The following is a 57,671-nucleotide window of genomic DNA, read 5'->3' on the forward strand; positions in this document are numbered from 1 at the left end:
GCATGGTAGGAGAGCGTTCCGTAAGCCTGCGAAGGTGCGTTGAAAAGCGTGCTGGAGGTATCGGAAGTGCGAATGCTGACATGAGTAGCGATAAAGGGGGTGAAAGGCCCCCTCGCCGTAAGCCCAAGGTTTCCTACGCAACGTTCATCGGCGTAGGGTGAGTCGGCCCCTAAGGCGAGGCAGAAATGCGTAGCTGATGGGAAGCAGGTCAATATTCCTGCACCGACGTGAAATGCGATGGGGGGACGGATCGCGGAAGGTTGTCCGGGTGTTGGAAGTCCCGGTCCTTGCATTGGAGAAGGCGCCTTGGCAAATCCGGGCGCGGAATTCAAGGGTGCGAGGCCATGCTCTTCGGAGCAGAAGCAACTGGAAGGGGTTCCAGGAAAAGCCTCTAAGCTTCAGTTTCACGTTGACCGTACCGCAAACCGACACAGGTGGGCGAGATGAGTATTCTAAGGCGCTTGAGAGAACTCGGGAGAAGGAACTCGGCAAATTGGTACCGTAACTTCGGGATAAGGTACGCCCTGGTAGCTTGATGCGCCTGCGCGCAGAGGGTGAAGGGGTTGCAATAAACTGGTGGCTGCGACTGTTTAATAAAAACACAGCACTCTGCAAACACGAAAGTGGACGTATAGGGTGTGACGCCTGCCCGGTGCCGGAAGATTAAATGATGGGGTGCAAGCTCTTGATTGAAGTCCCGGTAAACGGCGGCCGTAACTATAACGGTCCTAAGGTAGCGAAATTCCTTGTCGGGTAAGTTCCGACCTGCACGAATGGCGTAACGATGGCCACACTGTCTCCTCCCGAGACTCAGCGAAGTTGAAGTGTTTGTGATGATGCAATCTCCCCGCGGCTAGACGGAAAGACCCCATGAACCTTTACTGTAGCTTTGCATTGGACTTTGAACCGGTTTGTGTAGGATAGGTGGGAGGCTGTGAAGTGTGGACGCTAGTCTGCATGGAGCCGTCCTTGAAATACCACCCTGATCTGTTTGAGGTTCTAACCTTGGTCCGTGATCCGGATCGGGGACAGTGCATGGTAGGCAGTTTGACTGGGGCGGTCTCCTCCCAAAGGGTAACGGAGGAGTACGAAGGTACGCTAGGTACGGTCGGAAATCGTGCTGATAGTGCAATGGCATAAGCGTGCTTGACTGTGAGACCCACAAGTCGAACAGGTGCGAAAGCAGGTCATAGTGATCCGGTGGTTCTGTATGGAAGGGCCATCGCTCAACGGATAAAAGGTACTCTGGGGATAACAGGCTGATACCGCCCAAGAGTTCATATCGACGGCGGTGTTTGGCACCTCGATGTCGGCTCATCTCATCCTGGGGCTGTAGCCGGTCCCAAGGGTATGGCTGTTCGCCATTTAAAGAGGTACGTGAGCTGGGTTTAAAACGTCGTGAGACAGTTTGGTCCCTATCTGCCGTGGGCGCTGGAAGTTTGAGGGGGCCTGCTCCTAGTACGAGAGGACCGGAGTGGACGAACCTCTGGTGTACCGGTTGTGACGCCAGTCGCATCGCCGGGTAGCTATGTTCGGAAGAGATAACCGCTGAAAGCATCTAAGCGGGAAACTCGCCTCAAGATGAGACTTCCCCGGGGACTTGATCCCCTTGAAGGGTCGTTCGAGACCAGGACGTTGATAGGTCAGGTGTGGAAGCGCAGTAATGCGTTAAGCTAACTGATACTAATTGCCCGTAAGGCTTGATCCTATAACAGGTGTGCCTCCCTCCCGCTGGGGAGAGAAGGGCGCACAGGTTGAGATCACGTGTCGGTCTACGTTAATGCTTCAGCATTTACGTAAAACCCACACTATGTGTGTTGTGCCTGAAACAACGCAACCCCAATTCAGCAGCACCCTCTTTACGCTTCTTCCCGATTGGCTGTGGCGCAGAACCCTGCGACGCAGCAACCCGTCATGCCTGATGACCATAGCGAGCTGGTCCCACCCCTTCCCATCCCGAACAGGACCGTGAAACAGCTCCACGCCGATGATAGTGCGGATTGCCCGTGTGAAAGTAGGTAATCGTCAGGCTCCTTATGCTGTAACGTCCAGAACCCCGGTGTCTCCGAAAGAGCACCGGGGTTCTGGCGTTTGGGCGTCGCAAATCCTGGTTTTACGCGCGACCGAAGATGGCCGAAATCCTGTTTGACCTGAAGAAAATCGGAGGCCATGGATCGTTCCTTCAGTGGCAGGATGTATTGATATGGAATACTGAATGACTGAATTTCGAGGAAGCGCGACACGCTGGCCGCCATGGCGCACCGTGAGGCCGGCGGCGTCCTTGAACTCGCAGTGATTCCGACATTCGCCACGCGCTGGCTGATTCCGCGTCTCCCGCTCTTCGCGCTGCGCCGCACGGGTCAATCCTGCTCGACCGGCAGGATCAGACGTTCCGGAATGACCGGCGGCGTGAGACGCATGGCGGCGTAGTAGAGCACGCCCGGCACGATCAGGCCGAGAATCCACGAGATGTCCGTGCCGCCGAGTGCGTCGACGAAGGGGCCCGTATAGAAGCTCGTCGAGATGAACGGCATCTGCACCAGCACGCCGAGCACGTAGATGCCGATCGCCTTGGCGTTCCAGCGGCCGTAGCGGCCATCGGGGTTCGAGAGCGCCGGCACGTCGTAGCGGGAGCGCGTGAAGCAGTAGAAGTCCACCAGGTTGATCGCGCTCCACGGCGTGAAGAACGCGAGCAGAAACAGGATGAACGCCGTGAATTCCTTGAGAAACGAGTGGCGGCCCGCGAGCGCGACGAGCGTCGAGACGCCCACCATGCCGATGATGTAGACGAAACGGTGGCGCGTGGAGATCGCGCGCTTCGCGCGAAACGCGCTCACGATCGTCGCCATCGACATGAAGCTGCCGTAGGCGTTGAGCGTGGTGACGGTGAGCTTGCCGAAGGCGATGCTGAAGTAGAGCATGGCGGCGACCGCGCCGCTCGCGCCGAGGCTCACGATATACGCCACCTCATGGTGCGCGAACGCATGGCCCGCTAGCGCGGCCGCAAACACGCCGAACACCATCGCCGCCTGCGCGCCGATCACCGAGCCGAGGCCGACGGCGAGGAACGTGCGCACGGGCGAAGTCGAGTGCGGCAGATAGCGCGAATAGTCGGCGACGTAGGGGCCGAATGCGATCTGCCACGAAGCCGAAAGCGACATGGAAAGCAGGAAGCTCGCGATCGAAAAATGGCGATTGGCCAGCAGCGCGCCGATATCGTGGTGCGCAAAGAGCTGCGCGAACATGAACACGAACGCGAGCACGCCGATCACGCTGGCGATGCGCCCGACGAAGTGAATCGAGCGATAGCCGAGCAGCGTCAGCACGACGATCAGCACGGCGAAAAGGCAGATGCCCGTCGTATCGGAAACGTCGAGCAGTTGCGCCGTGGCCTGGCCGGCAAGCACCGTGCCGCTCGCGGAAAAGCCGACGTACATGATGCAGACGAGCACGATCGGAATGGCCGCGCCGTAGACGCCGAATTGCACGCGGCTGGAGATCATCTGGGGCAGGCCGAGCTGCGGGCCTTGCGCGCCGTGCAGCGCCATGACCGTGCCGCCTATGAGTTGCCCCGTCAACAGCGCGACGAGCGACCAGAAGACGTCGCCGCCAAGCACGACGGCGAGCGCGCCGGTAATGATCGCGGTGACCTGCAGATTCGCGGAAAGCCAGAGCGTGAACTGGCTTAACAGGCTGCCGTGGCGCTCCGCCTCGGGGATGTAATCGATCGAGCGCGTTTCCAGGATCTTGCGGCCATCGGTTTCGAGGTTGGCGACGGATTCAGGCATGGCCACGGACGGCTCCGAACATCGGGGGGAAATACAGGGCGCCCGCGAGCCGCGGACGATGGGAATGTCCGCATGATCTTGTATAGACAACTTAGAAGAAATTGGGGATAACCCTGTCGATGCGTGGCTTACAAAAGCCACTCGACAGGCAGGATGGAGAAGAACCAGACGCTCAGGCGCTGGTTCCATGTGGTGTTGGGCTCGGTGTCGTAGCGGATGACCGTGTCGTCGGAAAGGCGCGTCCAGTAGAGCTTGCCGTTCTCATCGAGGTGCGCCTGCCAGGCGAGCTGCGGCACGCGCGTCCAGAACGCTTTTTCGATCTGGGTGGCGAGCACGGGGCTGTCGATCACGAGCCCGAGTTCGGTGTTGAGGTTGGCCGAGCGCGGGTCGAAATTCACCGAGCCGACGAAGACGCGCTCCGCATCCACGGCGAAGGTCTTCGCGTGCAGGCTCGAGCCCGTGCTGCCGAACGGTCCACTGCCTGCGCCTTTGCCCGCGGCTTTGTCCGAGCCCTTGCTCGCGCCCGCCGCGCGCCGCAGTTCGAACAGCTCCACGCCGCCTTCGAGCAGCGCCACGCGGCGCCGCGCGTAGCCGGAATGGACGGCGGACACATCGGTGGCTTCGAGCGAGTTCGTCAGCACGCGCACGGTCACGCCTTTGGCGGCGAGCTGGGTGAAGTATTGCGTGCCCACCTCGCCCGGCACGAAGTACGGCGAGACCAGATCGAGTTCGCGGTGCGGTTCGCCGACGATCTCGTGGAGCTGACTGAGGATGAGCGACTCCTTGGGCGCCGTGCCCAGCGCTTTCGCGGGGTCGTCGCTGACCAGTTGCGTCTTCGCCCATTCGAGCGGCAGCGTGCCGTCCAGCAGGCGGCGCACGTCGGTGGTCTTGCGCAGCGCTTCGATGTATTCCGCCGCGGACGGGTCGGTGCGCGCGGCAAGCGCCGCGCGATCGAGCGTGGCGAGTGCGTCGGGCGCCGTGTACGGCAGGATTTGCGACGCTGGGAATGACGACGCGCTGGCCCAGTAGCGGTCGAAGTCGTTTGCGACATCGGTGGCGGCGGGGCCGATCGCGAGCACGTCGAGGTCGGCGAACACGACGCCGTCGGTTGCGCCGAAATATTCGTCGCCGATATTGCGGCCGCCAAGAATGGTCGCCACGCCGTCAGCCGTGAGCGACTTGTTGTGCATGCGCCGGTTCAGCCGCGAGAAGTCGGTGAGAAAGCCGATGGCCTTGGGTTGGCGCGTGACGAACGGATTGAAGAGCCGAACCTCGATGTTGGGATGCCCGTTGAGCGCCGCGAGCGTGGGGTCGAGCGAGGACGGAATGCCGTTGTCGTCGAGCAGCAGGCGCACGCGCACGCCGCGGTCGGCGGCTTCGCGCAGTTCTTCGAGCAACAGCGTGCCGGTGAGATCGTTGCGCCAGATGTAGTACTGGACGTCCAGCGTACGCTGGGCGTTGCGCACGAGCGCCACGCGCGAGGCGAAGGCGTCGAGCGGGTTCGCGAGCGGGTCGATGCCGGTGAAGTCGGGATGGGTGGCGAGTTCGGCCGCTACGGCTTTGCCGAGTTGAGTCGATCGCGCTTCGGCTGACGTGAGCGCCGTGGTTTGCGTGCGCTCGCCGAGCGGGGGTAACTGCTGACACGCGGCAAGACCTGTGGCGAGCGCGATTGCGCATAGCGGCAACGCCTTGGCGCACAGTTTTTGCAACCCGTCTGCAGCAAGCGCGATGAGCGATCTTTGCATGGAGCGTTCGGTTTTCCGTGTCGATCCCGCTTCGAGGCGCGAAGCGCGGGGCTTCGCGAATGAGCGTGCAACGACGTCAGCTTACGCGATTGGCGTGGCGGGCACCACGCCAGGCGTACAAGCCCAGCGCCCTGGGCCCAGGAGCGAACGCGTGGGTGGCGCGAGCTTAGTGCGCGTCGAGCGCGGCTTGCGCGCGGGCGCGGGAGTCTTGCGCCGACTGGTTGCGCTCGGCCCTGGCGTCACGCGCTTCCTGGTTGAAGGTCTGGCGCGCCTCCGCTGTGCGGGCGCGCTGTTGCCGGTTGGCCTCGCGAACTTCCATGCGCTTCTGAACGATCGGGTCGTTATGCGTCACCGTGGTGGCGGGCTGACCTTCCTGGCTTGCCGGTGCGGGGGTCTGTGCAAACACCTGGCCCGCAAACAGGGCGCTGGCCACGATGGCGACGACGGCAACGGTGCGAGTTCTGACTTTCATGAGTTTCTCTCCGGCAAATAACTTTGGGTTGCTAATTAATTCTCGGGCTCGGGTAAGAGCGGGAGCGGGGCCTGTCGAGCGATCAGAGGCGGGTGGCCTCGTCTGCTCTTGTTTTCTGAGTTTTCATTTTACTTTCGAGTTGAGGCAGGTCAACCCGCGAGAGGTTCTAGCGACATGGCCGTGCGGCCGCGAAGCGCCTATTCATAGGCTATTGAGGAAATTGCATGACAGATGGTCGCAGTTGCGCGTTCTGTCACCGACGCAGCATGTCTGCAATCGTTTGTGTGAGCAACGTCTGCTTGTGCGCTTTCCGGTGAATCATCCCCACCGTGCGGATGAATGGCCGCCCGGGGAGCGGCACGAGCCGCAGATGCGGATCGCTCTGCCATTTGCCGCCTTGCAGAACGGGCAACACGCTCACGCCTACGTCATTGCGCACCAGCGAGACGATCGTTTCGATCGAGTTCAGCTCCAGGTATTCGAGCGGTTCGATGCCTAGCTCGCGCAACGCGTGGTCGATCACGACGCCCGTCGGCACGCGCCGGTCGAAGCGCAGAAAGCCCCGCTCGCGCAGGATGCGGCGCGCGTCGTCGCCGGGCGTCGCGCGGCTCGTCACGAGCATGAGCGGCTCTTCGTAGAGCGGCGACCACGCGAGCGACTCGTGAAGCGAACCGTCTGCACTGCCAACCACGACGGCGAGGTCCACTTCGCCGTCTTCCACCATGCGCGCCAGTTCGTTCGAGCGCGCCGAGGTGAGGCGTACTTCGAGTTCCGGATGGCCCGTTTTCAGATGCGCGACGGCCAGCGAAAGCGCGCCGATCACCGACACCACCGCGCCGATGATGATCGAGCCGCGCATCGTGTCGCCCGCGCTGGCGGGCAGCTCGTCGATCAGCGCAAGAATGTGCTCGACCTTCGCGCAGATCTCGCGGCCTTCGCGCGTGAGCGCGACCTGGCGCGCGCGGCGGTCGAAGATCTGCCGCCCGAGCGCTTCTTCGAGCCCGCGCATCTGCAGGCTCACGGCCGCCTGGGTGAGCGCCGTTTTTTCCGCCGCCGTGGCGAACGATCCACTGCGCGCGACGGCCTGCAAGGTGCGCAGCATGCGTAGGGTGAGCATGTAAATAAAAATTAAGTGTCGAGAATAAAATATTAATATTTTTTTGACTGATCCTTCAAGATAATCGATAGATCGACATGAGCCGTCCGCGCCGCAACTGAGTGCGGCCGTGCGCGTGCCGCTGCTTTCGTTCATTACCGGAATCCGGACTTCCATGACGCGCTTCAACTGGCAAAACCCCTATCCGACGCCGCGCCTGCCGGTGTTCGCCCGCAATATCGTTTCGACGTCGCATCCGCTTGCCGCGCAGGCCGGGCTGCGCATGCTCTGGAAAGGCGGCAATGCCGTCGACGCCGCCATCGCCGCCGCCGCTGCCATCACCGTGGTCGAGCCGGTGTCGAACGGCCTTGGCAGCGACTGCTTCGCGCTCGTGTGGGACGGCGCGAAGCTGCACGGCCTGAATGGGTCGGGCAATGCGCCGGCCGCATGGAGCGTCGATTATTTCCGCCGCAAATACGGCGAGGAAAACGGACTCGCGAAGCAGCCCAAACGCGGCTGGGACACGGTGACCGTGCCCGGCGTGATCGCGGGCTGGGAAGCGCTGCATGCGAAGTTCGGCAAGCTGCCGTTCGCGGACCTGATGGAGCCGGCCATCGAGATCGCGGAGCGCGGCCATGCGGTGGCGACCATCGTCACGCGCAAGTGGCAGGCGGCGATTCCCGAATTGCACAATCAGCCGGGCTTTGCCGACACCTTCATGCCGCGCGGCCGCGCGCCCGAAGTGAGCGAGCGCGTGTGCTTCCCCGGCCATGCCACCACGCTGCGGCGCCTGGCGGAACGCGGTCCGCGCGATTACTACGAAGGTGAACTCGCCGGGCGCATCGCCGCGTTTGCGCGCGAAGGCGGCGCGGCGCTCACGCTGGACGACCTGCGCAACTATCGCCCGGAATGGGTCGAGCCGATCGGCAAGAATTATCGCGGCTACACGGTGCACGAGATTCCGCCGAACGGGCAGGGCATCGCCGCGCTGATCGCGCTCGGCATTCTCGAGCAGTTCGACATGGGCGCGCTCGCGCTCGACAGCCTCGAATCGCAGCATCTGCAGATCGAGGCCATGAAGCTCGCGTTCGCCGACGTCTATCGCTACGTTGCCGATCCGCGTTCGATGGAAGTCACGCCCGAGCAGATGCTCGACGACGCCTACCTGAAAGAGCGCGCGAAGCTGATCGACCCGAAGCGCGCCACGCAGTTCGACTTCGGCATGCCGCGCTCGGGCGGCACGATCTATCTCTCCGCCGTGGACGAGCGCGGCATGATGGTGAGTTTCATCCAGTCCAACTACATGGGCTTCGGTTCGGGCGTGGTCGTGCCGGGCACGGGCATCGCGCTGCAGAACCGCGGCTGCGGCTTTTCGATGGACCCGGCATCGCCCAACGTCGTGGCAGGCGGCAAGCGCCCGTTCCACACCATCATTCCGGCGTTCCTCACTCAGCAGCTGGACGGCCGCCAGGAAGCGGTGATGAGCTTCGGCGTGATGGGCGGGGACATGCAGCCGCAAGGGCATCTGCAGTCGGTCGTGCGCATGCTCGACTACGGCCAGCAGCCGCAGGCCGCGTGCGATGCGCCGCGCTGGAAGGTCAATCGCGACTTCACGCTCGACATCGAATCGACCTTCAATCCGCAGACGGCGCGTGCGCTGCAAGGACTTGGCCACGAGATCAAGGGCATCGACGATCCGTACATGGACTTCGGCTCGGGCCAGTTCATCTGGAAGCTCGATCGCAACGATCCCGACCGCGGTTATGTGGCCGCGAGCGATACGCGCCGCGACGGGCTCGCCGCGGGTTTCTAGGCGGCGAGCAGCAATGGCCGCGAGCGGGAATGCCCCGCTCCCGGTTCACGACGAACAATGAGTAGACCAAACAATAATGGAGGAGACTGAGATGGAGACCGGTTCATCGGTAACGGGCGCGCCACTGAGCCGCGGCATGGTGCGCCGCATCGTGTTCTCCTCGTCGATCGGCAATGCGCTGGAGTGGTTCGACTTTCTCGTGTACGGCTACTTCGCGCCGATCATCGCGAAGCAGTTCTTTCCCGTGCACGACGAATGGCTCTCCACGCTGCTGGCGGTCGGCACCTTCGGCATTTCTTTTCTCATGCGTCCGCTCGGCGCGATCGTGCTGGGCGTCTACGGCGACCGCAAGGGGCGCAAGGCCGCGCTCACGCTGGCCATTGCGCTCATGATGGCGGGCACGCTCGCCATGGCGGTCATGCCGCCGTATGCGTCGATAGGCATCGCCGCGCCGCTCCTGATCCTGCTCGCGCGCCTCGTACAGGGCTTCGCGGTGGGCGGCGAGTTCGGCAGCGCGACGGCGTTCATGGTCGAGCACAGCCCCGCGAAACGCGGCTACTACGCGAGCTGGCAGTTCGCGAGCCAGGGCGCGGCGGCGATTCTCGCGGCGTCGTTCGGCGGCGTGCTCGCATGGTGGCTGCCGCCCGAGCAGCTGCAGACGTGGGGCTGGCGCGTGCCGTTCTTCTTCGGGCTCGTGCTCGGGCCCGTGGGCTGGTACATCCGCTCGCATCTGGACGAGACGCCTGAATTTGTCGCGAACCAGCAAGCGCGCAGCGAAGCGGATGCGCGCGCAACGAATGAGCCGGGGCTCGGGCGCCAATGGGTGAACCTGGTGCTCGCGGTGGGCATCGTTGCGCAGTCCACCGTCGGCGTGTACATCCTCCAGCTCTACATGCCGATGTACGCGGTGAAGCAACTCCACATGGCGGCGGCGACCTCGTTCGGCGTGGTCGTGCTCAACGGCGGCCTGCAGTTCGCGCTTTCGCCGGTGATGGGCGCGCTCTCGGACCGCATCGGGCGCATCCGCATCATGCTGACCACGTCGATCCTGCTCGCGGCGCTCACGTATCCCATGTTCGCGCTGCTGCAGCGGCACCCCACGCTCGGCTGGCTGCTCGTGCTCCAGGGCGCGGCGGGCATCTTCAAGGCCGCCTATTCGGGCCCGATGCCCGCGTTGATGTCGGAGATCTTTCCCGTGCGCGTGCGCTCGGCGGGGCTTTCGATCGCGTATAGCCTCGGCGTGACGCTGTTTGGCGGTTTCGCACCGACGATTGCCGAAGTGCTGATTCACGTGACCGGCGATACGCTCGCGCCCGCGTATTACGTCTCGCTTGCCGCCGTGATCTCGGGCGTTTCGCTTGCGATCGTCGGCTGGCGGACGATGCGGCAGGCTTCGATGCGCACCACGCTCGCGAGCTGACCATCCGAAGTCCGAACCGACCCGATTGTGATTGCGCCCGCAGAATCGCCCCGTAAAACAGGGTGTGAATGCGGGCGCGGTGTTTTTGTACGACGTCCTGGTGACTTCGCGTGGGCCTCGCTGAAGCGTCACGAAAGTGGTGATATAGTCGCCCCCTCACCGCCGTCCGGCGGGGCGAGCATTACGTTTTGTCAGGTTTCGGGAGAGTATATGGCAGTCGAATATCGTGGCTTTCGAGTCACTGTCGATGCGAAAGCAGACGCGACGGACACGCAATGGCTGTGCCGCGCGGTTATGGAAGGTGTCGACGCACAAGTGCAAACGGCCAGGCTGCCTTCCGTGGAGCTTGCGATTCCCAAGCTGAAGATCGATGTACTGATGGCGCTCAGCGTGGTCGAACAAACGGCGAAGCAGGCCGTCGACGAATGGTGGCACGCCAGGCAGCCGGAAATGGCCTGATGTTTCAGGCGCGGGCAACCCCGCTGCGGTTGCCGCGCCTCGCGCTCAACGCGCACTGACCCGGTTGCGCGGCTTGCCTTCGCAAAACGCCGCGATGTTTTCCACGAGTTGATCCGCAAGCGCCTGCATGGCTTCATCGCTCGCCCACGCAACGTGGGGTGTGAGAATGAACGCCGGATGCGAGACGATGGCCTGAAACGGATGATCGGCAGGCAACGGTTCCTGCGTCACGACATCGAAGCCCGCGCCTGAAATCGCGCCGCTTCGCAGGGCGTCCACCAGCGCCGCTTCGTTCACGAGTCCCCCACGCGCCGTATTGATCAGCAAGGGCCGCCGTTTCATGCGCGCGAATGCCTTGGCGTCGATCAGATCGCGTGTTTCCGTGGTGAGCGGACAGTGCAGCGTGATGATGTCGCCGGCTTCGAGCAGCGTGTCGAGCGGCACGTAGCCAGCTTGCGCGTCGTTGCGCGTTTTGCGCGCGGCGAACAGCACGCGCAGGCCCAGCGCGCGCCCCATTTGCGCAACGGCCTGTCCCAGCGCGCCGTCCCCGATGACGCCGAGCGTCGAACCCGCGAGATTGCGGATCGGAAAATCAAAGAAGCAGAACTGCCCCGCTTCGAGCCAGCGGCCCGCGCGCACGGCGTCGCGATAGGCAGCCAAGCTGCGGCGCAGCGCGAATATCAACGCGAACGTATGTTCCGGCACGCTGTTGCCGGCGTAGTCGCGCACGTTGCTCACGACGATGCCGCGCGCCGCGCAGGCGTGCAGATCCACGTTGTCCGTGCCCGTGGCGGCGACGGCGACCATGCGCAGGCGGGGCGCGCCAGCCAGCGCTTCGGCGCCGATGCGCGCCTTGTTCGTGATGACGATGTCGGCGTTGCGAATGCGCGCGGCGACCTCTTCGGGCGCGGTGTGCTCGAAGGTTTCCAGGGTGTGGTCGAACGGCAGCGGACGAAGCCGCGTCTGGGGCGCGAGCGTCGCGCGATCGAGAAAAACGACGTGCATGATGTCTGGCCTGAGCGAAAGAGGGGCAGTACGTCCATTGTCGCGCACTGGGTGCCGGGCTGGCTTGCTCGATCCGCCAACCAGGTTTCCGGTGAGGAAATTCGCAGCGACGCCGCGCCATAGGGGCTCGCGCAGCCTTTCCATTTGCTCAAGCCAGATTGAGCAAGCATCGATTATCAAAGGGTGCGGTCCGGTTCATCATGTCTCCCATAGTCAGTCGCAGACAGTCCGAAATAACCCCTTTCATGGGACCAGAGTAAGAAGCTTTGCATGGGATCAGAGTAAGCGCTAAAGCGCTAACTCTGATCGACAGCTTTGCCCCAACTCTGGTCGACAGGAGACACAGCCATGCCACGACCACTCGAAGGAATCCGCGTTCTGGAGCTCGGACAGCTCATCGCGGGTCCGTTTGCTGGGCGCATGCTCGCCGAATTCGGCGCGAGCGTCATCAAGGTGGAGCCGCCCGGCGTGGGCGATCCGTTGCGCAAGTGGCGCCTGCTGCACGACGGCACGTCGGTCTGGTGGGCCGCCCAGTCGCGCAACAAGGACTCCATCACGCTCGATCTGCGCACGCCCGAAGGGCAGGACGTGATTCGCCGTCTCGTGTCGGAAACCGACGTGCTGATCGAAAATTTCCGCCCTGGCACGCTCGAAGGCTGGGGCCTCGGCTGGGACGAACTCAGCGCGATCAATCCCGGGCTCATCATGCTGCGCGTCTCGGGCTACGGGCAGACGGGCCCGTATCGCGACCGGCCCGGTTTCGGCGTGGTCGCCGAAGCGATGGGCGGCCTGCGCCACCTGAGCGGGGAGCCCGAGCGCACGCCGGTGCGCGTGGGCATCTCGATCGGCGATTCGCTCTCCGCGCTGCATGGCGTGATCGGCATCCTGCTGGCGCTGCGCCACCGCGAGCAGCAGGGCGGACGGGGCCAGGTCGTGGACGTCGCGCTCTACGAGTCGGTTTTCAACATGATGGAAAGCCTGTTGCCCGAGTATTCGGTGTTCGGCGCCGTGCGCCAGCCGGCGGGCAGCAGCCTGCCCGGCATCGCGCCGAGCAACGCCTACCGCTGCAGCGACGGCAAGTACGCGCTGATCGCAGGCAATGGTGACAGCATCTATCGCCGCCTGATGGAGCTGATCGGCCGCGCTGACCTGGGCAACGATCCGGCGCTCGCGCAGAACGACGGACGCGTCGCGCAGGTCGAGCGCATCGACGCCGCCATCGGCGAATGGACCGCGCGACACACGCTCGACCAGGTGCTCGCGGCGCTCAACGAAGCGCGCATTCCGGCGGGCCGCATCTACGACGTCGCGGACATCGCGGCCGATCCGCATTACCACGCCCGCGGGATGATCGTGGACGACACCTTGCCCGACGGCACGGCGGTGCAGGTGCCGGGCGTGGTGCCCAAACTGTGCGGCACGCCCGGCACGATCGAGCGCAGCGCGCCGACGCTCGGCGAGCATACCGACACGGTGCTGGAATCGATAGGCGTGGACGCCGCAACCCGCGAAGCATGGCGCGCGCGCGGCGTGATCTGAACGGAGAACGGCAAGATGACGACTGGAAATAAGGACAACTTCAAGGGCAAGGTGCTGTATCTGAACGAAGTCGCGACGCGCGACGGCTTCCAGAACGAAGCCGCCTTCATCGACACTGACGACAAGATCGCGCTGATCGACCGCCTGAGCGCCTGCGGCTACGCGAAGATCGAAGTGACCTCGTTCACCTCGCCCAAAGCGATTCCCGCGCTGCGCGACGCCGAGGCGGTGATGCATGGCATCAAGCGTGTGCCGGGCGTCGTCTATACGGTGCTCGTGCCGAACGTGCGCGGCGCCGAACGCGCGCTGTCGTGCAACGTCAATGAAGTGAACCTCGTGATGTCGGTGAGCGAGACCCACAATCGCACCAACCTGCGCATGACGCGCGAGCAGTCGTTCGCACAGTTGCGCGACGTGATCGACGCGGTGCGCGGCACGGGCGTGGCGATCAATGTTTCGCTCTCCACAGCAATGGGCTGCCCGATGGAAGGCGACGTGCCCGTGGAGGACGTGCTCGGCTGGATGCAGCGTTTCGCCGAACTGGGCGTGCGGGGCGTCACGCTTTGCGATACCACCGGCATGGCGCATCCCGCGCAGGTGCGCGCGTTGTGCGAAAGCGCCGCGCAGGCGTTGGGCGCGCTCGAACTGACGCTGCACTTCCACAATACGCGCGGCATGGCGCTCGCCAACACGCTTGCGGCGCTCGATGCGGGCATCGTGCGCTTCGACGCCTCGCTCGGCGGTCTGGGCGGCTGTCCGTACGCGCCGGGCGCGAGCGGCAACGTGTGCACCGAAGAACTCGTGCACATGCTCGAACTCGACGGCTACGACACCGGCGTCAATCTCGCCGCCGTGCTCGATGCCGCCGCGCTGTTGCCCGGCCTGATCGGCCATGACGTGCCCAGCCAGATTCTCAAGGCCGGCCGCCGCCTCGACCTGCACCCGGTGCCGGAACAGGCGCAAGGCATGCCCGTACAACGGGCGCTCGCATGACAAGGAGCGAAGCATGGCGTTGATCGACCACCTCGACCACCTGGTGCTGACCTGCGTGGACCCCGAGGCCACGAAGCACTTCTATACAGAAGTGTTGCAGATGCAACTGGAAACCTTCGGCGCGGGGCGGCTCGCGTTTCGCTTCTGCAACCAGAAGATCAATCTGCACGTGCGTGGCGCGGAATTCGAGCCCAAGGCGCATGTGCCGGTGCCGGGCGCGCTCGATCTGTGCTTCATCGCCGCGGTACCGCTCGATGCGGTGATCGCGCATCTCGCAGAGAAGAACTGGCCGATCGTCGAGGGTCCGGTCGAGCGCACGGGCGCGACGCAGAAGATTCGTTCCGTCTATGTGCGCGACCCGGATCTGAATCTCATCGAAATTTCCGAGCTGATCCAGGCCGGTTGATCTCTCTCGCCAGTTTTCGCCGCTGAGCCGGGGGGCGCCGGTTCGGCGGCGAGCACGCCGGCCCGCGTGGCCGGCACGCGGGCGTGCATCGCAGCACGTCCGCCTCTCCATTCTCCGATCCGCACTTCCTCTCAGGCCCGCGATGCAGGACAATCGTCTCTCGCGCCGGCTTTGCCCCATTCATCATGGTCAATCCACTTCACTTCGATCTGCAGTCGCTGCGGGTCTTTCTGCTCGTCGCGGAACATGGCAGCCTCACCAAGGCCGCCGAGCACGGGCAGCTCACGCTTTCGGCCGTCAGCAAGCGCATTGCCGAACTCGAAAGCGTGACCGACTGCGCCTTGTTTCTCCGTCGCGCGCGCGGCGTGGATCTCACGCCCGCGGGGCATGCGCTGCTGGAGCACGCCACGCGCGTGGTCGATCAGGTGAATCGCATGGCCACGGAAATGAGCGATTACGCCGCCGGCGTGCGCGGGCACGTGCGCATGTGGGCGAATACGTCGGCGATCGTGCAGTTTCTGCCCGTCGACCTCGCCTGCTTCCTCAATGAGCATCCGGGCATCAAGGTCAGTCTCGAAGAGCGGCTTAGCCACGAAATCGTCGAGGCGCTCGGCGCAGGCAAGGCCGACCTCGGCGTGTTCGCCGACAACGTGCCCGCGCCTGGCATCGAGCGGCGGCTCTATCGCCGTGACGAACTCGTGCTGCTCGTGCCGCGCAGTCATCACTTTGCGCAACTCGAGGTGATCCGCTTCGCCGATACGCTCGATGAAGACTACGTGGGCCTGAGCGATGGCAGCTCGCTGCTCGCGCGCATGACGGACGCGGCATTTGCCATCGAGCGATCGCTGAAGCTGCGTATCCAGGCCTCGAACTTCGACGGCGTGTTTCGCATGATCGAAGCGGGGCTGGGTATCGGCGTGCTGCCGCGCGACGCGGTGAGCGACGAGCGCGGCAAGGCCGGCGTCGTCAAGGTGAAGCTGGCGGACACGTGGGCGACGCGCACGCTCTGGATCGGCATGAAGGCGGATAGCGCGCCCAGCTCGGACATCGTGAGCCTGTTCGACTACATGTCGGCGCGCGCTGAGCAATGAAAAACGGGGCGGCCCCGCAAGACGCGGCAACCGCCCCGATGATGCCGGGACGCTCGAGGGATCGGGCGGTCAGACGGGATTGATCTCGTCCTGGCTGCGCCGCGTGGTGAGGGGCCCGAGCGCACGCAGGGTCACGGCGACGATGGCCAGCGCGGCGGAGATCACGCCGAACATCGCGATCGGGCCGTGCTGCGTGAGCACCGGCAACAGGATGAAGGGCAGGGCGCTGCTCATGATGCGCGAGAGCGAATAGGTGCTGCCGATCGCCGTCGAGCGCACGCTGGCGGGGAAAATTTCGGCCTGGTACACGTGGTAAGCGTTGCTGAACACATTCGACGCACAGGTCGTCAGCACGCCGAAGCAAACGATCAGCGCGGCCTGTCCCGAGTACGCGAAGCCAAGACCAAAAATGCCGATGGAGATCAGCGAGGCGATCACGAGCGTGCGCCGCTCGATCCAGTTGAGCAGCGGCACGGAGAGCAGCGAGCCGATCGGGTAGCCGAGGAACGAGAGGGCCACGAACAGCGTGCTGCCCGTCACGTCGATGCCACGGCTCTTCACGACGACGCCCGCGAGCGTGCCGAAGCCGTAGTAGCCGAAGGCCTGGAACAGGTGAAACACGACGAGCATGACATAGCGCTTGTCGTAGGGCGCGCGCCGCAGCACGGCAATGCGTTCCGAGAGGCGCAGTGGATGCTGGCGCGTTTGCGGCTCGGCGAAGCGTTTCGGCATCGGCGCGCCGGCACTCTGCGCGAAGCGGCCCAGGGTGGCATAGGCCTCGTCGGTGCGGCCTTGCGCTAGCAGCCAGCGCGGGCTTTCCGGCAGGCGATGCTGCACGGCCAGCACGAACAGGGCGCCGAGGCTGCCGATGGCGAGAATGATGCGCCATCCCGCAATGCCGGCAGGATGGATCGGATTGAGCCACACGGCGAGGAAGCCGACCAGCGGCACCGCGACGTACGAGGTGGTATAGGCCCACGCGGCCATCCGGCCGCGTTTCTCCTTCGGCAGGATCTCCGAAAGGAAACTATCGGCCACGGGATAGATCGCACCGACGCCCACGCCGGTCAGAAAGCGGCATACCACGAGCATGGTGGCGTTCACGGAAAACGCGGCGAGCAGCGAGAACGCGCTGTACCACACGAGCGTGAACAGGAAGGCGCGCCGCCGGCCGATGCGGTCGGCGAGACTGCCGAGGAACAGCGAGCCGAAAAACATGCCGACAAAGGCCGAGGCCAGCAAGAGCTTGAACGCGAGGCTGTGCGCATCGAGTCCGTATTCGTTCTGCAGCGCGGAGCCGATCGAGCTGACGAGAAAGATCTCGTACATGTCGAAGAAGAGGCCGATACCGATCACCCACACCACGAAGCGGTGCAGCGCGCCCACGGGCATGTCGTCCATGAAGCTGCTGAGCGTGACGTCCTGAGGGCTTTGCAACGGGGCTTCCGCGGTGAGCGGGCGGCGTGGTGCTTCGCCCGGCGCGCTGCCGCCCAGGTCGAGGGGATGGCTGTGCATGCTGTCTCCAGTATTGTCGATGCCGCGTCACGAGCCGCGGTCGGGGCGCAACTCCGTACGAACGGTACGGAACCGGCGTGATGGCAAGTGTGGGAGATTTTCGCGAGCGCGAAAATTGAGGAAGGGTGAAGCGTGCTTTCCCGTGGGGAAAGGCTAAGGTGGGGCGGCGCGTTCGAGCCGCGCCTTAGCGGCCGAAATGCATGTAGCTTTGCGTTTGCGAGCCCGAGGCAGGCGCCGGGTCAGATCTGCAGCCGCTCGAGCACTTCGAGGAAGAGCAGCACGGCAATGAGGATGCCGATCCACCTTACCGTCAGTCTGAGGTTGAGGAGCGTCGGTCCCAGCGAGCTCACGGCTTCCGCGACGACCTTCGCCGCTCCCTCCGGGTCGCCGCTCGCCGCCGAGCCACGCAATGACGCCGTTGCAAAGTCGATCCGTAGGTGGGTGACATAGCCGGTCGCTATGTTCGGCCATTCGATCGTGTCGTCGCTTTCACTGGGACGGAGAAAGAGCCGGGGCCGGCGTGCCGGCTCGGCCGCGGGATCTTCGGACGTATAGAGATGCCGCATTGCCAGACCCAGCTCTACCGCGCCAAGCTGGCCGTCCGAGATCGCCTTCGCGAGCACCTGCAGGCAGGCGGGAGGAATGTGGCACGCGAGCCACCATTGATCGGGCTCTCCGGTCTCGTCATCGGCGGGATTGAAGCCCACCCGGGCGGTGCCGAGCGCCACATCGGACATCGAGTTGCCCAGTTCGTCTTCCAGTGCGCGCAGGCCAAGCCGGTCGGCCGTGCTGACGTCGCGGGCTTCGAAGCTCACCTGAAGCATGCGCGTCGCCAGCTGGGGAAAGCCAATGATCGCAAGCTCCTGGCCGTCGAGATGCGCCACGCCGTGGAGCGACGTGGACAGGACTGGCTGCCGGTCCTGATCCAGCGGCTCGACGAGCTGCTGCGCCACCTGAAGCTGTTCCAGCTTCAACCACATCGACATGGTGGGGTAGTAGGTCCGCTTGGCGCTTTCCAGTTCGACGACTTCAAGAGCGTGATCTTTGCGTTCGACGAGATTCACCACCGCTCTCTTTTCCAGAAAATCCATGTCTCACCCCGCCGCCAAGTTCGCCAAGTCCCTCGCCGGCATGAAACCAGGAGGTGAGTGCCGTCCGTCTGACCGCGTGATCGAGAAGCGTCCGCGGTATTCGCGTTTGCGCGTGACGTGAATAGGGGGGGATTGTACCCATCGGAAAGTTCGCCGTTATATGCCACAGGGCACATAAGAACGACATTTCAATCCTCAGATGGATTCGAAGAATCACGTCGAATTGAAATGCTAATGAAAGCAATGGCGCGGCGCGACCGGTCCGCTTCCATGGCGGAATCTCGGCATGACGCGTCGCTTGTGTGGGCCAGGACACACTCCTTGGCCCGTCAGCAACGCGACCGCGCAACGCGATGGGTTTGCCCTACTGCAAGTGTAGGGAGGTGACCCATCGCAGGCTCCGCTGCCCATATCCAGAATCCACATACGGGTCAGTGTGACGATCGCATCAGCCCGCAACTGCAGTTGAGCGTGACGTTCAGCGCCTGACGCGCTGCTTGACCCCAAGGACGGAGGTCATATGTTCAGCATCCGCATGTGTCGCAATAGCGTGGCAGCCCTGCTGTGCATGATGTTTGCGATCCCCTCATTTTCCCAGTCGTTCATGGTTCAATGCCCGCCGACCACGCCTTCCCATCCGACGGCGCTGCCGGCGGGCGCCGGCGAACCGCCGTACACGGGACCGTCCTTCACGGGCCAGACCTCGACATCGACGGGGGTCGTCAACGGCGCCATCAAGTGCCAGCAGATCTCGGGTGGCGACGGTTACGCGACGATGGCCAATGGTGTGCAGACCTATCTGTTCGCGTTCGGGCCGCTGTCCGGTCTCGCCGACATCAAGGCGGGCCTGCCCGGCACGCAGTTCGCCTCGGTGTTCAACACCGTCGGCGATCCGAGAACCGACCCGACCTACAACGGCGCGGTCGGTCTCACGCCCGATCCGGAATCGACGCCGCCCGGCCAGCTCACGGGCCATGTCGACCCGCGGCCGATCATGGACATCGGCGTGATGAACGGCAACGAGCCCGCGCCGATGATGGCGATCGACGAGGACGACGAGTTCTTCCTCACGCTCACGAACGTCGGCATGATCATGCGCCCCGACCTGTTCGAGAAGCACACGGTGCACTTCCACGGCTATCCAAACGCCTCGTCGTTCTATGACGGCGTGCCGGACGCGTCGGTCGCGATCAACATCGGCGCGAGCTTCACGTACTACTACCTCGCGCCGGATGCGGGCACCTACTTCTGGCACTGCCACATCACGCCGCCGGAGCACCTGCAGATGGGCATGGTCGGGCAAATCTTCGTGCGTCCGCGTCAGAACCGGGTCCCCGCGGGACAGTCGCTCTACCAGTCGCTGGTGCTGCAGCAGCAGGATCTGCGCACGCGGTGCGGCACCGACATTCTGTGCACGACGCCGCTGCCGCCGCAGAACGGCGTGCTGCACGTGAACAACTTGAGCGGGACGCCCACGCTCTACGCGTACAACGACGGCGACGGCTCGACCGCCTACGACGTCGAGTACCCGGTGCAGATCCACGGCTTCGATCCGAACTTCCACTTTGTCGGCATGACGTTCAATCCGGAGCCCTTCACCGACATGAAAGACAAGTTCTTCATGCTGAATGGCCGCAGCTATCCGGACACCGTCAATCCGAATCCGCTTTCGACGCCCGCGTCGGACGGCGTGCCGCGCTTCTCGCAACCGCTGCCGTCGCTGATCAATATCCCCGTCGGCGGCAAGGTGCTGCTGCGCATCTCCGATCTCGACGTCACCGAATATCAGACGCTCGCCTCGCTCGGCATTCCGATGCACGTGGTCGCGGTCAATGCGCGGCTGCTGCGCGACATGGCCGGCAACGACATGACCTACTACACGAACTCGATCACGCTCGGCGGCGGGGAGTCGCTCGACCTGATCCTCGACGCCAGCGACACGACGAAGTATCAGTCAGGGCAGGTCTTCTACCTGTACACGCCGAATCTGGATCACCTGGCGAACGATCAGGAAAACTTCGGAGGTCTGATGACCGAGGTGCACATCTGCAGGTCGGTGGATCCGAAGACGAAGGTCTGCACGCTATGAGACGCATCATGCACGCGATAAAGACGGTTCATGGCTCGCCTGCCATGGACCCGGCCAGGAAGTCCTGCACTTAGGAGAAGAGCCGTGGGACACATCACTTACCGCATAGGGATCGCGACCCTCGCGCGCCTCGGACGGCTTGTACGGTTCGGCGTGGCGGCGCTCGCGGCGCTCTTCTGCATGCAGGTGCATGCGGCCGCGCCTGGCATCACGGGCACGCATTTCGACCTGCGCGCCGAGGCGAGCCGCATCACCCAGCCGGACGGCAACAGCGTCTATTCGTGGGGCTATGGCTGCAACTCTGCGCCGGCCGGATTTTCGCCGCCCAACATTGCCGGTGCGAACTGCCCGACCATGCAGATTCCGGGCCCCACGCTGATCGTCAACCAGGGCGACATCGTCACGGTGACGCTCACCAACAATCTGCCGGCAGCGGCGGGCAACACGTCGATCCTCTTTCCCGGGTTTGACGTCTGCATGGGGACGATCGACCCGACGACGCGGCTCTGCTCCGGCACGCCGACGGGCGTGCAGGGCCTGCTCACGCGCGAGGCGTCCCACACCGTCACGGTCACCTACAGCTTCATCGCCGCCACACCGGGCACGCACGCTTACTACAGCGGTACGCAGGGCGATCTGCAGATCGAAATGGGCCTGTATGGCGCGGTCATCGTGCTGCCGACGTCGTCCCCCGGCACGCTCGCCGTGCCGACCGGCTGCAACCCGATCCAGGGCACGCGCAAGCTGCTGGACGGTCAGCCCGACTTCCGCAATGCCGCGGCGGCCTACAACCACAGCGCGGCGTGCTACGACCGCGAGTTTCTGTTTCAGTTCTCCGAAATGGATCCGCGCATTCATGCACAGGCGGAGCAGCAAGCGAGCAACGCATGCACGAGTCCGACCGGCTGCATGACGGTCGAGACGGAGCCGTATCATCCAGCGTACTTCATGGTGAACGGACGCTCGATGCCGGACGACATGGACCCGAACTACGCGGCGCAATATCCGAATCAGCCATACAACGGCAACCCGCACATGCACCCAGGCGAGCTGGTGCTGCTGCGGATCATCGGCACGGGGCGCTGGCAGCATCCATTCCACGAGCACGGCAATCACGTGCGCGTGCTCGCGCGCGACGGCAACTTGCTGCTCGCCAGGACGGACGCGACCAAGGTCGCCGGGCCGCTGCTGTTCACGACCACGACGACACCGGGCCTTGCGATGGACGGGATCTTCTACTGGACGGGCAAGGGGCTGAACTGGGACGTCTATGGGCACTACCCCGGCGACGGCAGCGTCTGCATCCCGGATGCAAACGGCTACTACACGCAGGATCCGACGGCGCCGAACTACTACGAGTGGTGCGCGGATCACAACAAGGCGCTCGAAACCCATCCGTTCGGCAAGGTGGGGAGCGGCGGGCCGGTGACGTTGCCCGACTCGCACGTGCTGACCAACGGCTTCTGGTACGGCGGCAGCCCCTATCTCGGCCCCGATGCAACCATGCGCGCGACCTCACCCACGGGTACGACGCCGCCAAGCGGCACCGTGGTGAATCCACCGCAAACGGAAGCCGGCTTTGCATTCATGTGGCACTCGCACAATGAGCGCGAGATCACCACGAACAACATCTTCCCTGGCGGAATGATGATGATGATGCTCGTTGATCCGCAAGCGTTCCTGATCGACGAATCGAACTAGAGGCGGGGAGAACGGCGATGAGATCCACCACACTCAAGGCAAATCTGTTAGGTATGCTTAAGGCGTCGATTGCCGCTTCCGTATTGCTGAGCGCGAGCGGGATGGCATTCGCCCAGGCATCCGTCACGTTGACTGCGAAGGCCACCACGGCCGTGATGCCCGATGGGCAGGCCGTGCCGATGTGGGGTTACAGCTGCACGGCGGCCGGTGCGCCTGCCACGTGCACGGCGGCGAACCCCGGGGCGGGAGCGAACTGGTCGCCCGTCGTCATCACGGTGCCGCCGGGGCCGCTCACGATCAATCTCAACAACAGCCTGCCCGGCTCCGTGCCGACCTCGCTCGTGATCGTCGGGCAACTGGGCGGCGGTCTGGGCACGTCGGCGACGAGCATGCCCAGCCCGACGCACCCCACCCAGACCGCGACCACATGGCCGACCGCCGCCGCCGCGCCCGGCGGCGCGACCTTCACGCCGCCGACGCAAGCGGCTCGCGTGCAGTCGTTCGCGACCGAAGTGGCGCACGGCAGCACCACCGCGCTCACGTGGAGCAACCTGAACCCGGGCACCTACCTGATCGAGTCGGGCACGCACCCGTCGATCCAGGGGCCGATGGGGCTGTATGGCGTGCTGGTGGTGAGAACGGCGGCCAACGGCACGACGCCCGCGCAGGCGTATCCGGGCATCAGCTACGACACCGACGTGCCGCTCGTGCTCAGCGAAATCGATCCGGTGCAGAACACCGCGGTCGCCGCCGCGGTCGCGACGCCGGGCTTCAGCGAAACCCTGTCCTGGTCCGGGCAGCCGGGCGGCTGCGGCGATTCGAAGTCGACTGCGTTCGGCACCTGCTATCCGCCCACGGTGAACTACGATCCGCGCTACTACCTGATCAACGGCGTCTCGTTCGACCGCACCAATCCGGGCGCTTCGACCTTCGCCGCGACGAGCGCCGCGACCACCGGGCCGGTGATGCTACGCTTCGTCAACGCGGGTCTGCGCATGCACGTGCCGGCCGTGGTCGGCGCGCAAACGGGCGCCACGCCGGTCTCCGGCTTCGCGTTGATCGCCGAGGACGGCAACGTGCTGCCCGGCAATCCGCGGATTCAGTCGGAAGTGTTCATGGCGGCCGGCAAGACCTACGACGCGCTGGTCAACCTGCCAGCGGCAGCCGCTTCCGCGCTGCCGGTGTTCGATCGCGAACTGAGCCTGTCGACGAACAACGCGCGTGACGGCGGCATGCAGGGTTACATCAGCGTGAACAACTCCACCGCGGCGTCCGCTGCCGCGGTGGCGAACGCTTCGGTCACCGGTTCCACCTATTTCTTCGTCCCCGGCAAGACGCTGACCGTGTCCGACCCGGCGCGAGGCGTGGCGGCGAAGGACGCCAACGTCTATGGCGTGCAGGTGAAGACGCCACCGACTGGCGGCTCGCTCACGCTGAACCCGGACGGGACGTTCGTCTACACGCCGAGTCAAGGCACGACGGCCGACAGCTTCGTGTACCAGGCGAACGGCAATCCGAACGCCGCGGCGACGGTGACGCTCACCGCGTGCACGACGGGCAACGGATGTCAGTCCGGACCGCCCACGGCCGGCAACGCCGCTTATACGAGCAACATCGCCTCGCGGCTGCAGATCGGCGAGCCCGGTGTGCTCACGTACGCCAGCGATCCGAATGGCCTGCAGCTAACCGCGACGCTGGTCGGCACCCCTTCAGGCGGCTCCGTCACGCTGAATCCGGACGGCTCGTTCTCGGCGAGCCCGGCGACGGCGCCAACGGGCAGCGCGGCATCCGCCAGCGTGACGTTCCAGTACCAGGCGGTGAATGCGCAGAATACGGCGAGCAACACGGCGACCGTGACGGTGACGTTCAAGGGCGGCAGCGGACTCGTCGTCAACGTGCTCGATGCACCGAGCACGCAGCCCGGAAAGACGCCGGTGAAGATCAGCGACTACCGCTGGATCATCGAGGAAGACCGCACGTTTCAGATCGATCCGGCGTGCCAGGTGAACTCGCCCACGCGGCCGGCGACCTGTCCGCCACTGCCGGTGCCAAGTCTCGGCGCCAACTTCCATACGAGCTATATGCCGGTGGTGGCGGCGGGCTGTGTCGGCGTCGCCGCGTGTGAAGCGGGGCAGACAGTCTACGATCCGGTCAGCCAGACCCACAAGCCGGCGGTGTGCGACATTGGCAACGGCGTGTGCCGGACCACGGCGGCGCAGCAGGTACCGGTGGATCCGTCACAGGTGGCGCTCGATCCGAAGAAGCGCTATTACATTTCGATCCTGCCGGGCAACGCCTACAACTCGTTCACGAACGGCGGCGGCGCTCCGCAGCCGGTCGATCCGGCTAACCCCTCGGGCGCGCAGCGGCAGTTCGATATTTCCAAAGACTGTCCGAGCGTCGCGAACTTCGCGCCCGGCACAGGCAAGTGCGGCAACGGCATGGGCGGCGCGCCGATCGCGGCCGGTCAGACTTCGGTCAACGTATTACTGGAGGAGTCGCCATTCCCGACAGCGAAGGTTTCCGCGTTCGTGTTCGAGGACGACGCACCGCTGAACGGCGAAGTGGACGTGAGTGGCGGCACCGACACCTTCGGCTCGGCCCGCGAGCCGGGACTCGGCGGCTTCGAGATCAAGCTGTGGGACGACGCCGGCGGCAGCGGCAGCCCGACCGGACAGATGACTTACGACATGTTCAACATGCCGCTGTCCAATTCGCTGGCGGGCACGATCGACCCGGTCACCCAACTCAATGCGTGTCCGATTTCGACGAACCCCGACGGCCTGGTCGGCATGATCCCGACCTGCCCGAAATACGAGTCGGACGGCAAGACGCTGTCGCCGCTCGTCGGTCAGGCGATCGTCGCCAACCTGATGCCGGGCCGCTACGGCATTGTCGCGACGCCGGCGGCCGACCGGATCGCGCGCGGCGAGGAGTGGCTGCAGACGAACACGCTGGACGGACAGAAGGCCCACGACTCGTTCATCAAGATCGGCGGCCCGGCTTACTTCCAGGAGTTCGGACCGGCGGGCTTCCACGTCTCGATCGGCTTCGCGAACCCGAAGATCGTCAACGCACGGCTGCCTTTGCTGTGCGCCACCTCGACCTGCAACAACGGACTCAAGGGGCGGGTGACGAACCTGCACTACAGCCGCCCGCCTGACGAGCACCTGTACGGCAGCCAGTCGCGCAAGCCGTTGAGCTTCACGCAATGCTATGTGAGCGTGGGCGATCCGGACGGCGAAGACTACGCGTTCACCAAGTGCAACGCGGACGGCACGTTCAGCTTCACGGGCCTGCCTGCGGGCATCACTCGAATCACCGTGTTCGACCAGTGGAACGACCAGATCGTCGACGGGCTCGCATCGGCCGTGACGCTCGGCGGCGGCACGGTGACCGACGCCGGCGACATCGCGGTCCTTCAATGGCAGACGAATCTCTATACGCGGACGTTCCTCGACACGAACGGCAACGGCGTGGGAGACCCGAGCAAGCCAGGGCTCGCGCTGCTGCCGACCAACATCCGTTTCCGCGACGGCAGCTATTCGGACTTCAACAACACGGACATGAACGGCTATGCGTCGTTCAATGAAGAGTTCCCGCTGTTCAACTGGTACGTCGTCGATACCGACCTGACCCGCTTCAAGCAGACGGGCGTGCACGTCGTCTATGACGCGGGCGGTCCGCCCGACGGCACGCCGGGCGGAGGAAAGTCGACCATTGCCGCGAACTACGCGAACACGCAGGAATCGGTGCATCTGCCGACGAACCTGCGGGTGCCGGGCGCGGTGTACTGCAACGACGCGGACTGCAACGACCGCTCGGGCTCGAATCCTTCGACCGGCCGCGTCGATCCGCCGTGGGTCACCACGATGGGCTGGCAGGGCTTCTCGGGCCAGAGCTCGTTCATCGAGTTCGGCAAGACGCAGTATGCGGCGAACGAGAACGGCGGCATCCACGGCGAAGTCGTCTACGCCTCGACACGCCCGTTCGACGACCCCGCCTTGCTGGTTCACACGAAGTGGACGCCCGACGTGCCGAACGTCACGGTGAACCTGTACCAGGAAGGCGTCGCGGCGGACGGCTCCACGAGCCTGAAGCTCGTCGACACGACGAAGACCGCGAGCTGGGACGACTGGGCCCAGGGCTTCCGTACGGACGGCGTGCCGAACATGAACTGCCCGGGCCAGAGCACCAGCGATCCGTACTTCTTCACGCTGCAGAACACCAGAATGTGGCTCGACCCGCAGCAGCGTGCGCTGCCCAACAACTCGCAGTTCAAGTGCTATGACGGCATGCACGTGTTCAACCAGGTGCAGCCGGCGCCGTACGACGGCATGTACCAGTTCCCGAGCGTCACGACCCGCGACCCGCAAAGCGGCCTGCCGACCGGCACCAACTGCACTATCTGCCAGGCGAATCCCACCAGGGACGGCACGCAGATGCTGCCGCCCGGCAAGTATGTGGTCGAGATCATCGTGCCGCCGGGCTACGAACTGGTGAAGGAGGAGGACAAGAACATCCTGATCGGCGATAACTACATCGCACCGGTGACGCAGCAGTTCGGCGGCATCGGCGACGTCTTCATCCTGCCCGATCAGGCCGCGATGAACTCGACCTACAACCAGAACAACGCGCAGAATCCGACCACGAATCTCGGCTCGACCCCGCACGCCGAAGGCGACACCGGGTCCATCGAACGTTTCTGGCCGTGCGTCGGCGAGCTGCGGATCGTGCCGGACTACATCAGCCTGTTTCCGGGCTCGCAGGAAGTCTCGCCGTTCGCGGGGGCTTCGAGGAACCTGTGCGACCGCAAGGAGGTGGAGCTGACCGACCAGAGCGCGGTGCTGGCGAAGTTCTGGATCTTCAGCTCGACGCACGTTGCCGCGCACTATACCGGCTTCATGCTGGACGACTTCTCGTCGGAGTTCGACCCGTACTCGCCGCAGTTCGGCGAAAAGTTCGCAGTGCCGAACGTGCCGGTATCGTTCAAGGACTTCGCGGGCAACGAAATCTCGCGCACCTATTCGGACCAGTGGGGCATCTTCAATGGGCTGACCTACTCGACCTGGCAAGTCAACCCACCGAACCCGACGGGCTACGCGCCGACGATGATGGTCGCCTGCATGAACGACCCGTATATGGCCGACCCGGCGCACTCGGGCCAGACCATCAAGGACCCGCTCTACAACCCGGCATACAGCCAGTTCTGCTACGAGATTCCGTTCATGCCCGGACAGACCCAGTACATGGATACGCCGGTGGTGCCCGTCCAGGCCTTCGCGGACGGCTATAACCAGGTCGACTGTGCCTATCCGGACGGCACGCCGGGCATTGCCTCGGTGACGGGCGACGCGATTGCCGGCAATACGTCCGCGGGCAGCAACGGCGGCGCGGGCCCGTGGGTCAGCTCACCGCTGAAGACGCTGACGATCACTTCGGTCGGCACGCAGCAGGTGCCGAACCATGCGTACACGGGACCGAGTGCCACCGCCGCGCCGTTTAACCAGAAGTTCATCACGCGCAACTACGGGTTCGGCCAGCAACAGGGCGTCGTGACGATCGCGGGCATCCCGGCGCTGGTGACATCTTGGAGCGACGCGAAGATCACGGTGGTGGTGCCACCTCTGCTCGGTCCCGATGCGGCCTGCACGATGCAGCAGCGTGGGGTGACGACGCCGACCCAGTGCGGCCAGCTCGTCGTTACCGCAGCGAGCGGCAAGCGCTCGATCGACGCGGTCACCGTGACGATCGGCGGCAAGGCACCGACCTACGTGGGCGGCGAGAACACGGCGGGTAATGCGATTCAGACTGCCATCGACCATGCCACTGCGGGCGACATGATCGTCGTCGGTCCGGGCACCTACAAGGAGATGCTGCTCATGTGGAAGCCGGTGCGGCTGCAGGGTGTGGGGGCCACGTCCGTGACCGTCGACGCCAATCCGCATCCGTCAGGCAAGCTCGACCCGTGGCGCAGGCAGGTAGGGTGCCTGTTCGGCGATGCGCTGAACGGCGGGCTGATCTCGGCAAGCAATCCGTACGATCCGACTGGCGCGTACAGTTGCCTCGCCTCGATGCAGCGCAAGATCGACGGGATTCCTTTCGAGCCGACGTCCGGCTGGGATTTCAACCTCAACGGCAACCTCGCGGAAACGCTGATCGAGCCGACGCTGATGGGTGCGTACGAAGGCGCGGCGATCACCGTGCTCGGCAAGGGCGTGAAGGACGTGCTGGTCGGCGGGGTGCTGACCCAGGACCAGAATTGCGTCGCGAACGGTATTTGCACGCCGCTCACCAACAGCGCCGCGGACTGCAATAACTATCCGAGCAACTTCCTGTGCAACCCGTCGCGCATCGACGGCATGTCGTTCACGAACAGCTCGCAAGGCGGCGGCGGTATCTACCTGCATGGCTGGAACCACTACACGGAGGTATCGAACAACCGCGTCTTCTCCAACGCGGGAACGCTCACCGGTGGCATCATCGTCGGCCAGGTCGAAGTGCCCGACGGCAACATCGCGGCGAATAACGTGACCCAGCTGCCGTTCGAGTACAACGTCCACGTGAACGTGCACAACAACCAGGTCACGTCGAACGCTTCGTATGGCGACGAAATCAATTCGACCACGCCGTCTTCGGCCGGAGGGGTGACGTTCTGCTCGGGCGCCGACTACTACAAGTTCAACTACAACTGGGTATGCGGCAACATCAGCAGCGGCGATGGCGGCGGTGTCGCGCACTTCGGCTTCAGCTACAACGGCGACCTGTCGCACAACTGGATCCTGTTCAATCAGAGCAACAACCCGACGCTGCCGACGTACGGCGGCGGGCTGATCGTCCAGGGTGTGCCGCCCGACGGCACCTTCTGCGAGAATGCGACCACCGACGTCGACTGCGCGCCGCAGCTCTCGGACGGCGCGGGCCCGGACATCACGATCGACGGCAACCTGATCGTCGGCAACACGGCGGAAAGCGGCAAGGGCGGCGGCTTGCGCCTGCAGAACGTCAACGGCACAGACGTGCAACGGAGTCCGAACGACAGCTCCCGGTGGTATCGCGTGAAGGTGACGAACAACATCATCGCGAACAACGTGGCGGGCTGGGCGGGCGGCGGCGTGTCGCTGCAGGACGCGGTGGCCGTGAGCTTCATCAATAACACGGTCATCTCCAACGACACGACAGCGACGGCCGGTGTGCTGTTCAACACGTCCGCTGCGACCCAGGCCAATGTCGGGCCGCCGAACTGCACGACCTCGGGTTCGGAAACGACGTGCCAGCCGACCACGACGTCGCAGTACGAGCCGGCCGGGCTCGAGACCGCGCGCCACACGCAGAACCTGGTGGCGGCATTCACCCGGCCGAACGTGAAGTGCCCGGCAGGCAACCCGAACTGCGCGACGTTCTCGAACCCGGTGCTGACGAATGACCTGTTCTGGCAGAACCGCACGTTCTACATCACAGTGGGAGGACTGGATCCCGGCATCGCCGGGCTGCAGAACGTGGTCACGCTGAATCCGTCGCTGAATCAGGCCGGGCACGCCACGGGCTATTGCGATCCGAAGGCGGTCTACTGGGACATCGGCGCGTTCGGCGACACCGGCGCCGCCAACCATGGGTCCGGTCTGACGATGAACCCGCGGTACTCGATCCTGACCGACGCCGGCGACTATCCGAACGCGAATAACAGTGGCTCGAATCCGGGTGTCGTGCATCAGTACTGCAACGGTGCGCGCGTGCCGCCGGAGGCGGGTGGCATCGGCATCACGGTGCCGCCGGGCATCGCGGACACGGTGCTGCCGAATCCGTTGTTCAGCCTGCTGCCGTCGGCGACGCCGGACGAGGGCAACAACTGGATCAACATGTCGTACGGTCCGTTGTCGCTGTTCAACGAAGCGAGCACGGGCACGCAACTCAACACGCTGCTCGGCAACTACACGATCCGGGGGACGTCGCCGGCGGTCAACCATGCCACGGGGGCGGGTGCGCCGAATCGCGACATCTTCGGCACGCCGCGGCCGCAACTGGGTGGCTACGACATCGGAGCCGTCGAGTTCGTGAGGCCCGGCGTGTTCGCCTCGCAGCCGTATCCGCTCGCGCTTGGGGTCAACGATCCGTCGACGCTGCTCGGATTGCTGCAGGGGATCTTGCCGAGCGCCGCGAACAGAGGAGCTCTGCCCGGCACCGGAGGCGCACAGGGCAACCGGGGCAATCAGGGCCAGCCTGCGCTGCCGGTGGGCACGCCGCCCGCAGTCACGACGCCGGCGGGTCTGAAGACACTGGGAGCGTTGCCATGAGCCAGCGTCGCCAACGGTTGCCGCGGGCCGTGCTGCTGGCCGGCAGTATCTGCCTCGCTGCCGCCTCGCTTCAGCCGGCGGTGGGCGAGGCCGGTGCGAGCGCGGCGGCGAAGCAGTCGCCGTACTCGCCGGCAAGCCTGCCGCAGCGCGCGAAGGGCTACTACGAAATGATGCAGGGCATCGATCACCTGAGCGTGCGCCGCACGGCGTCGGGCAACCTGATCCGCTTCAGCTATCGCGTGACGGACCCGGTGGCCGCGCGGCCGCTCGGCGAAAAGACCGCGACGGCCGTCATGTTCGGGCGCACGAGCCATGCGTTGCTCGAAATCCCGGTGATGGACAAGGTCGGCGCGCTGCGCCAGAGCGGTCCGCTGGAAACCGGTCAGGAGTACTGGATGGTGTTCTCGAATAAAGGCGGTCTGATCAAGGCCGGGGAGCGCGTCGACGTATTCGTGGGGTCGTTCCACATCGACGGGCTGATAGTCGAATGATGGCGCACGCGCTTTTCGTGCGCAGACGAAGAGGAGATGACTCATGAACCGCTTTCTTTCGCTGGCGATCCGGACCGCGTCGGTGGTGACGCTCGTGGCAAGCGCTCCCATGGCGCTCGCGGGGTCTTCCGCGGCGAGCGCCCAGACCGCGGGCGCGGCGCACATGAGCGCCGCGCAGATCGTCGAGCGCAACGTCGCCGCGCGCGGCGGCCTGCAGGCGTGGCACGCAGTCAACACGATGACGATGTCGGGGCAGCTCGAGGCGGGCGGCACGAAGAACACCAAACTTCCCTTCGCGATGACGCTCAAGCGCCCGCGCAAGAGCCGCATCGAGGTCCGCTTCAACGACCAGACGGCATTCCAGGTCTACGACGGCGCGCAGGGCTGGAAGGTCAGGCCGTTCCTCGGCCGCAATGAAGTGGAGCCCTACACGCCCGCGGAGGCCAAGGCAGCCGCGTCGTGGGCCGAACTGGATGGGCCGCTCATGGACTATGCGGCAAAGGGCACGCACATCGACGTGCTCGGCATGGAGATGGTCGAGGGCCACCGCGCCTATGTGCTCAAGCTGTCGCTGAAAGACGGCACATCGCGCCGCGTATGGATCGATGCGGCCAGCTTTCTCGAACTGAAGATCGACGGCGATCCGCGCAAGCTCGACGGCAAGATGCACAACGTCGCCATCTTCTATCGCGACTACCGCAAGGAGGGCGGCCTCGTCATGCCGCATACGCTCGAGACGGTGGTCGTCGGCGCAAGAGGCACGCACAAGCTGATCATCGATAAGGTCGCGCTGAATCCGCAGGCAGATGACGCGCTCTTTGCCAAGCCGCAGCTCACGGTGTCGAAAGTCACGCACCCCACACCGGTCGTCAGCGCGAACCCGGGCCCGAGCCCGCGTCCGGCGACGAGTGCGAGCCCAGCTGCCAATGCCGGCGCGCATCCGGGCCCGCGCCAGAACTCGAGCCACTAGCCGCTGGGTGCCCCCATGAGGTTGACGGCCATGAAACCAGTCGCGGTATGGGTGCTCGCCGGCAGCGTTGCGGCGGTCGTGTTCGCGGGCGAGCAGATCCCCGCGCACGAACTGGGCGCCGATGAGATCGTCGAGAAGAACGTCGAGGCGAGAGGCGGCCTCGACGCGTGGCGCAGAGTCCAGACCATGATCTGGTCCGGTCACGTGGATAGCGCCAATGCGCCCGCGCCGGACCTGCCGTTCGTCCTCGCCATGAAACGCCCGAACAAGACACGCTTCGAGGTCACCGTGTACAACCAGAAGTCCGTGCGGGTATTCGACGGCAAACAAGGCTGGAAACTGGGCCCGAACGGCATGGGCAGCGCGACGCCGCGGCCGTACTCGATGGACGAGGCGACCTCCGCGCGCGACGAGCAGGTGATCGACGGGCTCCTGATCGACCATGAAGCGAAGGGCGTCACCGTCACGCTCGAGGGCAAGGATCAGGTGGGCGGGCGCGATGCGTATCGCCTTGCCGCGAAGCTGCCTTCCGGTGTGATCCGCCACGTGTGGATCGACGCTAAAACGTTTCTCGACGTGCAGGTCGACCACCAGGTGCGCACGCCGCGTGGGCAGACGGTCGTCGTGGACGTGAACTACAGCGACTTCAGGAGCGTCGAGGGGCTGCAGATACCGCTCGAGATCGAGAGCGGCGCAGCGGCGTCCGACAAAAAGGACAAGCTGACGATCGATAAGGTGTCGCTCAATCCGGCGCTGGACGACGGCATCTTCACGAGGCCCGCGCCGCCGCAGATGCACCACAAATCGGTTTCGATCGACGTCGATGCCTCGCCGGCACTGCCTGGCGCGGGACATCCGTCGCCCTGATCATGAAGCGCGCGGCAAGCGGGCCGGGAGGCCGCACACGGGCACCGTTGCGGGCGGTGCGATGGCTGGCTCCATGCGCGATGCTCGCCGCGCTGATCATGCCTGTGCACGAGGCGCGTTGCGCGCCTGCCGCCGAGCCGGTCGCGACGGCGATTGCCGGGCAGGCCATCTATCAGCAGGGCGTACTGGGTTCGGGCGCAGCGCTCGAGGCGATGCACGACGGGGGCGTGCACCTGCAAGGCGCAGCCGCGGCCTGTATGAACTGTCATCGCCGCAGTGGCCTGGGTTCGAGGGAAGGCAACAGCAGCATCCCGCCGATCAGCTGGCGCTACCTGGTCGAGCCGCGCGCACAAAACCCGGAAGACGGCGACTTGCCGTACGTTCCCGGGATGCGCGCCGAACGTGAACCGTACACGGAGGCGACGGTCGCGCGCGCCATTCGCGAAGGCATCGACTCCGAAGGCAAACCGCTCAGCAGCCTGATGCCGCAGTACGCGCTGAACGATGCCGATATGCAGGCGCTGATCGGCTATCTGAAGCAGCTCGATCGGCGCAGGCCGACGGGTGTCACGGATACCGTGCTGCACTTCGCGACGATCATCACCCCCGATGCGGACCCGGTGAAACGGGCGGGCATGCTCGATGTCCTCACGCATTACTTCGCCGACAAGAACGTCTTTCCGCTCGGCGCGGTGCCGCCGTTGCGTTCGTCGCGCAAGATGATGTTCATGGTGAATCGGCGCTGGGAACTGCACGTGTGGGAGCTCAAAGGTCCGCCGGACACCTGGCGCGGGCAACTCACGCAGTTTCTGGCCCGGCAGCCCGTGTTCGCGGTGTTGTCGGGTCTCGGTGGCAAGAACTGGGCGCCGATTCACGACTTCTGCGAAGAGGAGGCCGTGCCGTGCCTCTTTCCCAACGTCGAGGTGCCGGTCGAAAACGATCGCGACTTCTATTCCGTGTACTTCTCGAAGGGCGTGCTGCTCGAGTCGGAGCTGATCGCGGCGCGCATCGTCGATGAAGCCGGCGCGCCGCCGGCGCTGGGAACGAAAGAGGCGAAAGCGTCGACGCACGTCTGGCAGGTCTACCGCACGGGAGACAACGGCGAACGCGGCGCGCAGTCGCTCGCGACGGCACTGGCGGCTCACGGCATCGCGGTCTCGAACCACGCGCTCGCCCCCGGCGAAGGCGTTGCCGGTGTGCTGCGTGGCATACCGCGCTCGGACGTGCTCGTGCTGTGGCTGCGTCCGCCCGATATTGCGGCGCTCGCGCGAATCCCTCCAGCGACGCATACGGTGTTCATGTCGGGCCTCATGGGCGGGCTGGATAGCACCCCCCTTCCGGCGAGCTGGCGTGGCGTCACGCGCCTTGCGTATCCGTTCGATTTGCCGGAAGGGCGGCGCGTGCGCGTCGACTACGCGTTCGGCTGGTTCTCGATCAGACAGATACCGATGGTGGCGCCCCAGGTGCAGGCGGACACCTACCTTGCCTGCGGTCTGCTCGCCGAGACCCTGAGCCATATGGTCGATGCGTTCGTGAGGGACTATCTGGTGGAGCGGATTCAGGACATGCTCGAACGCCGCATCCTGACGGGCTACTATCCGCGCCTGACGCTGGCGCCGGGGCAGACGTTCGCATCCAAGGGCGGCTATATCGTCCGCTTTGCCGGGCCGGAACACATCAAGCTCGTCGCCGACGGAGACTGGATCGTGCCGTGAGATCGATGGCGTATTGCGGGAGCGTGTCGTGCATCTGCACACTTTCGACTGAGAGCGGGAATAGCTCAAATGCGACGCGTCTATTTTTTGCTGCCCACCGCACAGCGCGCGCGAGCGGTCGCCGGCGACCTGCTTTTGCATCAGGTCGAGTGGCGGCATATGCATGTCATCGCCAACGAGAATGTGTCGCTCGACGGCTTGCCGCAGGCATCGCTCGCGCAACGCAGCGATCTGCTTGCTTCGCTGGCTCGAGGCGCGGCAGTGGGCTGTGCGACTGGGCTGCTGGTGGCGCTGATTGCGCTTGTCTGTCCGCCCGAAGACGTCCGGATCGCCGGCGGCACGGTGGCGATCCTCGCACTTTCAGGCGCAGGTTTCGGCGCCGCGGTAGCGGCGATGATTGGCGTCGAGATGCGCAATACGCGCTTGAAGCGCTTCGAAGAAGCGATCCTCCGCGGCGAGCTTTTGATGATGATCGACGTCCCGAAGGAGCGCGTAGAGGAGATCGAGGACATGATCGAGCTTCACCATGCACAGGCGCACGGCGAGGGATCGGACAAGACCATTGCCTTGTTTCGGTGACGTGTGCCCGCACGCGGTAGACAACGGAGGGAGAGCGTAGGACGCAGCACGCCTGCAAGTGTTCGCGTTCTACGTCGCAGAGGGCGTCCGGCCGACTGAACTGGTCCCCAGTCGGTCGGTTCGCTATGCAGGCAGTCTGGTGACGCGCAAGCAGGCGATCAGCTGGCCGCGAGAAGCTGCTTGTAGCGCGCCAGCACGCGCGGCACGTACAGACGTGTTTCCGGCAGCGACGGCACGCGATAGCCGGCGCGAATCACCGCGTTCTCACCGGCGTTGTAAGCGGCCAGCGTGAGTTCTACATCGTCCTTGAACAGATCGAGCAGGAAGCGCAGATAGCGGGCGCCGGCCAGCACGTTGTCTCGTGGATTGAACATGTCGCCCTGCGAGAATCGCGCAGCGGTTTCCGGCATCAACTGCATCAGTCCCAGCGCACCTTTGTCCGAAACCGCCTTCGGGTTGTATCCCGACTCGATGTCGATCACCGCGCGAAGCAGTTCGGGTTGAACGCGAAAGGAGCGGCTCGCTTCATCGATCACGTCCGCGTACAACGGGGAGTCGGCGCCGCCCGGCGATTTGCGCGACCGGCGCCTCGCGCCTGGTTCGCCTGGCGGTTCGCCCGCGACGATCACCTTCAATCCGGGCTTGCCGCGCACGTTCGTCAGAACGATGGCGCCGTTGCTGTCGACCGTGCCGAAAATCTGTGCGCATGCCGTTGCCGGCAACACCGCACCGAGCATCGCGAATGCGGCAATGATCGCGTTTCCGAAGCTGGGTGACCGGTGGCAATGCATCGCTTTTTTCTCCTGCACCTGAATTGTGGTGGAAGAAAAAACGGCCCGGCAATGGGGCACCTCCCTACACTTTGTGACGCGAGAGAGCGGCCAAAAAGGCCATTGCAAAAACTTAACATTAGAAACAAATGGTAATAGACGGTAATCAACGCTAGCCACTCGGCCATCATGCGCAGCGCCTTACTTCTTCTCACTGGATGCAAAAAATATCGATTAGTTTTCACCCAATGATAAAAGCGAACGGATTTCCCGCTATCCCTTGCAATGGCTAATCTTCTGGAGATTCCAAAAGAGTTCGAATTTGAAACATTTTTCGGCGTTCGATGCGCTGCCGAAATGCCTCGAAAAGTGGAGATGCGCGCTGTTGCTCGCTCTGCGCGAAGTGGCGTGAACCTTGCGGGGGCAAGCGCAAACACAGTAACCCGAAAATAACATAAAGCTAACAGTTAGGAATTCGAATGTAAAGAGTGAAAGCTTTACGGAAGGGAAGAATTTCGTCAAATCGTTAATGCGGTTATGACGGCCGAGGGCACTGGCACTGGGAGACAAGACGTGAATACCATATGTCGCGTTGTAATCGCAGAGGATCATGATCTGCTGCGAAATGGTCTACGTTCGATGCTGTGTGCGCAAGCCGACTACGACGTCGTCGGCGAAGCACGGGATGGCAAGGAAGCCTGCCAGCAGGCAATGACGCTCGCTCCTCATCTGATCCTGATGGATCTGTCGATGCGGGGGATGAACGGCATCGACGCCAGCGCGACAATCAAACGGCGCTCGCCGGGCATCCGGATCATTGCGCTCACGGTGCATCAAAGCGAGGAGTACGTGCGGGAAGCGCTGCGTGCCGGCGTCGACGGCTACGTGCTGAAGGACGTCTCGTTCGAAGAGCTGCTGGTCGCGATGCACTCGGTCATGCAGGGCAAGAAGCATCTGAGTGCGGACGTCTACGGGTATATGGTCGACTCGTTCGTCAGCGGCCGCGAAGCGCCCGCACCGAAGCATGCCTGGGACGTGCTGACGGCGCGCGAGCGCAGCGTGCTGAAGCTGATCGCGGAAGGGCGCACTAACCGGCAGGTAGGACAATACTTGAACCTGAGTCCGAAGACGATCGAGAAGTATCGCGCGAGCATGATGCACAAGCTCCATATTGCCAACCTGACCGAACTGGTGCTCGTAGCGATGAGCATGGGCTTGCTGACCTCGCTCGCCGCCAAATGCGCCGAGCCGGACGTGAACGACGAGCATTTGCCGGAACGCGCCGGTCCGGCGCCGGGCTCGGGGCCCGGCGGCGAGGAGCCCGAATACCGGCTGGGCGAGACGGGAACCTGAGTGCGGCGAGGGCGGCGCTAGCGCGTCCAGGTCGCGCAGACGAGGGTCCCGGTTGCCGCGGAGGACTCGATCGAAAACGCGCCACCGTGCATCTCTACGCGATGCTGCATGCCGATGAGCCCCAATCCTGTTGTATACGCTTCGTCCGTGGCGAATGGATGGTTCTCGTAGCCAATGCCGTTGTCCCGAATCGTCAGCACCAGACGCGCCGCATCGCCGCGCAGGCTGAGGGAAATCTCGGTCGCCTCGGCATGCTTGACGGCGTTGTTCAGCGCCTCCTGAGCGACTCTGAACATGTCTGCTTTCAGATGTTCGGGCACGTCTTTATCGACGACATCGCAGTCGAACACGACCGACATCGCCTCCGTGCCGCGTTCGATGCGCCGGCACAGCGAACCCAATGCCGCGGGCAGCCCCAGTTTGTCGAGCATGAGCGGCCTCAGTTCGCCGCATATCTGCCGCACGTCGCCGATCGTTTCGCGGATCCTGAATACGGTTGAATCGAGCAGCTGCACCGCATCGTCGACCTGCCCGCGACGGATGCGCATCAGCGCGTCCTCGGTCATCAGCTTGACGAGGGTGAGCGCCTGGCCGAGGCCGTCGTGCAACTCCGAAGCGAGACGCTGGCGTTCTTTCTGCTGACCTATCATCAGATACATCTGGCATAACCGCTCGCTTGCGTCGAGCCGCTCGGTGGGGTTGCCAGACCCGGGTTCGATGATCAGCGGTTCTTCGAAAAGCGTCAGCAAGACGACCGAATTCCTCGCTTTCGTAGGGACCCATTGCTGATGCAGTGCAAGCCGTGTCGGGTGACCGGTCCTGCCGCTGAGCACGGCGCTGAAGGAATGGAATTCGCGAACTGCGCTGGCGGACAATTCGTGCGCCAACGCGGCACGAGCGTCGTCAGGCGCGAGGTCGACGAGGCCCTTGCCGACGAGTTCGGCGCTCGAATAGCCGAGCAGTGCGGCCGCGCTGCGGTTGGCCGACACGAAGGTCCCACCGGGCGTGAGAATCGCGAGCGCCGCGCCACGTGCGTCGGTGACGACGCCGGCGTCGGCTTGGCCGGCGCAGGCCGCACTACGAAGCTTGCGCATTGCGTCGATCAGATCGAGCAATCTTACCTGCGGTCCCCCTGGCTGAATCGCATCCATTGGAGCTCCCCGATGCGTCGACATAATCCGATCGTAAGAATACCGGGATTTTAGGCCGTGATCGATGCGAGCCGCAACGGGGAATGTGTGGGCTCGTAGTGTGGGGACACCCCCATTGCACGGTGCGGGTTTTCCATCAAGCGGGCATACCCTACCGTCGTTTGGGGTCCCTCCACCCATGACGCTCGTTGGCAAATTCATGACACTGGGCTCGCAAGGGAGTGAAAGCGCCGCGACCTGCGCATCGCGAGAAGCGACCTTTCTCCTCATTTCTGGAGACCGGTATGAACAGGACTGCAAAATTAAGGCTCGGGGTGCTGGCGGGCATCGCACTCGCGGCAACCGCGGCATGGAGCGCACCGGCCGACGACGCCGCTGCCGATCCTCACATGCATCATCACATGATGGCGGGCATGACGACGCGCACGACCGAGCAATACACGCTGCCCTCGGTCGACCTCGTGCGCGATGACGGCAAGACCGTTTCGCTCGTCGACGAGTTGAACGATGGCCGTCCGGTGATCGTGACCTTCATCTATACCACCTGCACGACGATCTGCCCGATGACCAGCCAGACGCTCGAGCAATTTCAGAACGATCTGGGCAGCGACCGGGACAAGGTCCATATCGTCTCGATCTCGATCGATCCGGAAGAGGACACACCTGCGCGTCTGAAGGCCTATGCCGCCAGGTTCGAAGCCGGCCCCGAGTGGCAGCACTATACCGGCACGGTCGAGGCGAGCATCGCGGCGCAGCGCGCGTTCAACGTCTATCGGGGCGACAAGATGAATCACACGCCGGTTGCCTTCCTGCGCGCGGCGCCGGGCAAGCCCTGGCTGCGTATCGACGGCTTTGCCACGCCGTCGGAGCTGCTCGCCGCCTATCACGATGTCGTCGCTTCCAACTAGGCCTGCAGCGTCCCGCAAGGAGCGACGAAATTGGAAAAAAGACATCGTGTGCTGATTGCCGAGGACCAGCATTTATTGCGCAGCGGCCTTTGCCGCATGGTTTCCGAACTGGACGACTGCTGCGTCGTCGGCGAGGCGAGCGGCGGGCTCGAAGCCCATCGCCTCGCGAGAGAGACGCTGCCCGACCTGATCCTGATGGATCTGACGATGCCCGGCGGCAGCGGCTTCGAAGCGATCACCGCGATCAAGCGCGAGTTTCAGCGCGTCCGGATCATCGTCCTTACCGTTCACTGGAGCGAAGACCATGTGCGGGAGGCGTTCGCCGCGGGCGCCGACGGCTACGTGGTCAAGGACGCGTCGTTCGATCAACTGGTGCGGGAAATGCGCTTCGTGATGCAGGGCAAGCCCGCGGCCGGCGCCAACCGGATCAGCGGCGGGGCGCACGGATCGCAGGAGGACTTCGCCCACAAGGCGCGGCTCTGGAACGCGTTGACGGGCCGCGAACGCACGGTGTTGCGGCTCGTGGTCGAAGGGCACACCAACCGTCAGGTCGGCGAGTGCCTGAGTCTCAGCCCCAAGACCATCGAAAAGCATCGCGCGAACCTGATGCGCAAGCTCGGCATCAGGAACCTGAACGGCCTCGTGCGCATTGCGATCGACATGGGCGTGCTGTCGTTGCCCGACGACGAGCATGTGTGAAATCCCTCCAGACGGGAGCATGCAACTGGAGGGTCTTTACCCATGTCTTTGGACGGCACTCCCTACTTCTTGCCCGTATCGACCTGAACAAGAATGCATTCAACGGCTTCAGCGGCGCTGAAGCGGTGAGTCGATACAGGGGGGAGCCGTGCATAGCGAATCGACCTCTATCCAACGCGGTGTGCGGATGCCCGAGTCAGAGGCGCCACGGCGTTGCGCCGGTTGTGCGGCACCGGCACGCACGTATGCGCGCCGCGGCTTCACGCTGCTCGAACTGCTCGTCGTGATGGTCATCATCGGCTTGCTGGCCGGTCTCGTTGCGCCCCGATATTTCGAACAGGTCGGCAAGTCGAACGTCAAGATCGCACGTGCGCAGATCGTGTCGCTCGGCCAGGCGCTCGATCAATACCGGCTCGACGTCGGTGCCTATCCCACGACCGAAGAAGGCCTGGAGGCGCTCGTGGAGAAGCCGCAGAACGCGACGCGCTGGAGCGGGCCGTATCTGCAGAAGGCGGTGCCCGTGGATCCGTGGGATCGACCGTATCAGTATCGTTCGCCCGGCGACCACGGCGACTACGACCTGTTTTCGCTCGGCAAGAACGGACGCGGTGACGGCACGGGCGAGAACGTCACGATCTCGTCGTGGTAGGGGCGCGCGGCGCGGTCGCCGCGCCGCCGGTGGGTTGTCTGCAAGGAGAGTCGACGTGAAGTACGTGCTGCGTGTCTTCGATACGAATGGCTCGGTCCAGACGCTTCGCATCGACAGCGAAACGCCCGCGGCGGCCACGGCACTCGCGCGTTCCCGCGGTCTGCGCGTCGTCTCGGTGCGCGCCGAGGGCGGTCGGCGCCGGCAACGTGCGAACCGGCTGGGGCTTCCCGGCGGCCGGTTCAACGTCGAACTCTTTGCGCGCGAGCTCGCCGCGCTGCTCGATGCGGGCGTGGGTGTCGTCGACGCGTTGCGCACGCTTGGCGGCAACGAGCGCCGCGAGGCGTCGGCGCAAGTGTATCGCGACCTCCTGCGCCAGCTCGAAGAGGGGCACTCGCTGTCCGCGGCGCTCGAGCACGCGAGTCATATCTTTCCGCTGGTGCTGGTTGCGTGCGTGAAGGCGAGCGAGCAGACCGGCGGCCTCGCCGACAGTCTCACGCGCTACTCGCGCAACAGCGCGACGCTCCACGAACTCCGTGCGCGCGTGGTGTCCGCGGCGATCTATCCGACCGTCCTGCTGTTCGTCGGCGCGGCGGTCGTCCTGTTCCTGCTCGGTTTCGTGGTGCCGCGCTTCGCGAGCCTGCTCGAACACAGCGGGCGCGAGCTGCCGCTGCTGTCGCGCATGCTGATGGCCTGGGGCGGGTTGGTGCACGCGCACGGGGCCGGGCTGTCCGTGAGCGTCGCGGTGCTGGCCGTGGCGACGGGCTTCGCATTGCGCCGTCCGTTCGTGCGCAACTGGATCGCCGACCGCATGCTGGCGCTGCCCGGTATCGGGCAACACTTTCGCGTTTTTCGCCAGTCGCAGTTCTATCGCACGACGGCCATGCTCGTCGACGGCGGCATTCCCGCCGTGAAGGCCTTCGACCTCGCGCAGGGCCTGGTCGGACGAGCGGACCAGACGGCGCTCGCGGGCGCACTGCACCAGGTGCGCAACGGCGCAAAGGTCTCGGACGCGTTTCAGGAGGCGGGGCTCGCCAACGCGATCGCGTACCGCCTGTTGACGGTCGCGGAGAAGACGGGCGGTCTCGGCCCCGTGCTCGACCGCATCGCGGCGTTCCAGGAGGCGCAGGTATCGCGCACGATCGATCTGATTTCGCGCTTGATCGAGCCCGCCATGATGATCTTCATCGGCGTGGTGATAGGCGGGATCGTCGTGCTGATGTACATGCCGATCTTCGAAATTGCCTCGAGCATTCAGTAAACCGAATTGGGGAAGCGCGTGGATACCCTCATTGCCCAGCCGGATGGCACACCAGCCGAAGCGCGCGCAGACCTGCGCGACGCACTGAGAGCGCTCGGCGAGCGGCATGGTTCCGGCATTCGCGCGCTCGAGGAGTTGATGGCGCAAACCTCGCTGAGCGCGGAAGAACTGCGCGTGCAGCTGGCCGCGCTGTTCCGCATGAAGTCGATCGCCATGCGCGAGCTGAATCGGCTCGAACCGGACTTCGAAGTGATTTCGTTCGTCGAAGCGACGACTCGCCTGTGCGTGTGCTTTCACGATCCCGATGCCAGTCACGCGCGGTTATTCGCGATCGCCGATCCGCTCGATGCGCGCACGCGCGGCTGGGTCGAGCACCGGATGCGCGCGCAGCCGGGCGTGCCGTATAGCTGGGCGCTCGCGAGCGCGGGAGACATCAACGCGTATCTGACCGTGCGCGAAAAGGACGTGCGCGCGATGGACTCCCTCGCGTTCGACGACCCGATCCAGAACACGGTCGATCCGGCCTCGCTGGCGTTGACGCTGCAGGGCATCAGCAGCGACGACAGTCCGGTGGTCAGACTGCTCAACTCGACGATCTACGACGCGCTCAAGATGATGGCGAGCGACATTCACCTCGAATGCCGCGCGAACGGGCTGATGATCAAGTGCCGCGTGGACGGCGTGCTCGCCGTGGTCGGCCGTGCCGAGGGCCGCGACGTCGCTGACCAGGTGCTCTCGCGCGTGAAGGTGATCTCCGAGCTCGACATCGCCGAGCGGCGCGTGCCGCAGGATGGCCGTTTCAAGGCGCAGTACGCGGGGCGTGAGATCGACTTCCGCGTGTCGATCATGCCGAACCAGTTCGGCGAGGACGCGGTGCTGCGGATTCTCGACCGCTATCAGCTTTCGCAGTCGGCGGGCGGCCTGACGCTCGAGGCACTCGGCTTTCAGGAGGCCGATACGCGCTTCATGCGCAAGCTCGCGTCGATGCCGTACGGCATGCTGCTCGTCACGGGTCCGACCGGCAGCGGCAAGACGACGACGCTCTACGCGATTCTCACGGAAATCAACAACGGTCTCGAGAAGATCGTGACGATCGAGGATCCGGTCGAATACCAGCTGGGCGAAATCCTGCAGATCCCGGTCAACGAGGCGAAAGGGCTCACGTTCGCCCGCGGACTGCGCTCGATTCTGCGGCACGACCCGGACAAGATCATGGTCGGGGAAATCCGCGATCCGGAAACGGCGCAGATTGCCGTGCAGGCCGCATTGACCGGGCACCAGGTGTTCACGACCGTGCACGCGAACAACGTGTTTGACGTGATCGGCCGTTTCACCAACATGGAGGTCGACCCGTACAGCTTCGTCTCGGCACTCAATGGCGTGGTGGCGCAGCGCCTGTTGCGGCAATGCTGCCCGGACTGCGTGACCGAAGACCGGGTGGATACCGAAACGCTCATCCGCTCGGGCATCGACCCGGACGCGGCGGGCAGCTACCTCTTTCGCCGCGGCGCCGGCTGCGGCGCATGCCGCGGCAGCGGCTATCGCGGACGGCGTGCGATCGCCGAGGCCCTGCGCATGAACGACGAGTTGCGGCAACTGCTGTCGGAGCGCGCGCCGCTCGGTCACATCAAGGCCGCGGCGATGCGCTACGGCATGCAGAAACTGCGCGTCGCCGCAATCGATCTGGTGAAGCGCGGCGAAACGACTCTCGAGGAGATCAATCGTGTCACGATGGTCGAATAGTCCGGTTGCGATCGGAGTCGGCACGCGCGAGATCGTCGTCGGCGTACGCGCGCCCGGACTCTGGCGCCCGCGCAAGCACCTGCCGCCTGCGGAGCCGGCCAGCTTCACGATCCCCGATGACCAGTACGGCACGGAGACGGGCTTGCTCGACGCGCTGCGCGCGGCGCTCGGCGCCGAAGCCGGCGATGCCGATGAACCGGCTCCCCGCGAGGCGAAGCCGGCGACGCGCAACGCACACGTCGTGCTGGACGACTTCTGGGGCATCCACGCGATATTGCGCGGCGACTTTCGCACGCTGCGAGCGCGCGAACTCGAAGAAGTCGCGCTGGCCCATTTCACCGACACCTACGGGATCGACGGCGCGACGCTGCTGGTGCGCTTCTGCGTGCAGCAGGGCGGCCGTGCGCTGTTTGCGAGCGCCATGTCCCGCGCGCTTCATGACGGCATTCATGAAGTCGGTGCGTCCGGACATCTGCGGATTGCGCGCCTGAAACTGGGTTTGCCCGAAATGCTCAATTGCATCGACGTGGCGGCGGGCGGCGACGCACTGCTGATGTTCGTCGCCGAGGAGTCGATGCAGGCCGTCATGATCGAGCGGCGCGGCTGGGCCGCCTACGATGCGCAGCGCCTGTTTCCCGGCGATGCGGCCAATGCGTCCCGGCTTGCCGAACTGGCCGAGCAGCTGTTCGAACGCTCGGCGACGCGAGCGGGCCTCAAGCGGGCGGACTGCACGATCTATCTGTTCGGCAACGACACGGACCCGGCGCCGTTCGAAGCGCGTTTTGCGGCAGCGATACGGCCGGCACAGCCGGCGACGGACAGCTCGCCCGCGCGCCGGCTGATGGAGTATGCGCAATGATCCAGGTCCTCGATATCGACTTCGGCAGGCGGCGCGCGCGCAGCGGGACGAGCGGCCTGATCCTGCTGTGCGTTGCCGTTGTGCTGCTGCTCGGATGCGGCGCGCGGCTCTGGCGTGCCTATGCCGAGAACGATCATGTGCAGGCGCAACTCGACGCCGTACGGCACCGGACGTTCGCGCAGCGACACGCGGTAACGCCGCCGCTCACACCGGCTGCCAGGCTGGCGGAAAAGCAGAGCCTGTCGATCCTGCGCGAACTGACCGTACCGTGGCAGGACCTCTTTTCGATCGTGGAAGATTATCCGGACCATGACGTCGCGCTGATCGGCATCGACCAGAACCCTGCGCAGAGCCAGATTCGTATCACCGCCGAGGCGAAGAATACCGATGCGATGATTGCGTACCTGAAGTATTTGCAGACGAGCGTGCTGCTGCGCGAAGCGGTACTCAACGATCATCTGGTCGAGAACAACGTGCCGGGCAAGCCGGTTCGTTTCCAGATCACCGCCGTCTGGAGGAAGTCATGAATGCGGATCCGTTGCGCGACAGGCTGCTGACACTGCGATTCGAGCTGCGGCGTCTGTTCGGCCTGGCCGGATTAATCGGCGTCCTGATGATTGGCGCCGCGGCCCTCATGTGTGTCGAGATTGCGAGCGTGGAAGCCGATACGAAAGAGATGCAGGCCCCGGCCCATGTCGTCGAGGCGGCAAAGACTCGCCATGCAGTCGGCAAGCACGATGCTCAAGTCGATGCCGTAGCGCTCGAGGCCCTGCCGGAACTGTTCCCGCACTTTTCGCAGAGTGCGGATGATATCGCGTCCATATTCGAGCAGGCGCGCGGCAGCAACCTGACACTCGGGTCTGCCGAGTACCAGGTGAGCACGGATGCGGGAGCGCGCTTCACGCGCTATCAGGTGATGCTGCCCGTCAAGGATCAGTACAGCGCGATCCGGCATTTCCTCGCGTTGGTGCTCAATAACGTGCCGAATGCAGCGCTGCGGGAAATTCATGTGGAACGTCCCGCGGTGGACGGCAATATTCTCGATGCGCGGGTGCGCTTCGAACTGATTTACCGGAGTGCCCAGCCATGAAACCCGCTCTGCCCATGCGTGTGCTGCTGGTGATTTGCGCAATCGCGGCCGCCGGGGCAGGGTATCGCGTGCTGGTCGCGGCACGCCAGATGCCGGCGCAGGTCGCCGCGCTCGACAGCCCGCATCGTACCGATACGCACGCGCGGCCGGATGCCAGGCGCCACACGCACGCGTCCGACGCGGCCGCGCACGCCGCGGGAGCGGCGACGGCGTCTGCGGCGCAGGCCTCGGCAACGTCGGCGGCCCATGCGAAGCTCGTCTCGTTGCGCGCGCCGCTTTCCCTCGAATCGGCCCACGATCCCTTCACGGCGTCTTCGTGGCTTCCGCCGCCGCCCGTCGAAGTGCCGGCCGCGCCGGTGCAGCCTCCGCCGCCCACCGCGCCTCCCGTGCCGTTCGCCTACGTGGGGCAGTTCGATGCCAGGGCGGCGAAGCCGCAAGTCTTTCTCAGCAACGGAGACCAGTTGCTGATCGTGTCGCCGGGCGACGTGATCGACAACCAGTACCGTGTCGAGTCGGTGTCGGAGTCGGACGTCGTGCTGACCTATTTGCCGCTGCACGAAAGACAGGTGGTCGCCATTCCACGAGAGGACAAGTAAATGAAAACCTCACGCACACGGGGTGCGGGCCGTGAAGGAGACAGCGGCCCGGCAACACGCCTCTCGCCAGTCATCCGGTTCCCTGTTCCGTGCCCGGACGCGATGCAGGCCGCGAGACGACGCGCGCTTGCCATCGCCGTGTCCGTGCTCGCCTTTAGCGGCTGCATGCACGTCCCGAACGTTCATGACGATCCGACCGATGCCCAGGCGAAAGTCGACTATCTGAACCAGCGCAACGCCCAGGTCAACACGCTGCTCGACCAGGCCGATCAGTACCGCAAGAACTATCAGTTCGACGAAGCGATCCGCAATCTCTTCCAGGCGTACGACATCGATCCGACCAACGAGCGCATCCGCAAGATCGGCTTGCAGATCGATCAGGACCGCAAGGATCTGGCCATCCTGCAGGAGGCCGAACGCATGATGAAGCGCGGCGCGTACGCGCAGGCGGCCGAGCGGGTGCACCGCGTACTGGTGCAGAACCCGACCAATACCCTCGCGCAGCAGATGCAGACGGAACTCAACGCCAAACTCAGTCAGCAGCGGGCGGATCGCGACGACAGGCTGGCGGCTTCGTCGATCATGCAGAAGCCCGTGACGCTGCAGTTTCGCGACGCGAACGTGCGCATGGTGTTCGAGGCGTTGTCGCGCACCACCGGATTGAACGTGATCTTCGACCGCGACGTCCGCGCCGATCTGAAGACGACAATCTTCGTGACGAACGCGTCGGTGCAGGACACGGTCGACATGATCCTCATGCAGAATCAGCTCGACAAGAAGCAACTCAACGCGAACACGTTGTTCATTTATCCCGCCACGCCCGCCAAGCAGCTCGAATATCAGGAGCTCAAGGTGCGCACGTTCCAGTTGTCGAACGTCGACGCCAAGCAGATCCAGCAGTTGCTCAAGAGCATTCTGAAGGTCAAGGAAGTCGTGATCGACGAGCGCGCGAATACCGTGACGGTTCGCGGCACACCCGACACGATCAAGGTGGCCGAGGAGATGATCGCCGCGCAGGATTTGCCGGATCCCGAGGTGATGATGGAAGTCGAGGTGCTGGAAGTGTCGCACGAGCGCCTCACCGATCTGGGTATCGACTGGCCCAACTCGTTCACGATGTCGACCCCGAGCACCGCGACGACATGGGGCCTGCTGCATCATTTGACGATCAATGAGCTGAATGTCAGCAGCCTCTCGGCCACGGCGAACTTCAAGCTCACCGATACCGACGCGAACCTGCTCGCGAGCCCGCGCATCAGGACGCGCAACAACGAGAAGGCGCGCATCATGATTGGCGATAAGGTGCCGGTGATTTCGAGTTCCAGCACGCCGAGCACGAGCGGCCCGTCTTATACGCAAATGATTCAGTACCTCGACGTCGGCATCAAGCTCGAGGTGCAGCCACGCGTCTATCGCGATGGCGACGTCGGCATCCAGCTGAATCTCGAAGTCAGCAACATCACGAATACGATTTCGAGCAGCAATTCGAACGGCCTGAATTCGCTCGCCTATCAGATCGGAACGCGCAGCGCCTCGACGAGTCTGCGCCTGCGCGATGGCGAAACCCAGATTCTCGGCGGCCTCATCTCGGACGAAGACCGCAGGAATGCCAACAAGGTGCCCGGTCTCGGGCAGTTGCCGGTGCTGGGGAGGCTGTTCTCCAACCACCAGGGCGACCACGTCAAGACGGAGATCGTGTTGCAGATCACACCGCACATCGTCCGGCCGCAGCTTGCCGCCGATGCGGATACGCAGGAATTGTGGTCGGGCACCGACGTCAATGTGCACGCCGATCAGCTGCGGCTGGACCCCGTCGTGGCGAACGCGGCAACGTCCGTGGCGCCTGCGGTGAAGCCGGTGCCGGGCATGGTCGGCGGCGGCACGGTTGGCGGCGCGTCGTCGCGAGGCGGCGCCGAGGCGTACCCCGCGCTGCCGTCGCCTTCGAACGGCGCGTTCGGACAGATGGCCCCGGCGCCGCGCACGACGCCACCGCCCGAACCGTACGGCGGACGCTTCTCGCGAACGCCCACGCCGCAAGCGGCTCCCGCGCCGCAGTCCGGCCAGGGCGCGGCGCCGGCACCAGCCGAACCAACGGCCGCGGAGCAGGCGGGCGGCGAAGCGGCGGCCGCCGCGGCACCGCCGCCCGCGCCACCGCCCGCAGCGCCTGCGCCCCCCGCACCGCCGCCGATGCTGACGATGCCGCCTGGCACGATGCCGAGCGATAACCCGCTTCGCCCGGTCGAGGGTGGGTACTGAGCCGTGGCTACCGGAACGAGCACGATACGCTTGCGCGCCGCACGCCATCTCGATCAGCGTGGATTTACGCTGATCGAGATGGTGATCACGCTCGCTCTCGTCGGTATTCTCGCGCTCGCAATCATGCCGTTTTCGGAGCTGCTGGTGCAGCGTCAGAAGGAGCTGCAGCTGAGCGACGCATTGCGCGAGATCCGTACCGCGCTCGACGCCTACAAGGAGGCGAGCGATACCGGTCTCATCGACAAGGATGCGGAAGCGTCCGGCTATCCGCCGACGTTGAGCGTGCTCGTGACGGGCGTGAAGAACGCGAGAGACCCGAAAGGCGGACTGCTGATGTTCCTGCGTCACGTGCCGCGCGATCCTTTCTTTAGCGGCGACCCGGACACGCTCGCCGAGGATACTTGGCGCGTGCGCTCTTATGGAGAGCCGCCGGATCCGGCAGCGGGCGGCGACCCGGGCATGAGCAGCGAACAGGCTGGCAAGGACGTGTTCGACGTGTCGTCGAAATCCGAACGCGTCGGCATTAACGGCATCCCGTACAAACAATGGTGACGGTGCATCATGAAACCCGCTCGCACGCACAAGGCCCGCGGCTTCACGCTGATCGAACTGGTCGTCGTGATGGCCATCATCGGCCTGCTTCTGACCATCGCGGTGCCGCGCTACATGCACAGCATCGAACGCGGCAAGGAGCAGGTCAGGCAGCAGAACGTCGCGGTGATGCGCAATGCGATCGATCAGTACTACGGAGACAATGGCCAGTATCCCGAGACGCTCGACGAACTGGTGGCGAAGCATTACTTGCGCGCCGTCCCGGTCGATCCGGTCAATGGCGACGACAAATGGGCGGTGATCGCTTCGCCGGACGAAAACAAGCCGGGCGTCTACGACGTGGCGCCGGCGAGCGCGCCTCAGGGAGCACCGCCGCGCGCGGATGGGAGCCCCAAATGAGCCGCGCGGCCGGCACGCCGCGCGTGGCCTCGCGCGCGAAAGCGCGGGCGCGGCGACGCTCGCGGCCGCGTGCCGCGCGTGCGTGCGGGCTCGTGCTGTTGACGCTCCTGATTGCGCTGATGCTGATGTCGATTGCCTTGGCGGGGGCGCTCGACGTGTGGTCACTGCAACGCCGCCGCGAGCAGGAAAAGCAACTGCTGTTCGCCGGCAACCAGTACCGGCTCGCGATCCTGCGGTACTACCGCGTCGGCCGGGCTTATCCCGCATCGGTCGATGAACTGCTCGACGACAGGCGGTTTCCCAAGCCCCTGCATCATCTGCGTTTTGCCTATCCGGATCCGGTCACGGGCAAGAACGACTGGGTGCCCATGCTGCAGGGCGATCGCTTCTATGGTGTCTTCAGCCCGTCAGAGGAGGCCACGATCAAGCGCGCGGGATTTCCGCGGCAATACGAGGATTTCGAGGGCGCGGAGACCTATGACGGGTGGAAATTCCTGTTTCTGGCCCCGGGGCTGCGAACCACACAGAGCAATGCTGGCGGCCTCGCCGCGCCCGGCAAATCGACCAGCTTTCCTGCGCTGTCTGGCTTCGATGGCGGCTTCCTGCCGGGGCAGCGGGTGCCCGGGTCACGGTAACCGCCCTTGTCAACCTGACTGACCTGCCTGTGCAGATTTTTCTGGTCCAGGAGATAGTGACGGGAGGCGTCGAACTGATTCTGGGCCTCCACCGCGAACCGCTCGGTACAGCCGTGCTTCCCGGCATGGGCGGGGTCACGGCCGAGCTGGTCAAGGACACCTCGATGCGCATGCCCGATTCCGAATGCGGTCTCTCGCACGAAGAGGCACTCGAGCTGATCCAGGAGCTGAAGACGTTTCCCCTGCTTAACGGATACCGCGGACGCCCGCGCGCGGACATCGATGCATTGGCGTCTGCGATCGTCGCATTCGCCTGGATGGCGACCGAGCTGGGTTCCCGGCGGATCGAGGCGGAGTTCAATGTATTAGTTCAAGAGGGAGTGTGAATCGCAAATGTAACAAAATATTTCAACGCGGCAAAAGGATACGGCGGACGGTCCCAAGGCGGTAGACCGTACGTCCGAGGGCGCGCTTGCGCGCGCTGCACGGCTGGGGCTCCACGGGGCAGGGCGGCGGCCGACTGCCGTCCGCATCCAGGGTGTCGTCGGTTTCGTCAAGCGCCCGCCACACGCCACTCTTCACCGGTCGGAAGAGCCACCGCACGTAGCCGCGTCGCGCGGCCAGTCGCATCAGGCCATCGCGGTCATTCGCACCGTCAATGAGTGCCTCGTCGGGCGGGATGTCGCTTCCGTAGTCGCCAAACGCCTGGCGGCAGGCGAGCGCTTCAGCAGCGCCGGCGCCGATCGTATTGCACCCGCGCCGCTCTATGCGCTCGACCTCCCACGCACCGAACTGCCAGGCCGCGTCGAGCAGCATGGCGTCGACGGCTTCGACGCTCTGCCACGGCGCCTCAATCTGGATGGCGGTGCAGGGGACTGGCCGCGCCGGTATCTCCACGCCGGGCAGCATGAGCGGCGTCGCGCGCCGGAAACCGTGCCAGTGAAGTATCGCGACGAGCGGCGTATTGACCTGCGCAGCGGCGCTGACGGTGACCGCGAAGAGGGGCAGGCGCACGCTTTCGGCCTGTTCCTGAAGTCTGTCGAAAAGGTCCATGAAGCCTCCCGTGGCATCTTGCAAGGGCCACTTGAAATTTCCGTTCCTTGAGCTATTTTATGCATCGCTCAGGTAGACGCGCCAAGACTTATGACTGCCCTTAACAGGCCGTGAAGTTGCCAGGCGCGTTTGGCGCAATCGATGCAATCCGGTTGTCCTTCCAGTACATCGTGGAGGATACGATGAGTCCTGATCCGAAAAGGTGGAATCACTTCAAGTTCCTTCGAGCAGCCTCCCGCAAGTCCGATGCACAAGGCCCGGAAACGCCGCCGGCGAGCGAAAGCGAACCATTGCGCGCGTCCTTGCCCGACATTGCGCGGCTGTTCACCCGCGAACCATGGCGCGCCGTGGAGGAGTTTTTTCTTGACCCGCTTACAGGTCGCGTCGCACTCGACCGGTGGTTTGGCGACTTCAGTTCATCGCGCTTCCAGCCGCGTATCGATGTCGTCGATGAAGGACCGGTGCTGCGTGTGACTGCCGAGCTCCCCGGAATGGAGCGCCAAGACGTGAAAGTGAGCGTGGAGGACGGCGCGATCGTGCTCCGAGGTGAGAAGAAGCAGGACGTACACAGTGAGGAGAACGGCTGCTACAGGCTGGAGCGTGCCCACGGGCGCTTCGTGCGCACGATTCCTATGCCGGAATACGCCGATCCAGGGCGCGCTCTGGCTAAGTTCGACAATGGTGTTCTCACGTTGACCATTCCGAAAATGGAACCGGCGCCGTCCGTCAGCCGGACGATCGATATCGGTTAGGACAAGCACGCGAAAGCGCTGTGACGGCAAGGATAAAAGTCGACCGGGTCGTTAGCTCAGCTGGTAGAGCAGCGGACTTTTAATCCGTTGGTCACTGGTTCGAATCCAGTACGGCCCATATCAAACCGGGGATGCGCGCCGCAGCGGCCACGGGACGCAGCGGCGTGCGCACGCGTTCGGGCACTGTTCCCGATGCCTGTCACCATCGGCCATGAAACGTCGCTCTCGAGATGCTGCGGGGCCTCTTGAAATCTCCGTTCCACGCGCTATTTTATTCATCGCTCAGGCAGTCGCGATAAGCGCTGCGTGTTTCGATTTGTTTGTCGGCGGGGTTTCCCACGGACATGCGGACTGGAGCGCGTGGTTCCATTCGTCCTCCGTGTCGGCCCCGGTTTTCCAGGAGCCAGTCATGAGCGATCCCTTCTTCAGCACCGATCTGCTGGGCGAATTCGACCGCCTGCAACGGCAGATGGCCAGCCTCTTTCCAGCCTTTCCCACAAGCCTGCGCGCCACGCGCAGCGAGACGTTTCCGCTCATCAACATCGGCAGTACCGACGACCGTGTCGAGATCGTTGCGTTTGCACCGGGGCTCGACCCGGCGGCGATCGACGTCTCGATTGACAAGGGACTGCTGACGATCAGTGGCGAACGCAGGCCGTCGGAGCGGCAAGCGGGTGACGATACACGCGTGTACGCCAGCGAACGCTTCATGGGGGCGTTCCGGCGCGTCATCGAGCTGCCTCAGCACGCGGATCCCGGGAACGTCAATGCGCGCTACGCAAATGGTTGCCTGACCATCAGCGTCGGACGATCAGAGGCATCGAAGCCGCGCGCGGTCACCGTGCAGTGAGCGCGGCGTGAACCATGAGACCACGGAGGACATCATGAACGACAACACTGAACTGGCTACGGGTGCGGCGCGCAACGACATCTCCGCAGATGTGCGCGGCGAACCGTCGAAGCAGCGTTAGGCATATGCACAGGAATGTTTCCGGTCGTGCGGCGCGGGCCGCCGGGTCCGCGCCGTTTCGGCACATGCGCTCAGACAACCATGGACGATACACGCAATCAGAACTGGAAGGGCTTCGCGATCGAAACCAGCGCAATTGCTGTGCGGCACTGCGTCCTCCCGCAGGGATCAGGCAGATACGTGGCCATTGTGCGTATCCGGCACGGCGAGCAGACAGTCGAGGACTGGCATCTGCCTTGCGTCGCACAGCGCTGGGCGAGCGCGGACGACGCACATCGGGAGACGGTCGAGTACGCCATCCGTGCAATCGATGCGGGACGCTTCGCAAATACGAGGCGACCAGAATCATCCGGGTGAAGACACGGCTCCATTCTTGACGGGAGACGTCAATGCTCAGTCCACACGAATTTGCAACCCTGATGCTGGTTCGCCAGGCACCGGACCAGCTCGACATGAACCGCGCCGAACTCGACGCGCTCCTCGAACGCCAACTGGTGATGCTGGAACACGGCTCCGCGGGCAGGCGGCGCGCGCACCTGACGGAAAGGGGGCGGACAATCCTCGACGTGCTGCATCCGGACAGCGTTGAGCGGCGAAATCGCGCGCCCGGGGCTAACGCGGGCGGCGACGCCGGGGACGTGGTTTCCAGGCCAGTGTTCGCCGCGATGGATTCCGCAATGCCGCAAGACGGAGGTTGAATACCGGTGTCCCGAATGACGACTGCCGCAATGGCAGTTGCGCATATCAGGTGCAGGGAACGTCACATGGTACAGCGATTGACCAAGGCAAAGCTCGCTGCGTCGCGTGCATCGCACAAGGCGTAGCTATCCGCCGGACGGTTGGTTTTCAAGCGATAGTGAGTTTTTGCTTCAACTATCGCTTAACTTGTCAGTTGCGCACGCAGCGAAATCCCGCATAAACATACTGATAACGCGGTTGAAACCAGTTGCGGAACGTTGGCCGCAACATGCACTGGGCCGTGCGCGGCGAGCCGCCTTTCATTGCGTAGTGCTGACCGTCGAAGAAGTTCGCCGAATACCCTTCGTAGAACGGGAACGCCTTGAAGCCCGGCAGCGGACCAAAGAGCGTAGAGGTCCATTCCCAGCCGTTGCCGTACAGGCCTTCCACGCCCCACGTGCTGGCGCTGTCCGGCGTGGCGTCGACGGCCACCGGGTTCCAGTCGCGGAAATCGAAGTTGTCGCTGCGGCCGGGCAGTGCGCCGTGCGCCGCGCGCTGCCACTGCGCCTCGCTCGGCAGTGCCATGCCGCGCCAGCGCGCAAAGGCACTGGCCTCGGCGTGGCTCACATACACGGGCCACGCAAGCGGCAATGCGATGTCTTCGAACATCGTGCGCAGCGTCCAGCCTTCGGGGCCGCGCGACCAGAACACGGGGTGCGCCACGCGTGCGCTTTCCTTCCAGGCCCAGTCTGCGTCGTTCCAGAGTTCGCGCTTGTCGTAGCCGCCGTCCTCGATGAATTCGAGAAACGCGCCGTTCGTCACCATGTAGCGGTCGATCTCGAAGGCCGGCACGTCGACCTGCTGCTCACCGAACTCGTTGTCCCAGCCGAACAGGCCACGCTCGGCGGTCATGCCGAGTTCCGTGCGGCCCGCGGGCACCGGCACCGTTCCGGCCTTGACCGTACGGAGCGGGTCGGCGCGCTCGCCCGTCGCGGCGGGCGCCTGCTTTTGCTCGAACGGCAGCTGGTGGAGCATGTAGGCGAGCGTTTCGACGTGCATGAGCCGATGTTCGATCGCGACGTTCAGCAACTGCCCCGGCGTGTCGTGATTCGAGGCATCGGGCGGCAGGTCGAGCGTCGAGAGCTGCGCGTCGATGCGGCTGCGTGCATCGCGTCCGTAGGCCAGGACTTCGGCGAGGTCGGGCCAGTCGGCGCGCACGTCGGTCGGCAGGCCGCCATCGACAGGATCGATCCCGAACGCGAACAGCTGGTCGAGGCGCGCATCGGCGGAGGGCAAGTCGAACAGGCGCTTGTCGAAGAGGTTACGGTCAAATGCTTCCAGATGACCGATATAGAACACGATACGGTGGCGCTCGCGAATGGGCCGCTCGTACAGAAACTCGGGTTTGACGACGTTGAAGAGCGCGTCGCTGGCGCCGCGCGCCGCTTCGAGGCGGGCCGCGAGCGTGGGGGATTGCGGGAGATGCATTTCGGCCATTCTCCTTGCGTGGGCGTAGTACGGAACTTTAACCCTGCGCAGGAGTTGTGCCAACGCGTTGCCGCGCCAGTGAGGTGCGGCGCCGGCACCCCGGGCGCGCCGCCCGCCCGGGGTTTGCCGCGAATTACAGATGCCGCAGACCTTCGATATCGATAATACGGATCAGCTTGCCCTGTGCGTCGATCAGGCCGCGCTTTTGAAATCTCGACAGGGTGCGGCTCACCGTTTCGAGCGTCATGCCGAGATAGCTGCCCATGTCCTCACGGGTCATGCGCAGGTTGAACTCCGCATGCGAATAGCCGCGCTGGCCGTTGCGTTCGGAAACGTCGAGCAGGAACGCGGCGACGCGTTCGTCGGCGGAGAGCGAGCCGAGCACCATCATTTGCGACGATTCGCGGATCAGCTGCTCGCTCATGAGGCGGTGCAGCCGGTCCTGCATGGCGCCGGTTTCGCGGCACAAATGCTTGAGGGCCGAGTAGGGGATGAGGCAGACCGAGCTGTCTTCGAGCGCCACGGCGCTGCAGGTGTGGAAGCCGGTGCTGATGCCGTCGAGGCCGAGCGGGTCGCCGGCCAGACGCAGGCCGGTGACCTGCTCGCGGCCGTCGCGGTGCGCCATGACCGTCTTGAGCGAGCCGGAGCGCGCGACGTAGAGGTTGTCGAATGTGTCGCCGGCCCGATAGAGGGCTTCGCCGCGCCGCACACTGCGCGCGGAGCAGATCAAGGCTTCGAGCTTTGGCAGGTCGTCGAGCGTGAGGCCCTGGGGCATGCACAGGTGCCGCATGGCGCACACCGAACAGCGCGTGGACGTGCGCGGCGCCGTCGTCAGGGGCGCGCGATTGCTGCGGCGCACGGTGGTTTGAGACGTGACGGTATGGTTCAGCATGGACAATGCTCCTTTGATTTCTGTCCAGGCATTGTCTACCGGGGTCGAATCTCAGATTAGTGGCAAAGCGACGCGCATTTAAGATGAATCGTTTTGAGGCTTGTCAGAAGCCGCTCGCGCGGCGTCTGACGGCGCGCAAGCGACTTTCCAATAAGACGCAAAACGGCCTGCTTTCCATGCGACTACTGCCCGGCATTTCCGGCGGCCGACGGGATCAGGAGGACAGGCAGCGTGGACTGCCGCACGCACCGCTCGGCAACGCTGCCGAGGATGAGGCGCTGGAAGCCCCGGCGGCCGTGCGTGCCCATCACGATCAGGTCGGCGCCCGCGGTCTTCGCGGCATTGAGCACGAGCGTCGGCACGTCGTCGAGCGAGGACGCTTCGCCCGTGACCATGGCGCCTTGCACGCCACGCTCGCCCATTGCCTTGTCCATTTCTTCCGCGAGTTCGTTGCCCTGCGCGATCATCTGGTTGCGCAGGATCGACGGGTCGTAGCCGGGCGCGTCGAAATACATGGGCGTGTTCTCGATCACGTAATACGGCTGCAGCGTCGCGCCCATTGCCTTTGCCAGGTCGAGCGCGGCTTCGAAGGCGCGGCGCGAGGTGGCGCTGCCGTCGACGGCGACAAGGATGCGTGTGTACATAAGACCTCCTCTTTGAGTGGGATCGAGAATCGCGCGGCCCCGGGCGATGCTGCGGCGAGGCGGGCGCGGCGTGTCGTGACTGGCGAGAAGCTTAATGGATCGCAGGTAAACACGCAGCCGGACTGTATGAAATGTGGAAGGTGCAGGAAGGAAGATCAAGTGGGTTGCGTCGGAATACCACAGCGCCGTCTGGTTTCGTTTGCTATGTCGTTATGTTGCACGCGCACCGGCATACCGCTATCGTTGCCTCTTTTTCGCTCCGCGCAGTCTTCCCCTTCCGTGAAACCTTCCTCCGCTCACCTGCCGTTTCGCGACGCGCTGCTGGCCATGCTCGGCATCGGCCTCGTCAACATGCTCGTCGCACTCGATCAAACCGTCGTCAGCACCGCTTTGCCCTCGATCGTCGCCGAACTGCACGGTTTCGAGTTCTACGCGTGGATCGCGAGCGCCTACCTGCTGGCCTCGGTCGTGACGGTGCCCGTGTTCGGCCGGCTCGGCGACTACTTTGGCCGCAAGCGCTTCGTAATCGCCGCGGTGATCGTGTTTACGGTGGCCTCCGTGCTGTGCGGGCTCGCGACCGACATGCGTTTTCTGGCGGCGGCGCGGGCGCTGCAGGGCGTTGGCGGCGGGATGATGGTGGGCACGGCGTTCGCCTCGATTCCCGATCTCTTCCCCGACCCGCGCGCGCGGGTGCGCTGGCAGGTCGTCATGGCGGCCGCCTACGGCATCGGCACGGCGGCGGGGCCTTCGCTGGGCGGCTGGCTCAGCGAGCACTTTGGCTGGCGCTCGACCTTTCTCGTCAATCTGCCGGTGGGCGCGCTTGCACTTTATTTCATCTGGGCGCATCTGCCGCGCTACCAGCCGGCGCGTACCGGCGAGGTGCGCATCGACTGGACGGGCGCCGCGCTCGTCGCACTGGTGCTGGGCGGCTTCCAGACCCTGATCGAGGCGGTACCCAAGAGCGGCCTGACGGCCGGCAACGGCATGCTCGCGCTGGCGGTACTCGCCGGCGCGGCGACGCTGCTGGCCTGCGAGCGCCGCGCGACGCACCCGATCATCCCGCTCGACCTGTTTCGCGACCCGCAGCTCGTCACGTTGTTCACGCTCTCGACGCTTTCGGGCTTCGTGATGTTCTCG

The 57,671-nt window shown here is 64.5% G+C and carries 47 protein-coding genes, 1 tRNA gene, 2 rRNA genes and 2 pseudogenes (1 of these 52 running past the window's edge); 39 read left to right on the forward strand and 13 right to left on the reverse strand.

Annotated features, from left to right (window positions below; all coding sequences use genetic code 11):
• The 3 genes and pseudogenes from AB4Y44_RS32930 to AB4Y44_RS32940 all read left to right on the forward strand — a co-directional run.
• Nucleotides 1–1,708 (forward strand): 23S ribosomal RNA (locus tag AB4Y44_RS32930); the annotation flags it as partial.
• Nucleotides 1,709–1,917: 209 nt separating this feature from the next.
• Nucleotides 1,918–2,031, forward strand: a 5S ribosomal RNA gene (gene rrf, locus AB4Y44_RS32935).
• Between the two features lie 201 nt (nt 2,032–2,232).
• Nucleotides 2,233–2,337 (forward strand): annotated as a pseudogene (locus tag AB4Y44_RS32940) (LysR family transcriptional regulator); the annotation flags it as partial.
• A gap of 23 nt (nt 2,338–2,360) precedes the next feature.
• On the opposite strand, the gene AB4Y44_RS32945 reads toward AB4Y44_RS32940, so the two are convergent.
• From AB4Y44_RS32945 to AB4Y44_RS32960, 4 genes are all read right to left on the reverse strand, one after another.
• Nucleotides 2,361–3,788, reverse strand: coding sequence for a cytosine permease (locus AB4Y44_RS32945; protein WP_368701888.1), 1,428 nt, complete (start codon nt 3,786–3,788; stop codon nt 2,361–2,363).
• Between the two features lie 128 nt (nt 3,789–3,916).
• Nucleotides 3,917–5,533 (reverse strand): phospholipase D family protein, encoded by a 1,617-nt coding sequence (locus AB4Y44_RS32950; RefSeq protein ID WP_368701889.1) that lies wholly within the window; start codon nt 5,531–5,533, stop codon nt 3,917–3,919.
• Nucleotides 5,534–5,699: 166 nt separating this feature from the next.
• Entirely contained in the window at nt 5,700–6,005 is a 306-nt protein-coding gene (locus AB4Y44_RS32955; RefSeq protein WP_342924680.1) for a hypothetical protein, read from the reverse strand.
• A 253-nt stretch (nt 6,006–6,258) separates the two neighbouring features.
• Nucleotides 6,259–7,122, reverse strand: a complete 864-nt coding sequence (locus AB4Y44_RS32960; RefSeq protein ID WP_342924681.1) for a LysR substrate-binding domain-containing protein — start codon at nt 7,120–7,122, stop codon at nt 6,259–6,261.
• A gap of 154 nt (nt 7,123–7,276) precedes the next feature.
• Here AB4Y44_RS32960 and AB4Y44_RS32965 point away from each other — a divergent pair, with 154 nt between their 5' ends.
• From AB4Y44_RS32965 to AB4Y44_RS32975, 3 genes are all read left to right on the forward strand, one after another.
• Nucleotides 7,277–8,914 (forward strand): gamma-glutamyltransferase family protein, encoded by a 1,638-nt coding sequence (locus tag AB4Y44_RS32965; RefSeq protein WP_368701890.1) that lies wholly within the window; start codon nt 7,277–7,279, stop codon nt 8,912–8,914.
• A gap of 91 nt (nt 8,915–9,005) precedes the next feature.
• Nucleotides 9,006–10,334: an MFS transporter gene (locus tag AB4Y44_RS32970; RefSeq protein ID WP_368701891.1), complete on the forward strand. Its 1,329-nt coding sequence runs from the start codon at nt 9,006–9,008 to the stop codon at nt 10,332–10,334.
• A 210-nt stretch (nt 10,335–10,544) separates the two neighbouring features.
• On the forward strand, nt 10,545–10,793 hold the full coding sequence (locus AB4Y44_RS32975) for a hypothetical protein (RefSeq protein WP_368701892.1): 249 nt from the start codon (nt 10,545–10,547) through the stop codon (nt 10,791–10,793).
• Nucleotides 10,794–10,838: 45 nt separating this feature from the next.
• On the opposite strand, the gene AB4Y44_RS32980 is transcribed toward AB4Y44_RS32975, so the two are convergent.
• Entirely contained in the window at nt 10,839–11,798 is a 960-nt protein-coding gene (locus tag AB4Y44_RS32980; RefSeq protein WP_342924685.1) for a D-2-hydroxyacid dehydrogenase, read from the reverse strand.
• A gap of 348 nt (nt 11,799–12,146) precedes the next feature.
• Between AB4Y44_RS32980 and AB4Y44_RS32985 the strand changes: the two genes are divergently transcribed.
• From AB4Y44_RS32985 to AB4Y44_RS33000, 4 genes are all read left to right on the forward strand, one after another.
• Entirely contained in the window at nt 12,147–13,337 is a 1,191-nt protein-coding gene (locus AB4Y44_RS32985) for a CoA transferase (RefSeq protein ID WP_342924686.1), read from the forward strand.
• A gap of 15 nt (nt 13,338–13,352) precedes the next feature.
• Nucleotides 13,353–14,330 carry a hydroxymethylglutaryl-CoA lyase gene (locus AB4Y44_RS32990; protein ID WP_368701893.1) on the forward strand — a complete coding sequence of 326 codons (978 nt, stop codon included), beginning with the start codon at nt 13,353–13,355 and terminating at the stop codon, nt 14,328–14,330.
• A gap of 13 nt (nt 14,331–14,343) precedes the next feature.
• Nucleotides 14,344–14,736 carry a VOC family protein gene (locus AB4Y44_RS32995; RefSeq protein WP_342924688.1) on the forward strand — a complete coding sequence of 131 codons (393 nt, stop codon included), beginning with the start codon at nt 14,344–14,346 and terminating at the stop codon, nt 14,734–14,736.
• 185 nt (nt 14,737–14,921) lie between these two features.
• Nucleotides 14,922–15,827 carry a LysR family transcriptional regulator gene (locus tag AB4Y44_RS33000; RefSeq protein WP_342924689.1) on the forward strand — a complete coding sequence of 302 codons (906 nt, stop codon included), beginning with the start codon at nt 14,922–14,924 and terminating at the stop codon, nt 15,825–15,827.
• Nucleotides 15,828–15,896: 69 nt separating this feature from the next.
• Here the strand turns inward: AB4Y44_RS33000 and AB4Y44_RS33005 are convergent, their stop codons facing one another.
• Both AB4Y44_RS33005 and AB4Y44_RS33010 read right to left on the reverse strand, forming a co-directional pair.
• Complete coding sequence (locus tag AB4Y44_RS33005; protein ID WP_342924690.1) at nt 15,897–17,342, reverse strand: MFS transporter; 1,446 nt, start codon at nt 17,340–17,342, stop codon at nt 15,897–15,899.
• A gap of 239 nt (nt 17,343–17,581) precedes the next feature.
• Nucleotides 17,582–18,433: a hypothetical protein gene (locus AB4Y44_RS33010; protein WP_342924691.1), complete on the reverse strand. Its 852-nt coding sequence runs from the start codon at nt 18,431–18,433 to the stop codon at nt 17,582–17,584.
• A gap of 520 nt (nt 18,434–18,953) precedes the next feature.
• On the opposite strand from AB4Y44_RS33010, the gene AB4Y44_RS33015 reads away from it, so the two are divergent.
• The 8 genes from AB4Y44_RS33015 (at nt 18,954) to AB4Y44_RS33050 (ending at nt 35,139) form a co-directional block, all read left to right on the forward strand.
• Nucleotides 18,954–20,522 (forward strand): multicopper oxidase domain-containing protein, encoded by a 1,569-nt coding sequence (locus tag AB4Y44_RS33015; RefSeq protein ID WP_368701894.1) that lies wholly within the window; start codon nt 18,954–18,956, stop codon nt 20,520–20,522.
• 180 nt (nt 20,523–20,702) lie between these two features.
• Nucleotides 20,703–22,223 (forward strand): multicopper oxidase domain-containing protein, encoded by a 1,521-nt coding sequence (locus AB4Y44_RS33020; RefSeq protein WP_368701909.1) that lies wholly within the window; start codon nt 20,703–20,705, stop codon nt 22,221–22,223.
• Nucleotides 22,224–22,240: 17 nt separating this feature from the next.
• A complete protein-coding gene (locus tag AB4Y44_RS33025) occupies nt 22,241–30,517 on the forward strand; it encodes an Ig-like domain-containing protein (RefSeq protein WP_368701895.1) in 8,277 nt (2,758 codons plus the stop codon).
• Entirely contained in the window at nt 30,514–31,008 is a 495-nt protein-coding gene (locus AB4Y44_RS33030) for a hypothetical protein (RefSeq protein WP_342924694.1), read from the forward strand. The genes AB4Y44_RS33025 and AB4Y44_RS33030 overlap by 4 nt, the downstream gene beginning before the upstream one ends.
• Nucleotides 31,009–31,117: 109 nt before the next feature.
• Complete coding sequence (locus tag AB4Y44_RS33035; RefSeq protein ID WP_368701910.1) at nt 31,118–31,978, forward strand: outer membrane lipoprotein-sorting protein; 861 nt, start codon at nt 31,118–31,120, stop codon at nt 31,976–31,978.
• Between the two features lie 30 nt (nt 31,979–32,008).
• Entirely contained in the window at nt 32,009–32,845 is an 837-nt protein-coding gene (locus tag AB4Y44_RS33040) for a hypothetical protein (protein WP_368701896.1), read from the forward strand.
• Nucleotides 32,846–32,943: 98 nt separating this feature from the next.
• On the forward strand, nt 32,944–34,560 hold the full coding sequence (locus AB4Y44_RS33045) for a c-type cytochrome (RefSeq protein ID WP_368701911.1): 1,617 nt from the start codon (nt 32,944–32,946) through the stop codon (nt 34,558–34,560).
• Between the two features lie 69 nt (nt 34,561–34,629).
• Entirely contained in the window at nt 34,630–35,139 is a 510-nt protein-coding gene (locus AB4Y44_RS33050) for a DUF1269 domain-containing protein (protein WP_368701897.1), read from the forward strand.
• A gap of 158 nt (nt 35,140–35,297) precedes the next feature.
• Here AB4Y44_RS33050 and AB4Y44_RS33055 read toward each other — a convergent pair whose 3' ends face one another.
• Entirely contained in the window at nt 35,298–35,876 is a 579-nt protein-coding gene (locus AB4Y44_RS33055; protein WP_342924726.1) for a lytic transglycosylase domain-containing protein, read from the reverse strand.
• A 606-nt stretch (nt 35,877–36,482) separates the two neighbouring features.
• Between AB4Y44_RS33055 and AB4Y44_RS33060 the strand changes: the two genes are divergently transcribed.
• Complete coding sequence (locus AB4Y44_RS33060) at nt 36,483–37,262, forward strand: response regulator transcription factor (RefSeq protein ID WP_342924697.1); 780 nt, start codon at nt 36,483–36,485, stop codon at nt 37,260–37,262.
• 17 nt (nt 37,263–37,279) lie between these two features.
• Here the strand turns inward: AB4Y44_RS33060 and AB4Y44_RS33065 are convergent, their stop codons facing one another.
• Nucleotides 37,280–38,614 (reverse strand): ATP-binding protein, encoded by a 1,335-nt coding sequence (locus tag AB4Y44_RS33065; protein WP_368701898.1) that lies wholly within the window; start codon nt 38,612–38,614, stop codon nt 37,280–37,282.
• Between the two features lie 83 nt (nt 38,615–38,697).
• Between AB4Y44_RS33065 and AB4Y44_RS33070 the strand changes: the two genes are divergently transcribed.
• From AB4Y44_RS33070 to AB4Y44_RS33135, 14 genes and pseudogenes are all read left to right on the forward strand, one after another.
• On the forward strand, nt 38,698–39,321 hold the full coding sequence (locus AB4Y44_RS33070; RefSeq protein WP_368692432.1) for an SCO family protein: 624 nt from the start codon (nt 38,698–38,700) through the stop codon (nt 39,319–39,321).
• Nucleotides 39,322–39,351: 30 nt separating this feature from the next.
• Nucleotides 39,352–40,020 (forward strand): response regulator transcription factor, encoded by a 669-nt coding sequence (locus AB4Y44_RS33075; RefSeq protein ID WP_342924700.1) that lies wholly within the window; start codon nt 39,352–39,354, stop codon nt 40,018–40,020.
• Nucleotides 40,021–40,207: 187 nt separating this feature from the next.
• Nucleotides 40,208–40,669: a type II secretion system major pseudopilin GspG gene (gspG, locus tag AB4Y44_RS33080; protein WP_342924701.1), complete on the forward strand. Its 462-nt coding sequence runs from the start codon at nt 40,208–40,210 to the stop codon at nt 40,667–40,669.
• 55 nt (nt 40,670–40,724) lie between these two features.
• The gene (locus AB4Y44_RS33085) at nt 40,725–41,927 is read left to right on the forward strand and encodes a type II secretion system F family protein (RefSeq protein WP_368701899.1); all 1,203 of its coding nucleotides are present in this window, start codon (nt 40,725–40,727) and stop codon (nt 41,925–41,927) included.
• A gap of 18 nt (nt 41,928–41,945) precedes the next feature.
• Nucleotides 41,946–43,670 carry a GspE/PulE family protein gene (locus tag AB4Y44_RS33090; RefSeq protein ID WP_368701900.1) on the forward strand — a complete coding sequence of 575 codons (1,725 nt, stop codon included), beginning with the start codon at nt 41,946–41,948 and terminating at the stop codon, nt 43,668–43,670.
• On the forward strand, nt 43,651–44,529 hold the full coding sequence (locus tag AB4Y44_RS33095) for a hypothetical protein (protein WP_368701901.1): 879 nt from the start codon (nt 43,651–43,653) through the stop codon (nt 44,527–44,529). The genes AB4Y44_RS33090 and AB4Y44_RS33095 overlap by 20 nt, the downstream gene beginning before the upstream one ends.
• The gene (locus AB4Y44_RS33100; RefSeq protein ID WP_342924705.1) at nt 44,526–45,056 is read left to right on the forward strand and encodes a hypothetical protein; all 531 of its coding nucleotides are present in this window, start codon (nt 44,526–44,528) and stop codon (nt 45,054–45,056) included. The genes AB4Y44_RS33095 and AB4Y44_RS33100 overlap by 4 nt, the downstream gene beginning before the upstream one ends.
• Nucleotides 45,053–45,619, forward strand: a complete 567-nt coding sequence (locus AB4Y44_RS33105; RefSeq protein WP_342924706.1) for a hypothetical protein — start codon at nt 45,053–45,055, stop codon at nt 45,617–45,619. Before AB4Y44_RS33100 ends, AB4Y44_RS33105 begins: the two co-directional genes overlap by 4 nt.
• Entirely contained in the window at nt 45,616–46,215 is a 600-nt protein-coding gene (locus AB4Y44_RS33110) for a hypothetical protein (RefSeq protein WP_368701902.1), read from the forward strand. The genes AB4Y44_RS33105 and AB4Y44_RS33110 overlap by 4 nt, the downstream gene beginning before the upstream one ends.
• Nucleotides 46,216–48,471, forward strand: coding sequence for a secretin N-terminal domain-containing protein (locus AB4Y44_RS33115; protein ID WP_368701903.1), 2,256 nt, complete (start codon nt 46,216–46,218; stop codon nt 48,469–48,471).
• 3 nt (nt 48,472–48,474) lie between these two features.
• A complete protein-coding gene (locus tag AB4Y44_RS33120) occupies nt 48,475–49,023 on the forward strand; it encodes a type II secretion system protein (RefSeq protein ID WP_342924709.1) in 549 nt (182 codons plus the stop codon).
• A 9-nt stretch (nt 49,024–49,032) separates the two neighbouring features.
• Nucleotides 49,033–49,422: a type II secretion system protein gene (locus AB4Y44_RS33125; protein WP_342924710.1), complete on the forward strand. Its 390-nt coding sequence runs from the start codon at nt 49,033–49,035 to the stop codon at nt 49,420–49,422.
• Nucleotides 49,419–50,057: a type II secretion system protein gene (locus AB4Y44_RS33130; RefSeq protein WP_368701904.1), complete on the forward strand. Its 639-nt coding sequence runs from the start codon at nt 49,419–49,421 to the stop codon at nt 50,055–50,057. The genes AB4Y44_RS33125 and AB4Y44_RS33130 overlap by 4 nt, the downstream gene beginning before the upstream one ends.
• Before the next feature lie 32 nt (nt 50,058–50,089).
• Nucleotides 50,090–50,443 (forward strand): annotated as a pseudogene (locus AB4Y44_RS33135) (acetate--CoA ligase family protein); the annotation flags it as partial.
• A 22-nt stretch (nt 50,444–50,465) separates the two neighbouring features.
• On the opposite strand, the gene AB4Y44_RS33140 reads toward AB4Y44_RS33135, so the two are convergent.
• Entirely contained in the window at nt 50,466–51,110 is a 645-nt protein-coding gene (locus AB4Y44_RS33140) for a diguanylate cyclase (RefSeq protein ID WP_342924712.1), read from the reverse strand.
• 182 nt (nt 51,111–51,292) lie between these two features.
• Between AB4Y44_RS33140 and AB4Y44_RS33145 the strand changes: the two genes are divergently transcribed.
• The 5 genes from AB4Y44_RS33145 to AB4Y44_RS33165 all read left to right on the forward strand — a co-directional run bounded on the left by AB4Y44_RS33145 (nt 51,293) and on the right by AB4Y44_RS33165 (nt 53,530).
• Nucleotides 51,293–51,862 (forward strand): Hsp20/alpha crystallin family protein, encoded by a 570-nt coding sequence (locus AB4Y44_RS33145; RefSeq protein WP_368701905.1) that lies wholly within the window; start codon nt 51,293–51,295, stop codon nt 51,860–51,862.
• A gap of 45 nt (nt 51,863–51,907) precedes the next feature.
• Nucleotides 51,908–51,980: transfer RNA gene (locus tag AB4Y44_RS33150), tRNA-Lys, on the forward strand.
• A 291-nt stretch (nt 51,981–52,271) separates the two neighbouring features.
• The gene (locus tag AB4Y44_RS33155; RefSeq protein WP_368701906.1) at nt 52,272–52,712 is read left to right on the forward strand and encodes an Hsp20/alpha crystallin family protein; all 441 of its coding nucleotides are present in this window, start codon (nt 52,272–52,274) and stop codon (nt 52,710–52,712) included.
• A 201-nt stretch (nt 52,713–52,913) separates the two neighbouring features.
• Nucleotides 52,914–53,189, forward strand: a complete 276-nt coding sequence (locus AB4Y44_RS33160) for a DUF6566 family protein (RefSeq protein WP_342924715.1) — start codon at nt 52,914–52,916, stop codon at nt 53,187–53,189.
• 32 nt (nt 53,190–53,221) lie between these two features.
• Complete coding sequence (locus tag AB4Y44_RS33165) at nt 53,222–53,530, forward strand: hypothetical protein (RefSeq protein ID WP_368701907.1); 309 nt, start codon at nt 53,222–53,224, stop codon at nt 53,528–53,530.
• Between the two features lie 190 nt (nt 53,531–53,720).
• On the opposite strand, the gene AB4Y44_RS33170 is transcribed toward AB4Y44_RS33165, so the two are convergent.
• From AB4Y44_RS33170 to AB4Y44_RS33180, 3 genes are all read right to left on the reverse strand, one after another.
• Entirely contained in the window at nt 53,721–54,998 is a 1,278-nt protein-coding gene (locus AB4Y44_RS33170; RefSeq protein WP_342924716.1) for an SUMF1/EgtB/PvdO family nonheme iron enzyme, read from the reverse strand.
• A 133-nt stretch (nt 54,999–55,131) separates the two neighbouring features.
• Nucleotides 55,132–55,788 (reverse strand): helix-turn-helix domain-containing protein, encoded by a 657-nt coding sequence (locus AB4Y44_RS33175; RefSeq protein ID WP_368701912.1) that lies wholly within the window; start codon nt 55,786–55,788, stop codon nt 55,132–55,134.
• Nucleotides 55,789–56,072: 284 nt separating this feature from the next.
• Nucleotides 56,073–56,534 carry a universal stress protein gene (locus AB4Y44_RS33180; protein WP_342924717.1) on the reverse strand — a complete coding sequence of 154 codons (462 nt, stop codon included), beginning with the start codon at nt 56,532–56,534 and terminating at the stop codon, nt 56,073–56,075.
• Between the two features lie 327 nt (nt 56,535–56,861).
• Here AB4Y44_RS33180 and AB4Y44_RS33185 point away from each other — a divergent pair, with 327 nt between their 5' ends.
• A protein-coding gene (locus AB4Y44_RS33185; RefSeq protein ID WP_368701913.1) for an MFS transporter crosses the window boundary here: on the forward strand, nt 56,862–57,671 show its 5' portion. The gene runs 753 nt beyond the window's last position; the window shows 810 of its 1,563 coding nt (coding positions 1–810); the start codon lies at nt 56,862–56,864; the stop codon falls past the right edge of the window.

Origin of the sequence: Paraburkholderia sp. BR10937, from assembly GCF_040965695.1 — a bacterium.
Taxonomy (GTDB): Bacteria; Pseudomonadota; Gammaproteobacteria; order Burkholderiales; family Burkholderiaceae; genus Paraburkholderia.

What these genes read in the sequence shown, in the direction of transcription:
- AB4Y44_RS33130 (WP_368701904.1), top strand. Translation starts at nt 49,419, where the DNA reads ATGAGCCGCGCGGCCGGCACGCCGCGCGTGGCCTCGCGCGCGAAAGCG.
- AB4Y44_RS33055 (WP_342924726.1), bottom strand. Translation starts at nt 35,876, where the DNA reads ATGCTCGGTGCGGTGTTGCCGGCAACGGCATGCGCACAGATTTTCGGC.
- AB4Y44_RS32975 (WP_368701892.1), top strand. Translation starts at nt 10,545, where the DNA reads ATGGCAGTCGAATATCGTGGCTTTCGAGTCACTGTCGATGCGAAAGCA.
- AB4Y44_RS32985 (WP_342924686.1), top strand. Translation starts at nt 12,147, where the DNA reads ATGCCACGACCACTCGAAGGAATCCGCGTTCTGGAGCTCGGACAGCTC.
- AB4Y44_RS33100 (WP_342924705.1), top strand. Translation starts at nt 44,526, where the DNA reads ATGATCCAGGTCCTCGATATCGACTTCGGCAGGCGGCGCGCGCGCAGC.
- AB4Y44_RS33035 (WP_368701910.1), top strand. Translation starts at nt 31,118, where the DNA reads ATGGCGCTCGCGGGGTCTTCCGCGGCGAGCGCCCAGACCGCGGGCGCG.
- AB4Y44_RS33105 (WP_342924706.1), top strand. Translation starts at nt 45,053, where the DNA reads ATGAATGCGGATCCGTTGCGCGACAGGCTGCTGACACTGCGATTCGAG.
- AB4Y44_RS33165 (WP_368701907.1), top strand. Translation starts at nt 53,222, where the DNA reads ATGCTCAGTCCACACGAATTTGCAACCCTGATGCTGGTTCGCCAGGCA.
- AB4Y44_RS33110 (WP_368701902.1), top strand. Translation starts at nt 45,616, where the DNA reads ATGAAACCCGCTCTGCCCATGCGTGTGCTGCTGGTGATTTGCGCAATC.
- AB4Y44_RS32965 (WP_368701890.1), top strand. Translation starts at nt 7,277, where the DNA reads ATGACGCGCTTCAACTGGCAAAACCCCTATCCGACGCCGCGCCTGCCG.
- AB4Y44_RS33175 (WP_368701912.1), bottom strand. Translation starts at nt 55,788, where the DNA reads ATGCGGCACCTGTGCATGCCCCAGGGCCTCACGCTCGACGACCTGCCA.
- AB4Y44_RS33065 (WP_368701898.1), bottom strand. Translation starts at nt 38,614, where the DNA reads ATGAATTTGCCAACGAGCGTCATGGGTGGAGGGACCCCAAACGACGGT.
- AB4Y44_RS33160 (WP_342924715.1), top strand. Translation starts at nt 52,914, where the DNA reads ATGGACGATACACGCAATCAGAACTGGAAGGGCTTCGCGATCGAAACC.
- AB4Y44_RS32955 (WP_342924680.1), bottom strand. Translation starts at nt 6,005, where the DNA reads ATGAAAGTCAGAACTCGCACCGTTGCCGTCGTCGCCATCGTGGCCAGC.
- AB4Y44_RS32960 (WP_342924681.1), bottom strand. Translation starts at nt 7,122, where the DNA reads ATGCTCACCCTACGCATGCTGCGCACCTTGCAGGCCGTCGCGCGCAGT.
- AB4Y44_RS33020 (WP_368701909.1), top strand. Translation starts at nt 20,703, where the DNA reads ATGCAGGTGCATGCGGCCGCGCCTGGCATCACGGGCACGCATTTCGAC.
- AB4Y44_RS33010 (WP_342924691.1), bottom strand. Translation starts at nt 18,433, where the DNA reads ATGGATTTTCTGGAAAAGAGAGCGGTGGTGAATCTCGTCGAACGCAAA.
- AB4Y44_RS33045 (WP_368701911.1), top strand. Translation starts at nt 32,944, where the DNA reads ATGCCTGTGCACGAGGCGCGTTGCGCGCCTGCCGCCGAGCCGGTCGCG.
- AB4Y44_RS32990 (WP_368701893.1), top strand. Translation starts at nt 13,353, where the DNA reads ATGACGACTGGAAATAAGGACAACTTCAAGGGCAAGGTGCTGTATCTG.
- AB4Y44_RS32980 (WP_342924685.1), bottom strand. Translation starts at nt 11,798, where the DNA reads ATGCACGTCGTTTTTCTCGATCGCGCGACGCTCGCGCCCCAGACGCGG.
- AB4Y44_RS33025 (WP_368701895.1), top strand. Translation starts at nt 22,241, where the DNA reads ATGAGATCCACCACACTCAAGGCAAATCTGTTAGGTATGCTTAAGGCG.
- AB4Y44_RS33140 (WP_342924712.1), bottom strand. Translation starts at nt 51,110, where the DNA reads ATGGACCTTTTCGACAGACTTCAGGAACAGGCCGAAAGCGTGCGCCTG.
- AB4Y44_RS32970 (WP_368701891.1), top strand. Translation starts at nt 9,006, where the DNA reads ATGGAGACCGGTTCATCGGTAACGGGCGCGCCACTGAGCCGCGGCATG.
- AB4Y44_RS33125 (WP_342924710.1), top strand. Translation starts at nt 49,033, where the DNA reads ATGAAACCCGCTCGCACGCACAAGGCCCGCGGCTTCACGCTGATCGAA.
- AB4Y44_RS33070 (WP_368692432.1), top strand. Translation starts at nt 38,698, where the DNA reads ATGAACAGGACTGCAAAATTAAGGCTCGGGGTGCTGGCGGGCATCGCA.
- AB4Y44_RS33040 (WP_368701896.1), top strand. Translation starts at nt 32,009, where the DNA reads ATGAAACCAGTCGCGGTATGGGTGCTCGCCGGCAGCGTTGCGGCGGTC.
- AB4Y44_RS33145 (WP_368701905.1), top strand. Translation starts at nt 51,293, where the DNA reads ATGAGTCCTGATCCGAAAAGGTGGAATCACTTCAAGTTCCTTCGAGCA.
- AB4Y44_RS33000 (WP_342924689.1), top strand. Translation starts at nt 14,922, where the DNA reads ATGGTCAATCCACTTCACTTCGATCTGCAGTCGCTGCGGGTCTTTCTG.
- AB4Y44_RS33005 (WP_342924690.1), bottom strand. Translation starts at nt 17,342, where the DNA reads ATGCACAGCCATCCCCTCGACCTGGGCGGCAGCGCGCCGGGCGAAGCA.
- AB4Y44_RS33180 (WP_342924717.1), bottom strand. Translation starts at nt 56,534, where the DNA reads ATGTACACACGCATCCTTGTCGCCGTCGACGGCAGCGCCACCTCGCGC.
- AB4Y44_RS33115 (WP_368701903.1), top strand. Translation starts at nt 46,216, where the DNA reads ATGAAAACCTCACGCACACGGGGTGCGGGCCGTGAAGGAGACAGCGGC.
- AB4Y44_RS33015 (WP_368701894.1), top strand. Translation starts at nt 18,954, where the DNA reads ATGTTCAGCATCCGCATGTGTCGCAATAGCGTGGCAGCCCTGCTGTGC.
- AB4Y44_RS32995 (WP_342924688.1), top strand. Translation starts at nt 14,344, where the DNA reads ATGGCGTTGATCGACCACCTCGACCACCTGGTGCTGACCTGCGTGGAC.
- AB4Y44_RS32945 (WP_368701888.1), bottom strand. Translation starts at nt 3,788, where the DNA reads ATGCCTGAATCCGTCGCCAACCTCGAAACCGATGGCCGCAAGATCCTG.
- AB4Y44_RS33155 (WP_368701906.1), top strand. Translation starts at nt 52,272, where the DNA reads ATGAGCGATCCCTTCTTCAGCACCGATCTGCTGGGCGAATTCGACCGC.
- gspG (WP_342924701.1), top strand. Translation starts at nt 40,208, where the DNA reads ATGCCCGAGTCAGAGGCGCCACGGCGTTGCGCCGGTTGTGCGGCACCG.
- AB4Y44_RS33030 (WP_342924694.1), top strand. Translation starts at nt 30,514, where the DNA reads ATGAGCCAGCGTCGCCAACGGTTGCCGCGGGCCGTGCTGCTGGCCGGC.
- AB4Y44_RS33170 (WP_342924716.1), bottom strand. Translation starts at nt 54,998, where the DNA reads ATGCATCTCCCGCAATCCCCCACGCTCGCGGCCCGCCTCGAAGCGGCG.
- AB4Y44_RS32950 (WP_368701889.1), bottom strand. Translation starts at nt 5,533, where the DNA reads ATGCAAAGATCGCTCATCGCGCTTGCTGCAGACGGGTTGCAAAAACTG.
- AB4Y44_RS33050 (WP_368701897.1), top strand. Translation starts at nt 34,630, where the DNA reads ATGCGACGCGTCTATTTTTTGCTGCCCACCGCACAGCGCGCGCGAGCG.